The following is a 57671-nucleotide window of genomic DNA, read 5'->3' on the forward strand; positions in this document are numbered from 1 at the left end:
TAAAAGTAAAAAAGGAGAGTAGCGAGGTGTGATAATGCGTATGGTTAAATCAAAAAAAATTAAAGTAAGATAAACCCTAGCTACAATAGCATGATTAAACCCAATTCCAACAAAGATGACAATCATTCCAAGCATAAACATGATGCCAGCAGCAGCTCTGACTTCTCTATCGTTCAGAACCCCTGTTTCATATCCTGATACTGTTTCACCGTATTGTTTAGATAATAGAATGATTAATCCTTTGAAAATTCTATGGCATTATAGCACTGAAAAGTTAATTTTTTGTAAAGACAGAGTGAAGAGTGTAGATAAAGCTTAAAAGCATCATTTTAAATGAATATATTATATAAAATAATCCATAAATTATAAAATTTACTTAAGTTAACAAAGCTATAATTTATATTCCAAAATTTAATCATTTTAAAAGGAATATCTATGAGAATAGCTACTATTTTGATTGCAATATTATTGGCTCTTGGTATTACCAATGCTGATACGTTCATAAACTACAAACACTTGACAAAAAAGCTAAAAGAGCAAAATAGAAAAAATGGAACTATGGCATCTACAGATGACGTTAAAAAAGCCTTGAAATCAAAAGATTGGGCAGTGGTTGATGTAAGAACACTTGAAGAGTGGAATGCAGCTTCTATAAAAGGGTCAGTAAGAGTTGGAAGACAAGCACCTGAGAAGGTTCTGGAGTCCATAGTTCTTGATGATGATGACAAGTTCATTAAAGACAAACTTGTAGTTATCTGCAACACTGCCTCAAGAGCCTCTATTGAGGCACAAACATTTAGACAGATGGGTTTTAAAAAGGTGAAAATATACCCTATATACAAATGGATAGATGAATGTAATCCTGTAGCAACGAGATATACAAATAAAAAATATAAAAAAGGAACCAAGAAAAAGTTTGGGCTGTTTTATACCGAACATTGTAAAAAGTAGCAAGTATTCACAAAGAACACACAAAGTATTAGTTTAATGGTAAGAAGCCCACAGACAAAGGAGGTCTTCACCCTACTTATCAAACAACTTACAGTGGGCTACACCTGAAGCAGTGGGTAGAATCTTGCTATTGAGATGATACCTTTGAAGAGATTTACCAAATCTCTATTTCTACAGCAATGATCAATTGCATTATAGAGAAATATCACCGTACGAATAGAAGCTACATCTACTGGGATTATGAATTTTATGAGATTTGGATCCATAGAAAACACTAGGTTATTTTAGAAAAATAAATTACCTAAGCTGGGAGAGGTAATTTTGCATACACCGAAGCAGATACCAGAGCAAAACTTGTTGACCTCAAATTAAATCTCAGTAACCGGCTAGAACTGCCACTGTCCGTGAATACTACTTTTACCAATGGGCGTAAGCTCATTGTGGCACCCATCAGATATAGGGCAGATGGATGTATGTCAATAATGTTCGACGACCCAGAAATGCGTTTTTCAAAGAGGACAACTCACCATAGGCATCATCCTCTGCACACAGACAAAGACAACACGGTGGTAAATACTCCAGCATCGACAATGAGAAGCTCTTGTTTCCTCAGTATCAGCTGTAATTCAAGTTTTTCGACAGAAAGAGGAGTTAAAAGCTGAGATCAAGAAGGCTGATGTTAGGAGTTGGAGATGAGGGTGGATGATAATGACTGAGATTAAGAGACTTTGAGAGTGCAGCGAATATCTGTAAGGGGCATTTTTGGGTTGGTAGAGGAGAGATTTATGATGAAATTAATTGAAACACATAGGGAGATTAAAGGTTTTCGTTCATTTGGAAATCAAAAAATACAAATTTACAATCTTGGTTATGATGAAAAGTATCATGCATTTTTTTACAGTAACTCTAAAAAGCGAAAAGCTAAAAAGATGGTATTAACAAACAATATCATTTTAGCTTTCAAGAAAAAAGTTGGTACCGATACATTAAATATGATACTAGATAAGTATCATTTACAATTGATTCAAGCAATGGCTATAGGTAATGGTTTTTATGTATTGAGATGTTTAGACAATAACCCTTTAGGCGTTGCAAATCAAATATATGAGAATGAAAATAATATTAAATCATCATATCCAGACTGGATGTATTCAAAGTAATGAAATTATTATTGATCCTATTATTGGCAATATTATTAATAGGTTGTGGAGAAAACAACAAAGAGGACCCACTCAAAAAAGACCAATGGTATTTAGATGGGTCAAAAAATGAATATATTGATATAAACTTACAACATAGTTTATATAGAGGGAGAAACGTATTGATAGCCATTGTTGATAATGGTATAGATATTTTTCATGAGGATTTAAAAGAGAATATTGGGGTTGGTAGCTATAGTTATCTCACAAAAGAGTATAGTTTTAATGATGCAAATCATGGAACCGCATGTGCTGGAATAATCGCAGGGGTTGAAGGAAATGGCAAAGGCATAAGAGGAATTGCTTCAAAAGCAAAAGTAATAGGCTACAATGCATTAAAAGTACCATCTATTAGTAATATTGCAGATGCGCTTATAAGAAATAAAGAAAAAGTTTGGATTTCAAATAATAGTTGGGGTGATTTTAATTCATGGGGTGAGCCATTATTATTAAGAAGCATCGAAGAAGAGGCCTTAAAAGATGGTGTGCGGTATGGTAGAAATGGAAAAGGTATTATTTATGTATTTAGTGCGGGAAATGGTTCAGCAGACGAGAAGAGTGTGCCAACTGACAATGTCAATTATAGTGGATTAGTGAACAACAGATATACAATACCAGTTGGTGCAGTTGATGAATTTGGTAAAAAAGCCCACTATTCAGAAGTGGGTGCTACATTAATTGTTGTTGCTCCATCAAAAGGGAGTACTGAAGGGGCTGGAATTGTTACAACAGATGTGACAGGAGAAAAGGGTTACAACCCTGAAACTTTCCCTAGTGATTATAAAAATCACAGTTATACCAAGAATTTTGGCGGAACTTCTGCATCAGCACCCATGGTAAGTGGTGTTGTTGCATTAATGCTTGAAGCAAATTCGCATTTAACTTGGCGAGATGTTAGAATGGTATTGGCTCAAAGTGCTACTAAAAATGACCCCAACGATAGTGATTGGGAGTACAATGGTGCAAATTTGCATATTAACCATAAATATGGATTTGGTTTAGTCAATGCAAAAGAAGCCATAGATTTAGCATTAAATTGGAAGGGTGTAGCAGAGGAAAAATTGATAGAAAAATTTCAAGATGTTAATGTATCAATTCCTGACAATAATGACAATGGGGTAGATGGTGTTATCAATATAGAAAAAAATATTTCTATTGAATTTATTGATATTTATTTTAATACAAATGATCATCAAAAATTAGGAGATTTAGAAATTACTCTCATATCACCATATGGAACAAAAAGTATATTGGCACAAAGACATGAAGAAGCGTTTGAGGGTATTTTTAAATATAATAATTGGAGGTTTGGAACAATGAGACATCTTAATGAGTATTCAAAGGGTGAATGGAAATTGCAAGTAAAAGATTTACGAGAAGGCAATAGTGGTACTTTTATATCGTGGGGATTAAAAATTTATGGGCATTAGGTGCAACAAAACCTCATATTAAAAATAAATGTATCAATAAAATCGATTTAAGCGAAGATACTATTGCCCATCAAAAAACAAAAAAATAGTTTCGTTAGATTATGTTAGCAGATATCTATTTTGAAGATAAGGCATACGAGAATAAAAACAACGATAGATCAAGGGGTGCGTACAACTATATATTTTAAAATGTTTTGTTATCATAGACCTAAAAAGAAGCAAACGCACGCATTAGGACATAGGAAAGATGGGTATGTATGTCAATATGTTCGATGACTTAGAGATAAACAAGGCAGAAGAAGCAGAGCTAGATGGGAAGGGTTATACACCTACATCATAGACCAGAAGTACTGTTGGGATGTTTTGGGTTTGTCCTAAAGATGCCAAGCTTGACCTGATGAGTGCTTATGGGACATTCCGCTAGGAGTTTAGAATGGAGTTGTTTTTAATCTAAGGGCTTTAAATCTATCACGGCTGGATGAAAACAGGAAGTATGGGCAAGATAGGGCTATTTTGAAAGTTTATAGACCTGTATTGGCATCGGGCAGAGGCGAGGTGCTGACATCATCGACGAGATGGACTTCACTCTTTCGGCTGATCTGGTTTTAGCTTCCTTAACATTTACGAAAACTTTAAAGATATGGACAGATATCAGTTCATATATTACATGTTCCAACAACCTAAATGAGTCAAAAGAAAATGAATGTTATTAAATTGTAATTCCACCACTAAAAATCCAACAAAAACCGTCACCTACCTGGGGACAAATCCTCCTAAAAACAGAGAAAACCCAAACAGGCACAACAAGAGAAGATGCAGAGCCTTAAAGATTGAAAGCTCTTCACTTTAGACAGGGCTTTTAGAGGGGAAAGGTGAGGGGTAGGTCTTACAGCAATATAGTTTTAAAAAAGCAGAAAAAGTTTGAGATGTTTAAATAATAGTGGGTTTTTGAAGTGAGTGATAGTTATAGTTGTGGATGACATAGAATTTCAGATGCTCTCTTATATAAAGATTTCATCCAAAATGGTATTAACATACTCATTGGCTTTGAAGCGAATCATATCTTTGGTTTCTTCTCCTGTACCAATATAGAAGATAGGTATTTGGATTTCATCAGCAATACTGAGTATCGACCCACCTTTGGCCGTACCATCAAGTTTGGTAATAATGATACCATCAATACCTACCATTTCGTCAAAGGCTTTTGCTTGATTGATAGCAGAACTTCCTTGTGTTCCGTCAAGAATAAGCATTTTTCGGTGCGGTGCACCCTCCATTGCCTTCCCTGCAACACGAATCATCTTTTTGAGTTCTTTGCCCAGATTGGTTTGCGTATGAAGACGACCTGCTGTGTCAATGATGACATGATCCAAACTCTTTGCCTTGGCTGTTGTAACAGTGTCATAAACCACCGCCGAAGGATCATTCCCTTGACGGGTTGCAACAATGGGAATATCTAGTCTGTTTGCCCAGCGTGACAACTGTTCAATCGCAGCAGCACGAAAAGTATCACCTGCACCAAGAATCACTTTTTTCCCTTCTTGTTTGTAGCGATAGGCAAGTTTTGAGATAGTGGTGGTTTTGCCTGCGCCATTAACGCCAATTACTATCTCTACATAAGGAGTGACATCATTCTCTTTCCAGTCTGCTTTATATTGAAATACGGAAATAAGAGAGTTGAATGCCTGTATACGACTGATGGTCTCTGGTAGTGTTTCGAGTAGACGTTCAATAAGTCCATAGTTGACATCAGCTTCAAGTAGAACTTCTTCAAACTCTTCTTTGGGTATCTCTTTTCTCTTTATTGACACCACTTTCTTGGCGGTATCAGTTGTTTTTCCAAATGATTTTTTTAATATATTAAACATAATAAACCTTTTTATTGCAACAGTACTTTAACATCGTGTTCAATCATCTCAATTGGAACAATACCCTCATAATGACGATAGTAGTTTCCCTTATAATAAATAATAGTTAGAGGAATAGAGAAAGTTTCTGCCATATGCATATTTTTAAGTATTTTTTTTACAAAACGGTCATTGTCGTCACTACTTGAGATAAAATAGTCTACTTGGGTTTTTAAGATAAATGCTTCAAGATCCTTCAAGTACTTATTGGGATGAATCATGATTCCCATAACAAATATATCATGAGAGTATTTTTTCTGAAGGTCTGAAAGATAGGGGGCTTCCGATTGACAAGGAAGTGACCATGTGCTAAAAAAATTAAGAACAACAATAGGCTGTGAAATATCTTTAAAAAGGAGCTGATTGTTCTCAACAGAGAGTATATGTGCTATCTTTTTTTGATCTTTAAAATTGAAAGTGTTCTCTTTGTTTAGATGGGAGTTAGGGATATTGGTGTACTCTTTGCTATTATTTGACTCTGTTAGATTTTGGGATAGAGGTTTTGTTATGTTTCCGTTATCAAGAGGAGACTCTTTTGGCTTTTCGTTGCACCCAAAGAAGAGTAGCATGAGGGCAAAAAGTGGGAATCCAATAGTAAAGAGTACTTTCACGCATTTCCTTTTGGTATAATTGGGCACAATAGCATAAACTACTTATAGGGTTTAATTCATATTCATTGAATAACCTAAAACTATTGAAAGCGGAAATTATACCTAAAGAGCACTAAAAAGAATGGAAGAAAAGAAAAAAACCTTAAAGAAAATATTTCGCCAAAAATGTCTAAATAGGCTTAGAAAAAGTAGTAGAAAAAGTACCTATATGAAAGACAAGAGTGTGTTGAAAAAACTATATAAAGTGATTGAAAAAGAGAATGTAAAATCTTTAATGCTCTACCTACCTCTGAAAATAGAAGTCGATATTTGTCCTTTAATACGTCGGCTTAGACAGAAAAGGTGCAGGATATATGTACCCTTTATGGAAGGTGAAAGTTTTAGATTGGTAAAATATAGATACCCATTGATAATAAAGCATTTTGGTATTAAAGAACCAAAAAACTCAAGACAATATAGAAATAAACAGATAGATTTAGCAGTCGTACCAATAGTAGGAATAGATATTACATATAGACGTGTAGGATTCGGTAAAGGGATGTACGACAGATTTTTTAAAAAAGAGATTAAAAATATAAAAAAAATAGTATTTGTAGCACGAGAATTGTGCTACAGCAAAGAGATTGTGACAGATCATTATGATATTAAAGCAGATTTGGTTATTGTGCCGTAAAGGGCGGAAATATATTTTTAGTACTCTTTTCTGTTAAGGAAAAGGATATAGAATGACAGGAATGGTTATCTTTTCTGGTATTTTTGGGATATTGATAGGCATAGGTATTGGGTACCTATGGCTGATAAAGAGTAGCAAAAATACATTTGCATATTATGAACTAGAAGCCAAAGCCAAAGCAAAAGCTATTAGCAACGAAGCAGAACTGTTATTGCAAGAGGCAAAAGTTAAACTAAAAGCCAAAGCATTAGAACAAGAATCAGAGTTGCAAGAACGTATTGCAGAGATTGATGAACGCAACCGTACACTTACCCTAAAACACAAAGAACTTGAGACAAAGCAGGAGCGCATACAATACTTCGAAAATAGCCTCTATGAAAAAGAAGAAAGGCTTAAACAGCTTGAGATACAGAAGCAAAAACAGATAGATGATGCAATAGACAAACTTCAAAATAGTGCCACCTTGACAAGAGAAGAGGCAAGAGATTATATTCTCAAGAGGGTAGAGGAGCAGAGTAGGCTAGAGATTGCTGTAAATATTCGTAAATATGAACGACTTGCAAGAGAAGAGGCAGAAAAAAAGGCTAATTATATCTTAGCGCAGGCAACTACTCGTTTTGCTGGCGAGTTTGCGGGAGAAAGATTAATTAACTTTATTAACCTTCCTAGTGATGAACACAAGGGACGTATTATTGGAAAAGAGGGGCGCAATATCAAGGTACTCGAGATGTTACTTGGTGTAGATATTGTTATCGATGAGACCCCAGGAGTTATTCTTGTAAGTTCCTTTAATCTTTACCGTCGTACCATTGCTACCCGTGTGATTGAGATACTTGTAGAGGATGGTCGTATTCATCCTAAACGCATTGAAGAAGTATATGAGAAGGTAGAGAAAGAGTTTGAGCAGAAGACCTATGAAGAGGGAGAGAATATTTTGATAGATCTAGGACTTTTTTCGATGCACGAGGAGCTTGTTAAGCTTCTTGGGAAATTGAAATATCGCGCTAGCTATGGACAGAATGCACTTTCCCATACACTTGAGGTTGCTAAGCTTGCTAGGGTGATGGCGGCAGAGATGGGGGGTGATGAAAAGCTTGCCATGCGTGCAGGATTATTGCATGATATCGGCAAGGCATTGACACAGGATCTTGGTGGATCACACGTAGAGATAGGAGTAGAGCTCTGTCGGCGTTACAATGAGCATCCTACGGTGATTAATGCGATTTATGCGCATCATGGACATGAAGAACCTGACTCTGTAGAGAGTGCGGCTGTTTGTGCAGCAGACACACTTAGTGCTGCACGTCCAGGCGCAAGAAGAGAGGTGCTTGAGAGTTTTACTATGCGGGTTAAAGAGATTGAAGAGATTGCTATCTCTAGACTTAACGTGGAAAAAGCCTACGCCATTAATGCTGGACGAGAGGTTCGTGTCTTTGTTAATGCATACAAAATAAATGATAATGAAGCAGTGCTTCTAAGTAAAGAGATTGCTAAGGAGATTGCCGAAAAAGTACAATTCCCTGGGGAGATTAAGGTAAATGTCATTCGAGAGACAAGGGCAGTAAGTATTGCCAAATAGGTTTTTTATTATTTATCAAACATAAGAAGGTTATAATATTGGCTAAATTGATATGATAGAGGTAGATGTGAAGAGATGTGAAGAGATTGTAGCAAATGTAAGAATGGAAGAGTGTTATGCCGGTTTGAGTTTGGTATTTGATGACAACAGAACGGATTTGAAAGAGAAGATTGATGTGGCAATTGAGAAAACATGCCAGCAAACCGGTCTTAAGCCACTTGTGTTTAACAATACCAATACAGATAAATTTAACCATGAAGCATTTTATGTTGAGTTTACAGATGAAGCACAAAGAGAGAGCGGTGCGTTTTTTGAGGCATTGTTAGGTGAATTAAATATTGATAAATGTATCAATGATGTAATTAAAGAGGAGTACAGATTATGAGAAGAAAATTTTTAAAGACAGTTTTAATATTAGCAGCAAGCATGGGTCTATTGTGTGCCTCTGAAACAAAAGTACAAATTGTAGTACTCGAAACCAATGTTGGAAAGATTGAACTAAAAATGTTCCCCAAGGTAGCACCACTTGCGGTAGAGAACTTTGTAACCCATATCAAGAATGGTTACTATAATGGGATCATTTTTCATCGTGTTATCAAAGGTTTTATGATTCAAGGTGGTGACCCGACAGGAACAGGTAGAGGTGGAGAATCTATTTGGCATAAAGAATTTAAGAATGAGTATGCACCAAACCTAGTATTTGATAGACCGTTTTTGCTTGCCATGGCAAATCATGGACCAAATACCAATGGGAGTCAGTTCTTTATCACTACAGTTCCAACACCGTATCTTAATGGTGGTTACACTATCTTTGGTGAAGTGGTTAAAGGGAAGAAGACTGTTAAAAAGATAGAAAATGTAACAACGAGTGCCACTGATAGACCACTATTTGATATAAAAATTAAAAAAGCCTATCTAAAAAAGTAGCAGACAGCAATGTTGTACGCTCTACTTTGATAAATTGAAGGATAGTGGTGGATTTAAATGCATTACGTCAAGAGCGTAAAAAGTGGTTAAAATGGAAGAATATCTATCCCTATCAAGAGGCAATCTGCAATCTTCCAATTTTTAATGATGTCAAAATTACTTTAGAAGATCGCGTAACAGTAAATATTCCCGCGCTGACAGAAGTTGAATCGGTACAGATAGAAAAAACGGCACGCTTGATGCTTCCATGGAGAAAAGGACCATTTCAGATTAACAATCTTTTTATTGACTCAGAGTGGCAGAGCTATATGAAGTACAATCTACTCGAGCCTCACTTTGATCTTAAAAATAAAATTGTTGGTGATATTGGTTGCAATAATGGGTACTATCTCTTTCGTATGTTAGCCCATCAGCCACAAAAACTAATCGGCTTTGATCCTTCTGCAATCTACTATTCCCAATTTCAATTTATTGATCATTTTATTCAGTCCAATATTATTTATGAAATGCTTGGTGTAGAGCATGTAGAACATTATGAGCATAAGTTTGATGTACTCTTTTGCTTGGGGGTTCTTTACCATCGTGCAGACCCGGTAGGAATGCTTAAATCACTTTTTAGAGGATTAAACAAAGGAGGAGAGCTTATACTTGATACCTTTATGATAGATGGGGAAGATGAGGTGTGCCTTTCACCCAAAGAGCGTTACTCAAAAATACCAAATATCTATTTTATACCCACAGTTAATACTTTAAAGAACTGGTGTTACCGCTCAGGATTTGAGAAAGTGGAAGTGTTAGAGGTTAGCAAAACCGACCTAAACGAACAACGTAAAACGATATGGATTAATACACAGAGTCTTGAAGATTTTCTTGATCCGAATGATTCAAGCAAAACAGTAGAAGGATATCCTGCACCTAAGCGAGTTTATATAAAAGCATACAGAACATAGTCTGCAAAAATCCCAAAAATCTTAAAATATTTGGACAAAATTAAAAACTACTTTTATTTTTAAATAAGGAAGATTTGGTTATAAATACGCTATAAAAAAAGAAAATAGGAAAAACTTTAAGTTTTCTATTTTTTGATCCATAAAACGAGAATAGTGCAAACACATGAGAATATTGACAGTAGGTTTTGACGACGATTATGTAAATGAGCTTAAAAATGAGCTTGAAAAATACTTTATTTGTATTATTGACAATGCAAAAGATATGTACGATGCAACTAATTTTACTGATTTTAGACACTATGAATTGGTGATTATTGTTGATGAAGGGATACATTTTTCCCTAGAACGTTATGTTAATGAAGTGAAGAAGAAGAAAAGTGAGACAAAGATTATTATTCTTACAGATAATATATATGGTCAATGCATATTTTTTGATTTAGGAATTGATGATGTTATTGCTCACCATACTGAGCATCCAGATCTCATTGCGGTACGTGTACTTTCTAACATGAGACATCTTTTTGGTGCACAGATTAATATTGATAAACTGGTGATTGATATTGCCAACAAGAAGATTGAATTTGATGAGAAGATTGTCTCTTTAAATGGAAAGACTTTCGATATTCTTGCTTATCTTGCATTACGAAAGCAACGTGTTTTTAGTAAAGATGAAATTATTAATGCACTTTGGGAAGAGCCAGAGTATGTTTCTGACAATACGGTTGAAGTAGCAATCAATCAAATCAGGAAGCGTCTAAAGAGTATTTTAGGGTTTCAGGTTATACACACGGTACGTCGCCGTGGCTACAAATTCTCCTACTAAAGCCTATACAGTATATGTAGGTTTAGATCTACTAGAATTAATGGTGAAGCAATATACACAATTAGATTGTCTGCTTCACTTGCTTCATCCAGTAGGGAATAACTTTTTGTTCCGCTTTTAGAGTGGTACTGCTTCCATGACCTGGATATATGGTGTAATCCTCTTCTATTTTCATGACTTTCTCTAAACTTTCAAGCATCTCTTTTCCACTTGAAGAAGGAAAGTCCCATCGTCCAATACTCTGTTGAAAGAGGAAATCACCACTAAACCAGATATTGTCTATTTCGATGACGGAACAGCCAGGCGTATGTCCAGGAAAATGGTGGTACTGTACTTTAATATCAGCCAAATTAAACAATTCATTCCCAATGACTTCATAGTCAGGTTTGCTTGGCGGTGTACCTTGTCCTAATGGGTCATCCGTAAGCATAAATGTATCTCCTTTAGGGCAATAGATGGGAATATGGAGTATCTTTTTAATCTCTGCATTGCTCCAAACATGGTCAAAATGACCATGAGTATTAAGAATCGCAACAGGATTAGAGATATTTTTAAGAACCCACTCTGTTGCACCCACACCAGGGTCAATAATGAAATCCTTTCCTTTGATGGTAGCAATGTAGCAGTTTGTTTGATAGGTTCCCATGGGCTGGATTTTGATTTGCATGATATAATTCCTTATGGATTTTCACAAGATACTTGAAGAAGCAATCATCAGTAGTGATGTGGCAGCTAAAGAGCATTTGACGCTTCTATGTTTGACATATTGTAACCAAAATGAGGTTAGGGTTGAAGCAGGATTCGTTCCTATGGAGTTTGAAACACCCTCTTATGCGTCACATTGCACCATTGTAAATCCAAAAGAGCTTCCTGCGCGTAAAGCATTTGATACCCCAGAAGGATTGGCAACACTAGTGCATGCTATTGCACATATTGAATATTCGGCGATAGATCTTGCACTTGATGCGGTTTACCGTTTTCCATACATGCCTCTTTCTTATAAAAGTGACTGGTTAGAGGTAGCAATTGATGAAATACGTCATTTTAAAATGTTGTATGCTATTCTCGAAACATTGGGATATACCTACGGTTCTTTTGCTGTTCATAGTGGCCTTTTTGATGCAGCACGACACACAATGCATAGTGTACTTGACCGTATGGCAGTTGTTCCGCGTTACTACGAAGCTTCAGGGCTTGATGTAAGTCCACAGATTCTTAAAAAGTTAGAGAATAAACGTACCAACTTACAAGTAAGAGCACTGATTGATGCTCTTCATATTATATATGAAGAGGAGATAGATCATGTCCAAAAAGGGGATAAATGGTTTAAATTTTGCTGTAAGCAGGAGGGAGTATCTACTTCAGTTTGGTTTGACATACTCAAAAAGTATCATTTAGTAGATAAGCATCGTCCTCATATTAATGTTCAGGTACGTAAAGAAGCAGGGTTTACCTGTGAAGAGATACGTAAACTTGGAGCAAAACAATGCGACTAAGCTATATGTACGAGCAGATACTTTTTCATCCCAAATGGTATCATTATTTATACATTTTAGTGTTACTTCCTATGGCATTATTGTATGGGATAGGGATGTGGATACGTCGTAAAACAGCAAAACGAAATGATTTTGGTATTCCCATTATCAGTGTGGGAAATTTAATTGTTGGTGGTAGCGGCAAGACACCTTTTGTGATTGCACTTGCTTCACGCTATGATAAGGTCACGATTGTCTCTAGGGGGTATGGTAGGCAGAGTAAGGGGCTGATTGAGGTAAGCTACCAAGGAGAAGTGTTGACTGATGTGATACAAAGTGGTGATGAGGCAATGCTGATGGCACAGTCGCTTCAGCATGCTTCGGTCATTGTTAGTGAAGATCGATCCAAGGGGATCATGTTGGCAAAGCAACAAGGTGCATCACTTATCATACTTGATGATGGATTTAATCAGGTTGGGATAGAAAAATTTGAGATTATTCTTGAGCCTATGCGCATAGAGAATTATCTCCCTTTTCCCGCTGGCCCTTTCCGAGAATTCTTTTTTTGTAAATATATGGCCGACATAGTAGTAAAAGAGGGCAGGGATTTTTTTCGTAAAGTAATCTATAAGAATTTACAAGAACGTATGCTGCTTGTGACTGCCATCTCTGACCCAGAACGACTTAATGTTTATTTGCCTAAAGGAGTGATACAGAAGATCTATCTGCCTGATCATGACTATTTTGATGAAAAAGAACTCATGTATTTAATGAAAGAGCATCAAGCGGAAAGTCTACTCGTAACTCAAAAGGATGAGGTGAAGATGAAAAGCTTTAAGTTGCCGTTGTCAAAAATGAAGTTAGAATTAGATATTAATAAAGATATTTTTCAAAAAATAGAAGAGTATGTAGAAGGATATAGACGTGAAAAGCAAGATTGATGTCGTCAAGACACTTTTGGATGCATTGCCATTTATTAAAAAATTCTCCAATGAGAAAATTGTTATTAAGTATGGTGGTTCGGCACAGACATCACCAGAGTTTAAAGAGTCTTTTGCACAAGATGTTGTGTTGCTGCATTTGGTAGGCATGAAGCCAATTATCGTACATGGAGGAGGCAAGAGTATTACTGATCTTCTTGCAGATCTTGGGATTGAAACAGAATTTGTCAATGGGCAGCGCGTAACCAGCAAAACAGTGATGCGTATTGCTGAGATGGTACTCAGTGGGGAGATTAACAAAGAGATTGTCTCATTGCTTAATAATCATGGCACCAAAGCCATTGGTATTTCTGGGAAAGATGGTAAATTTCTTGAAGCACGCTCCAAAGATTTTGATAGTTTTGGTTACACTGGAGTTATTGAGAATGTTAATCCTGAGATTGTTCATAATATTATTAATGATGGCTTTGTGCCAGTCATTGCACCTATTGCATCAAGCAGCAGTATTGGACACCCTGGTTTCAATATCAATGCTGATCTTGCTGCCAGTCAGATTGCCATAGCACTTAAAGCACGCAAAGTACTCTTTTTGACCGATACAGCAGGAGTACTTGATAAGGAAATGCAACTTATTACAAATCTTGATATTACCAAGACTGAAGCACTCAAGATTGATGGTACCATTAACGGTGGCATGGTTCCTAAGGTTGATGCCTGTATCGAAGCATTACGTGGTGGCGTAAAGAAAGCGCATATTGTTGATGGCAGAGTAGAGCATTCGCTTCTGCTTGAGATATTAACATCTTCAGGGGTTGGAACCTGTATCGAACTGTAACATTGCTTTGCTTTATTTGCCATCTCCATGATTTTATAATATTTCCTCCCTCATTACTAATTGGATCGTATTATAATTGATAAAATAAATTAAAAATATAAGGAACATATATGTTTAAAAGAAAACATGTCATGCTCATTATGATTGTTCTGATGGCAGTTATATCCTCCTTAAGTGCCAAAAAGATAAAATCAAAAGAGGTCTATACTGATGCTTGGCAAAAAATTTATGGTGGCAAGGAAGATGATATTGCTTATGGTGTTGTCTCGCTTGAAAATGGTGAAAGTGCCATCGTAGGTACCTGCAAATCATTTGGTGCACAGCGTACAGATATCTGTGTGACTCGTATGAGTGCTAATGGAGAGATGAGATGGCGTTTGTGGCTTGGTGGCAAGAAAAAAGATGAAGGTAAGGCTATTGCCAGAACAGTAGATGGAAATATTGTAGTATTGGGGCGATCAAAATCCTTTACCAAGGCATATGCTTATGATCTTTACGTAGCAAAGATCTCTCTTGATGGAAAAAAGATTTGGGAAAAGACGCTTGGTGGTGAGCGTGATGAATATGCTGGGGGTATTGCTGGTACCGATGATGGCGGTGTATTGATAGTAGGATCCAGTGAATCTTATGGCAAGGGTGACAAGGATATCTATATTGCTAAACTCGATAAGAATGGCAAGCTGGTCAATGCCCATAAAATAGGTGGAGAGAAAGAGGATGTAGCAACAGCACTTACCCGTACCCGTGATGGAAAGATGGTATTGGTTGGGTATCGAGAGGTTGAATACAGTGGAGATAGTGATTTTCTCATTATGGAGCTTGACCAAGCGGGAAAACGTCTTTGGACCAAAACCTTTGGAGGAAAGCATGAAGATATACTTCTGGGTGTAACAGCAACAGTAGATAACGGAATTGTTGCCATTGGAAGTACACGTTCTTATGGCTCTTCCCAGACAGATCTTACGGTTATGAAGATAGATAAAAAAGGTAAGACTGTTTGGCATAAGATTTATGGATTTAAGTACTATGAGTATGGTAATGCTGTAGCAACCACACGTGATGGCGGCTTTATGCTTGTTGGTGGTACCAATACACTTGGTAAAGGAAACCATAGTGCCTATATATTAGCACTAGATAAGCATGGGAACCTTATTTGGTCACATGTGTATGGTGATGAGCGCAAAGATATTGCTCATGGTGTGGCACGCATGAGTGAGGGTAGCTTAGTTGTAGTGGGTGAAACTGATAGTTTCAGGCGCGAGAAGAACTTCTATTTAATTAAACTGGTAAAACAATAGTTTTCTAAGAAGAGTATGCGGATTGTCATTAGATTTTAGTTATAATAATGTTAATGATAATACTGTATTAGGATGATGTATGCAATTTATTGAGACCCGTGGAAATGATGGTATCAAACCCATCTCTGTATCTTTTTCGGAAGCAATTCTTAGCCCAAGTGCAAGTTTTGGTGGACTGTACGTACCTGAGAAGATTCCTGATGTGAATAGTACATTTTTAGAGAAACACCTACTTAGTCACTACAAAACATTGGCAATGGATTTTTTGATTCGGTTTGGTATTGATGTTGACAAAGAGACCCTGCAAGCAGCATTAGATCGTTATGATATGTTTGATGATCCCAATAATCCTGTGCCTCTTGAAGAGATAGAGGATGATTGTTGTGTAGCAGAGCTCTACCATGGTCCAACACGTGCATTTAAAGATATGGCACTGCAACCCTTTGGCTATATCCTCTCCAAGTTAGCACAAGTGCGTGATGAAAATTATCTAATCATGGCAGCCACCAGTGGTGATACCGGACCAGCTACACTGGAGACTTTCAAAAATCAGTCTCATGTCAAAGTTGCCTGTCTCTATCCTGATGGTGGTACTTCAGATGTACAGCGTTTGCAGATGGTTACAGAAGATGCTCCCAATTTAAAGATAATTGGGGTTAAGGGAAACTTTGATGATACACAGCATGCACTTAAAGAATTTCTATCATCAGTCGATTTTAAGGCAGAACTTGAAGCAAAGCATATTAAGCTTTCAGCTGCAAATTCAGTAAATTTTGGTCGTATTATTTTTCAAATTATCTACCATATTCATAGCTATCTTGAAATGGTTCGTTGTGGAAAGATTACAATGGGTGAGAAGATTTATCTTGTTGTTCCTAGTGGGAATTTTGGAAATGCCCTTGGTGGCTATTATGCGAAAAAAGCTGGTCTTCCAATTGAAAAAATACTTATTAGCTCCAATGCTAACAATATTCTTACTGATTGGATTGAAAAAGGTGAGTATGATCTTAATGGGCGTGAGCTGTTTATGACTAAATCACCAGCAATGGATATTCTTAAGAGTTCTAATATTGAACGCATTATGTATGATAAATATGGAGCAGCACGTACAAAAGAGTTGATGGAGTCGCTTGCATTTGAAGAAAAATTTACTTTGACACAAGAGGAACATGCTTTACTTAAAGAAGATTTTGCAGCAAGCTATTCTGATGATACGGAGTGTGAAAGTGAGATTACTCATTATGCCCAAAAAGGTTATATCATGGATCCACATACAGCAACCTGTATTAAAGCCTATAAAACACTTCGAAAGAAGCGTCTGCCAGCAGTTATCTACTCCACAGCAGAGTGGACTAAATTCTCACCTACTGTTGCAAAAGCACTAGGGTATTCTGTTGGTAATGATTCTGAGGCACTTAAGTGGGTGATGGAGCGGAATAATACCAATGTTGCACCAATAATTAAGACACTTTTTAAAAAACCAATTGTTCATACAGTGGTAGTGGAAAAGGACACAATTAAAGGAGAAATACTGAACTTTCTCTAAGTTTAAGTAGTTGTATGATGGAAAAACCGATGAAGATTATACCTTTAATACTTTTTTTTCTTGTCAGTAGTCAGCAGGCGAGGGAGAATCTGGTAGATTGTCGTACTGTTATCGGTAGTGTACGCGAGTGTAGTCCTTATGATACTAAATTAATTAGAGTAAAAAAGTTTCCCAGAAAAATTCAAAAGAAGTCTACTGTTAAAAAAATGCCTTCTATCTCTTCTGTAGCAACAAAGGAAGAAAAGCCTAAAAAATCTAAAGAAAGAAAGAAGCTGTTAATCAAAAATGCCATTGAGTCTCAAACTAAAAAAGAAGTAACTCCACCAGATGACTCAGTAAAAGAAAATATGAGTGAAATATTATCTAAACATGGAATATATAGTGTGAAACAAGGCGATACTCTTAGTAAGATCGCATTAATGTTTAGACTGAAAATCAATACACTTGTAAAGATGAATGCCTTAAAGCATAAAAATAGCCTTAAAATAGGACAGAAGTTAAAGATTCCTTTAGCGCAGAGGATGGTTGATATTATTGCTACAGCTAAGTATAAAGTACAAAGAGGTGACACTCTTTTGGGTATTGCTAAAAAATTTAAGCTTGATTCTAAAGAGCTGGTGGCTTACAACAAGATAAGAAATAGCAATCAAATACGAGAAGGGAAAGTGCTTGCACTGCCATTTCCATATATCATTGCAGAAGAGAGACAAAAACGTAGGCTAAGGGTAATAGCGACTGCCTATAGTTCTCATGGAGACCAGACAGACAGTACACCATTTCTTGCTGCATGGAACAATCATTTAAGACCGGGAATGAAGGTGATCGCTGTTTCAAGAGATTTGCTTTATAAGTATGGTATGCGAAATGGAACAAGGGTAAAAATAGTAGGTTTGCCTGGCTACTACAGGGTACGTGACAAGATGAATAAGCGCTTTAAAAGACGTATTGATATCTATATGGGAATCAATCGTAGAAAAGCATTGAAATGGGGTAGAAGGAGTGTTATTATTCGTTGGTAAAAAAGTTAGCAATTAAACTAGAGTGATTCGTAAACTTCAAGTACTTCGAGATATCGCTCAACTTTTGCTTCATAAATTTGTTTTATTTCTGTAAGTTCTTCACTTAGTGTGGTTAAGCCTTTTAGTTGATAACATTCAGGATTGCTCAAACAGATATTTAATTCGTCTATTTTTGCTTCTAATACTTCTATTTCATCAGGAAGGGTATCGAGATCATACTGGTTTTTATAGCTCAATTTTGTTGATTTCTTTTTCTCTCTTCCTCCTCCTTCCTCTTTGTTCTGTGTTTTTATAAGCTCTTTTTCCATCTGCTTGAGTGCCTTAACCTCTTTTTCAAGTTCTAGATATTTTGAATAACTCTGATAGGATTCCTCAATGATACCATTACCTTTGAAGATGTAGAGTTTTGAAGCGATCTTGTCAACAAAGTATCGGTCATGGGAGACAAAAATAAGTGCGCCTGTAAAATGAAGTAACTGCTCTTCAAGAATGTTGATAGTTTGAATATCTAGATCATTGGTTGGTTCATCAAGAATGAGACAATTAGCATTCTTGGTAAAGAGCAAGGCAAGTGCCACACGGTTCTTCTCTCCACCACTGAGATGACCAATTTTTTTAGTAAGGAACTCTTTAGGAAAGAGAAACTGTTTAAGATAGGCATAAACATGCATTGTCTTACTACGTACATTTACTTGGTCACCACCATCGGGACAAAAAGTACCAATAAGTGTCTCTTCATCCTTAAGCATTTCACGGTGTTGATCGAAGTAGCCAATATTAAAATCTCCACGTTCAATAACACCACTATCAGGTTTGAGTCGATCTAGGAGTAGGTGGAGTAGGGTTGATTTTCCTGCTCCATTTATTCCTACAATGGCAATTTTATCTCGTTGCAGAATACGAGTAGTAAAATCTTTAATGAGTTCCTTGTTGGCAATACTGTAATGCAGATGGTCAACTTCAAAGAGCATTTTTTTCTTACCTAGGCTCTTTTCACGGTTAAAATGTTTCTTTTCTCGTTCGAGTTCTAGTTGCATCTTTCGGATAAGAGCAGGGTTCTCTTTTGCTTGTTCACGTAACTTGAAGACACGTTGTTTACGACCCTGATTTCGCTTTTCACGTGCACGGATACTCTTACCTAGCCACTCCTCTTCATGCTTAAGGAGTTTGAGTAGATTTTCATGCTGCTTACTAAGTATTTGCATGCGTACCTCTTTTTGGGTAAGGTAATCACGATAACCTCCTCTATAGGAGACTAATTTTTGATTTTCTACCTCAATGATACGGGTAGCAATGGTGTCAATAAAATGGCGATCATGTGAAATAAAAAGAAGGGTGAATTTCTCTTTGAGTAGAATCTCTTCGAGAAACTCCACCATATAGACATCAAGGTGATTCGTTGGTTCATCTAGCAGTAGTATGTCAGGTTTTTTGAGGATGAGTGAGGCAAGTGCCACGCGCCGTTGTTCTCCACCAGAGAGGGAGACAACAAGTCTCTTTTCATACTCTTTGAGCTTAAACTCCTGTAGTACGCGCTCAACCTTGTCATCAAGACTCCATGCATTATGATGGTCAAGATAGGCAGTAACCTTTTCAAGTTCAGAAAGTAGTTGTTTGTTTTCAAAATCTTTAGCAACTTCACTAGCAAGATGGTCATATGCTATTTTTGCCTCTTTGAGCTCTGTTAGTTCATTTTCAATAGCTTCTTTTACATTGAGTGAGACATCAAAGCTTGGTTGCTGTGAAAGCATCTCTACCTGAATAGAACGATCAATGACTCGTCTACCTTCAGTAGGTTTCTCCTCTCCCGAAATAATCTTCATTAGTGTAGATTTTCCACAGCCATTCTTTCCAACAATGGCAATACGTTCTCCTTCATTCAGGTGAAAATCCACCTCTTCAAGTAGCAACTTAATATCATACTGCTTTTTAATACCGAAGAGGTCAACAAGTGCCATGGTTTCCCTTTATTTTTTATAAAATTATACTCTTTTAAGGCTTGCTAAAGTCCATCGTGATATATTTGACATCATTATTTTTTAAAGGAAAATTATATGTTGGAGATTATTATTGCACTCTACTCACTCTATACGTTTATGCGGATCTATATCTCTGTAATGCAGATTGGATATATTAACCAAGAGAAGTGCAAGGCACCAGTGTTGATGCCTTCAGAAAAATATATGGTAGCAGCAAACTATGCTGTGGCAAAAGAGAAGCTGGTAATCGTTGAACACTTTGTAGGTTACCTGATGTTTGTTTGGTGGGTCTTTTCGGGGTTTTCATGGATTTCTTCGCTTATTTCTATGAAGGGAGAGGTATATCAAGCAGTCTTTTTTCTCTACGGATTTACAATTGTTAACTATCTTGTAGGGCTACCTTTTGAGTTGTATCAAAAGTTTAAGATAGATGAGGATTTTCAGTTTAATCAGATGACACCAAAGATGTTTGTAGTCGATACACTCAAATCCTCAATTATGTTTTTTGTACTAGGGGGTATCTTGTTTGCTCTATTGGCATGGATTATTATTAACTTTAAGATGTGGTGGCTAGGAGGCTTCATGCTACTTTTTGGAGCAGCACTTCTTGTTAATGTATTTTATCCAACAGTGATTGCTCCTCTTTTTAACAAATTCAACCCACTTGAAGAGGGGGAACTTAAAAATGCTATCACGTCAATGATGCAACAAGTTGGACTTAAGAGTGATGGTATTTTTGTCATGGATGCAAGCAAGAGAGATAGTCGCCTCAATGCTTATTTTGGTGGACTAGGAAAAAGTAAACGTGTGGTACTTTTTGATACACTACTCAATAAACTTAACCAAAAGGAACTGCTTGCTGTACTAGGTCATGAGTTAGGGCACTACAGCCATGGAGATATTTGGAAGAATATTGGGCTAATGGGACTACTTCTATTTATAGTATTTTTTCTTTTTGGACATCTGCCAGATAATCTTTTTATACAGATGGGCATTGTTCCACATGCAGGTGCAAAGATTGCCATACTGATGTTACTATTGCCATTGGTAAGTTTTATCTTTACTCCATTTATGAGTTATGTTAGTCGTCACAATGAGTATGCCGCAGATGCATTTGGTTCAAAAATGGGTGGACAAGAAAACCTTATTGGTGCACTTCTTAAGCTAGTGACTGAGAACAAAGCTTTTCCCAAGTCACATCCTTTGGTAATCTTCTTCTATCATACACATCCACCAATTATTGAGCGTCTGAATGCCATGGGGTATGATGCTAGCAATACAATTGTGAGTGAAGAAGCAGAAAAGAGTGAAAATTTATTGTCAAATGATGACCGTCTATAATGCATTAAAATGGGCAGCTGTTCAACTTCAAGTAAGTTGTAAGCGTCCTCAGTTTGAGGCAGAATTGCTCTTAGCATACCATTTAAAAAAAGAGCGTATTTGGTTAATGACACATCCCGATACAGCCGTGAAGAATCTTAATTTTTTTACATCTTTAGTGGCAAGAAGGGCCATGCATGAGCCTTATGAATACATTGTAGGAGAAGCAAGTTTTTATGATATTCATCTTGCAGTAGAGAAAGGGGTACTTATTCCTCGCCCAGAGACAGAGACTCTTATTGATATAACTACCGAAATTATTAAACGAGAGAAGATTACCCGCATTGCTGAGATAGGTGTAGGAAGTGGAGCAATTAGTATTGTTTTAGCAAGAAAGTTTCCACAACTTTACATTGTTGCTACTGACATTGAAGAAAAACCGCTGCAGGTAACAGCAAAGAATATTGTTAAATATGGTGTAGAGGCACAGATAACCTTGCAAAAATCAAACCTGATTGATAAAGTTGATAAAAATATTGAAATGGTAGTCTCTAATCCACCCTATATTGCAGAAAATGCCTCACTTGAGAGCAATGTGATTGACCACGAACCCCATAGTGCACTTTTTGGTGGCAAGATAGGTGATGAATTGCTTAAGCAAATTATTACTGATGTTAACAAAAGAGGCATTAGATGGTTGGTATGTGAAATGGGGTATGATCAAAAGAGGTCTATTGAAGTATTTGTTAATAAAATAGAGATACAATCCATTAATTTTTACAAAGATCTTTCAGGACATGACCGTGGGTTTGTTGTGGATTTTGGTGTGTCTAGCATATAGTCATGCTGAACCTTGTATGTTAAGCATAAAAGATAAATAGGAGATATGTCATGAAAAAAATCTTTCGAATTACAACAATAATCTATTTGATTTTCTTAACTGCTACACTTGGGGCAGGGCTTTTTGCTGGTATTGTGGTTGCACCAGTGACTTTCCACACTGAAGAGTGGCTTAATGGCAAGGTGTTGAGCCATTTTCAAGAGGGACTCATTATGACACAGAACTTCGTTAAACTCTCTTATCTGGTTGATGTAATGGTAATTGCTGTAATACTCTATGAGGGGTATAAGTATAAGAAATTTGAACGTGATACCACTACGCAAGTGGCAACCTTTTTTGTTGTTGCTACAGGGGTAATGTTTGGGCACTACTATCTGCCAGATATTTTGACTATGCAACTTGCAGGAGAGGGGATGACTAAGTCAATAGCCTTTATTGCGACACATAAAGGGAGTGAGATTAACTTTAAAATCTTCTCAATGGCACTATTGGTGCTTATTGTGCGCAATATGCAAAAAGCGTGTAAGTAGAAATAGGAAAAAAGTGAGTAGTAAGCAGTTATATCACCCTTTTGATCCTATTGTCTTTAGTGATACACGGATACTAATTTTGGGCTCATTTCCAAGTATTAAATCATTCAAGAATAATTTTTACTATGCCCATCCCCGTAACCAATTTTGGAAGATACTCGAAACAGTTACTGGCTACCCCGCCAATAACCGTGATCAAAAGATTTGGCTACTCAAAGAGTGCAAGTTTGGACTGTGGGATATGATCACCTCTTGTCACCGGAACAACTCGCTTGATACCTCTCTTAAAGATGAAACAGTCAATAATATTCCTGCACTACTTGAGCAACACCCTACTATTTCTAAACTTGCTTTCACGGGCAAAAAATCTCAAGCACTTTTTGAAACACACTTTGGTTATTTCGATATTGAAAGGGTTTATCTGCCATCTCCCTCTTCAGCTTATGCGGCAATGGAGTTTGAAGACAAGATTGTTGCATATCAACAAGGTTTAAAATCTTAATATTTTTTGTGTCTATTTCAAGTTTCTATTTTAAAATCTTGAGCCACCCATAATTTAATTCTTATGTTTTTATTATATCTGGTTAAAATACATCTCATTAAAAATATAGGAAAACAATGAAAAAATTACTTCTTGCTTTATTGCTGTGTACAAGTAGTTTACCACGGGCATCATCGGTAATTACCCGATAATTATTATATAGATAACATAATAACCTTACATATATTTATGCAAAAGAGTATCATAACTTAGTACCAGCAATACGGAACTATCAGCATAAAATTATAGATACCTATACAAAAGAGTTTGGTTTAAGGCTTGATGAGAAGCTTTATATAAAATTGGCATCATATAACAATCAGATAAGCGGTGGGTCTGCTACCCCAGTACCTTTCAATTCGCAACTTTTATATGGAACAGGTGCTGATAAGTTGGACTATTTTGGTTCAGCATCATGGTTTAAGGTGCTACAAATACACGAGAGTGCACACAGTTTTCAGCTTAATGCAAAAGAGAATACTTTGTCCAAATGGGGTTATAAAATATTTGGAAATTTACCCACAATCGACCTAGGAACTCTGCTTATTATTTATCCTTTTCCTAATCTTTTTGTGGGAAGTTTTTTACTTGAGGGAAATGCTGTACTGAATGAATCACGTTTTGGATTAGGAGGCAGACTCTATTCTGGTGCAGTAGTAGCACAAAATATTCTGCTAGCCAAGGCAGGTAAAATGACACCTGAACTGATGTTTAATCATACTATACAATATCCCTATAAAGAAAACTGGTATTTTGAGGGGGGGATGTTTCAGACTTTTTTGGTTAAAAAGTATGGGATAGAGAAGGTCAATGGTTTTTTCAAGGAGTACTCTAAGCAGTATTTTCCTTTTGGGATCAATAATACTTTTGAAACCTATTACGGGAAAGATTTTGAGACTCTTTTGGCTGAGTTTAGTAGGGAGCTTAAAACCAAACATAAAGGCTTTAAACAGACTAAAGGAAAAATACTTGCTACCACCCAAATGCTTACTTCTCTTACAAAGCAAAATGGCAAGATTACAACATTGATTACAGATGTAAAATCTGCACCTAGACTATTGGAGATAAACAAAAAAGGCAATATCAGCAAAAATGAAAAAACCTCTTTTCTGCTAGGTCGGGTATTTCAAAAAGAGGGCAAATACTATACACAAAGTACTTACCTTTCATCGCCTACGCGTATGGTAAAAGGGCTATATGATGCAAGTGCAAGACTGTTGAAAGAGACAGACTCTAAAGTAATACAAGGTTTCAAGCCCAATGGTGAAATGGTCTATATGGATGTCAATCGCTCTTTGGAGAAAATGCATATTTATGTAGGAAAAAATTTTTATGATACCTCCTCCTCTCGCGTACTTGTAGATGACAAAGGTGACTTATACTACTTTAAGCAACAAGGTAAAATACGTACATTGTATAAGAATAGACAAGCACTCTTCTCTTACGAGGGGTACTATGGCTATGTGACAGATGTAGATACTCATGGCAAAGTATACATCATCGCCCCAAGTAAGCATGGTACATCAGCCTATACTGTCAATCATCATGGACAATTAAAACGTATCACCCAGGGGGATGATGTGGTAGACTTAAAAGTATTGGACAACGACAAGTTGCTAGTAGCCACCATGAGTGCTAATGGTTTTAATTATATTCTACAAAATAGAGAAGAGAGTGCAGCACAGATACCAGCATTTAAATATGCTTTTGAAAATACAGAGGATCAAACAGCGTTTGATCCTAGTGATCTTGTTTCTGAAAAAAATAGTAAAAACTTAGAATCTTACCATGCATTAACATCACTCAAATATAGCTCACTGTCTCAAACAGTAAGCTACAGTAGCGCCAATGGCATATTGGCTACTGCCAATATGCTTTTCATAGATCCACTTATGCGAAATAGTATCCATCTTGTTGCTTCTAAGCAACCAGACTACTCATTGGCAGGTTTGGGTTATGACAATAGCGCTTACCAGTTTCATTTTGGTGCTCATTTTATCTCTGTACTAGATAGTAATAGAAAGAAAGCCCATAATGATTATGGCTATAGTGCCTATGTAAAATATCCATTTTTACGCTCAGGATACTGGCATGCTGGTTTAGGATTGAAATATATACAATCTTTTGATAATGTATACCAAAAACCCCTTACGGTCACACTAAATATGGGCAACACAAAACAGTATGGTATCAGCCAATACCCCAATAGCCATCATGAGTTATCACTATTTGCCTCAACAGATAGAGGTGGTATGCTGTATGGAGCTAGCTATGCATTGATGCACGACATTGTAAATCAGAGTTATGTTGGTTTTAATACAAAGTATATAAAAAGTGATAGAGGGAACATAAGCATTAAAAAAGGTATCTCCATCAACCAAAATGGATATAAGCCTTTATCTGCACCCAATAGTATGGAAATTTTTAGTTTAGAAGAGGACTACTATGCCAAAGAGGCGATGATGGCAGAAGTGGGACTGTATAAAGTATTTGATGGATCAATCTATTTTTTCTCATTTCCACTCTCTGTTCAAAGAGAGTCACTCTATGTAAAGCAACGCTACTACCAAACAAGGTCAAAAGAGACGAAACACCTTAAATACCATGAAAGCATTATAGGTTTGAGTATGGATTTATTAATATACCACGATATGACCTTTCCTCTAAATATAGAGTGGGTACATAATACAGATGCGGAAGATCAAGATAGATTCAGAGTAATATTTACGTACTAATTTTCACACAAATAAAATAAAAACAGATATTTATAAAAACAATTCAAATTCTTTAATCACATTAAGATATAATTCAGTACTCGTATATTATAATACGAGCGTGAATGTGATCACAAAAAATATTTTCAAGGAGAAAAAAATATGTTCAAAACATCTTTTACGGGCTTAGCGGCCTTAGGACTTTTAGTAGTCAGTACAACAGCGTATGGATTGACCAATCGTACTGGTGGTCCTAGTTATAAAAATGTAGTTGATAGTACCCATATCTCTGGTGACTATGATATACCAGTACTTGGAGGTTCTGCGGAAACTCATATACGTACATTGATGGATCTAAATGAAACAGACAGAGTAGACGAATTACTTACTTCATGTTTAGAAGGAAAGGTAAAAATTGAATTTATGAACCATGAGTATGGTTGTGTAGTGAGTCCAGCAGGTAGAGTATGGCTAGACAGAAACACAGGTGCTTCTAGAGTTGCTCAAACAAAGAGAGACTCAAGAGCGTGGGGTGGTTTTTTCCAATGGGGAAGAATGCCAGACGGACATGAGTATGGTGGATCACTCTATCAAAAAAATAGATCAAGAAATACACCAACATCACCATATCCTGGAGCTTGGTTTGGGGTTCCACAACACATGCTGTATGATTTTGACTTAAACGATTGGTCAGATGATGATTTTGATGGTACAAAAAGACAAGCTTACTGGTCAACCATAGACGGTACAGCTGTATGTCCTGCAGGATTTAGAGTACCAAATATAAAAGAGTGGCTTGCAGAAGGAAAGTTCTGGGGTGCAGATAGCGATCCTTGGGACGATCATGGGATGGCAAGAGCATTTGGAGGTCCATTAAAACTTCCATTACCAGGATTCTTGTTGCCTTCTAAAGAGCATGTAAAGTATCATATGGCTCAGGACGATACCTATAGAACAGAGTTTGCTACAACAAACCATGATGCTATCTATTGGGCTACTGAACCTGGTCACAGAACCGATTTAGATGATACTGCAGCGGCATATTATTTCTATTGGAATGAAAATGCTCCACACGGTGAGCATGCATCACTTCATTATGATACAGAGTTCAATAGGGTAAAAGGTGGATCTGTACGTTGTATTATGGATGAGATGGTTACTCCAGATATATCAAATATAGATCTATCTGCACTAGATGCAAGTGTATCTGAAGAAGATGCAAATGATGCAAATGCATCAAACTAAACTGTATATAGTTTAAGTCAATAAATTAATACCTTTAAGGAGAGAATAAATATGTTTAAAACATCTTTAATATATTTCCTTTTTAAGCCCTCTGCTACTATCTCACAAGCGTGAATGTAATCGCAAAAATATTTATATGTTAAAATATGTTCAAAACATCTTTTACGGGCTTAGTGGTCTTAGGACTTTTAGTAGTCAGTACAACAGCATACGGAGTTACCAATAGTACTGGTGGTTCTAGTTATAAACATGCAGTTGATAGTCGCCATATCTCTGGTGACTATGATATACCAGTACTTGGAGGTTCTGCGGACACCCATATACGTACATTGATGGATCTAAACGAAACAGATAGATTAGACCAATTATTTACTGCATGTTTAAAAGGAGAGATAAAAATTGAATTTATGAGCCATGAGTATGGTTGTGTAGTGAGTCCAGCAGGTAGAGTATGGCTAGACAGAAACACAGGTGCTTCTAGAGTTGCTCAAGAACTGAGAGACTCAAGAGCGTGGGGTGGTTTTTTCCAATGGGGAAGAGTACCAGACGGACATGAGTATGGTGGATCACTCTATCAAAAAAATAGATCAAGAAATACACCAACATCACCATATCCTGGAGCTTGGTTTGGGGTTCCACAACACATGCTGTATGATTTTGACTTAAACGATTGGTCAGATGATGATTTTGATGGTACAAAAAGACAAGCTTACTGGTCAACCATAGACGGTACAGCTGTATGTCCTGCAGGATTTAGAGTACCAAATATAAAAGAGTGGCTTGCAGAAGGAAAGTTCTGGGGTGCAGATAGCGATCCTTGGGACGATCATGGGATGGCAAGAGCATTTGGAGGTCCATTAAAACTTCCATTACCAGGATTCTTGTTGCCTTCTAAAGAGCATGTAAAGTATCATATGGCTCAGGACGATACCTATAGAACAGAGTTTGCTACAACAAACCATGATGCTATCTATTGGGCTACTGAACCTGGTCACAGAACCGATTTAGATGATACTGCAGCGGCATATTATTTCTATTGGAATGAAAATGCTCCACACGGTGAGCATGCATCACTTCATTATGATACAGAGTTCAATAGGGTAAAAGGTGGATCTGTACGTTGTATTATGGATGAGATGGTTACTCCAGATATATCAAATATAGATCTATCTGCACTAGATGCAAGTGTATCTGAAGAAGATGCAAATGATGCAAATGCATCAAACTAAACTGTATATAGTTTAAGTCAATAAATTAATACCTTTAAGGAGAGAATAAATATGTTTAAAACATCTTTAATAGGTCTAGTGGCCTTTGGAATTTTAACAAGCAGTACGGCGTTATATGCAGTAGGATCACTTGCACCTTACGATAAAAATCGTTACGCATTTGGGGAGAAAAAGAATGACGGGAAAACATTTCCGAAAATAGACTGTAATGGTTGGTATACTTGGTATCAAGGGTTTAAGTATGGCTGTATCGTATCTAATACAGGTAGAGTATGGCTAGACAGAAACATAGGTGCTTCAAGTGTATCTAAAAATGGAGAAGACCCTGCATCATTTGGTGGTTGGTTCCAGTGGGGTAGACCATTTACTGGGCATGCACTTAGGGTAACAAGATACCACCAAGATATTGGTGGTGACCGTTTTGCTCTTCAAAATCCATTTTTAGATGATAACGATTTTTATTGTATTAACCCTAACTCAGACTATCTGATTACATCAGAAGTTCGAGATGCAGATGGAGTATCGAGATCAGCATATTGGTCAAGAGCAGATGGTTATGGTAGTTATGATGCAAATAGAAGTTCCACTCCACCAGATAGCTCCGCTCCACCAGCTATATGTCCTCAAGGATTTAGAGTACCGACATTAAGAGAGATGGAAGCAGAAGTTGCTTCTTGGAATTCACTTGATGCACGTGGAGCATTTGAGTCTTTAAAACTTCCATTGGGAGGAAATGAGATGGAGCCACAATGGTCATTACATCACTAGTCTGATTATCTATCTTAACAGTGATTACAACCCATATTGGGAGATGATACTCGATTTGGCTGCAAATTGGTGGTTACTGGACCGTTGCTAACCACAGATACTGATCATGGTGCACAATGCACCAAATCCATTAGTAGATCGTAATATATGGTGGGCTGGAAAATATGGAGCTTCATCTCGCGGGATGGGTTACATGGTTCAAGCTGTATCTGATGTTTGATTGAAGACTATTTAATATTAATTGATTGTGATATTCATCCATTTGCTTTGAGTAATATTTACGTACTAATTTTCACACAAATAAAATAAAAACAGATATTTATAAAAACAATTCAAATTCTTTAATCACATTAAGATATAATTCAGTACTCGTATATTATAATACGAGCGTGAATGTGATCACAAAAAATATTTTCAAGGAGAAAAAAATATGTTCAAAACATCTTTTACGGGCTTAGCGGCCTTAGGACTTTTAGTAGTCAGTACAACAGCGTATGGATTGACCAATCGTACTGGTGGTCCTAGTTATAAAAATGTAGTTGATAGTACCCATATCTCTGGTGACTATGATATACCAGTACTTGGAGGTTCTGCGGAAACTCATATACGTACATTGATGGATCTAAATGAAACAGACAGAGTAGACGAATTACTTACTTCATGTTTAGAAGGAAAGGTAAAAATTGAATTTATGAACCATGAGTATGGTTGTGTAGTGAGTCCAGCAGGTAGAGTATGGCTAGACAGAAACACAGGTGCTTCTAGAGTTGCTCAAGAACTGAGAGACTCAAGAGCGTGGGGTGGTTTTTTCCAATGGGGAAGAGTACCAGACGGACATGAGTATGGTGGATCACTCTATCAAAAAAATAGATCAAGAAATACACCAACATCACCATACCCTGGAGCTTGGTTTGGAGCTCCACAACACATGCTGTATGATTTTGATCTAAACGATTGGTCAGATGATGATCCTGATGGTCAAAAAAGGCAAGCTTACTGGTCAACTCTAGACGGTACGGCTGTATGTCCTGCAGGATTTAGAGTGCCAACTATAAGAGAGTGGGATGTAGAATCAAAGATATGGGGTGAAGATAGCGAATCTGATTGGCATAATTGGGGAATAGAGAGAGCATTTAACTCTAACTTTAAGCTTCCATTACCAGGATTCTTGTTGCCTTCCAAAGAGCATGTAAAGTATCATATAGATAAGATATGGAAATACCGAACAGAATCATATACTGTGAATCATGATGCTTTTTATTGGGCTTCTGATCCTGGCACTAACGAGCTGTACGAAGATACTGCAAAGGCACTATATTTTTATTGGAATGAAAACCCTGAACATGGTGAAACAGCAGCAATTAAGAGAACTACAGAGTTTAACCGTGTAAAGGGTGGATCTGTACGCTGTATTATGGATGAGTCAATTGCTACTCCAGATATAAATGGATCTGCAGAAGATACAAGTACATCAAACTAAACTGTATATAGTTTAAGTCAATAAATTAATATCTTTAAGGAGAAAATAAATATGTTTAAAACATCTTTAATAGGTCTAGCGGCCTTTGGAATTTTAACAAGCAGTACGGCGTTATATGCAGTAGGATCATCTGCAGCTTACGATAAAAATCGTTATGCATTTGGAGATAAGAAGAATGACAAGAAAACATTTCCGAAAATAGACTGTAATAGTTGGTTTACTTGGTATCAAGGGCTTAAGTATGGCTGTATCGTATCTAATACAGGTAGAGTATGGCTAGACAGAAACGTAGGTGCTTCAAGTGTATCTAAAAATGGAGAAGACCCTGCATCATATGGTGGTTGGCTCCAGTGGGGTAGACCATTTACTGGGCATGCACTTAGGGTAACAAGATACCACCAAGATATTGGTGGTGACCGCTATGCCCTTCAAAATCCATTTTTAGATGATAAAGATTTTTATTGTATTTACCCTAACTCAGACTATCTGATTACATCAGAAGTTCGAGATGAAAGTGGAGCATTGAGATCAGCATATTGGTCAAGAGCAGATGGTTATGGTAGTTATGATGCAAATAGAAGTTCCACTCCACCAGATAGCTCCGCTCCACCAGCTGTATGTCCTCAAGGATTTAGAGTACCGACATTAAGAGAGATGGAAGCAGAAGTTGCTTCTTGGAATTCACTTGATGCACGTGGAGCATTTGAGTCTTTAAAACTTCCATTGGGAGGAATGAGATGGAGCCACAACGGTAATTACATCACTAGGTCTGATTATCTATCTAACAGTGATTACAACCCATATTGGGGAGATGATACTGGACGGGCTGCAATTGGTGGTTACTGGACTGCTACACCACAAGATAATGATCATGGTGCACACGCACTAACTATTTGTTACAGAAAATACAGTTTAACCCTTACTATGATACACTCTGGCTTGCAGGCGATATAGTCAATCGGGGCGATAGCTCTTTGGAGACACTGGAGTATCTCTATAACATCCGTGATGCCGTCAAGTTGGTACTGGGCAACCATGATATAATGCTTATTGCTGCCTATTATGGTATTAGAAAGTCTAACCCAACCATTGATCCAATATTGTCATCACCCATAGCAAAAGAGCTCATAGAGTGGCTACAGTCACAAAAAATCCTACATGTAGACTTCTCTTTAGGATACTGTATGGCGCATGCTGGTATCTCTCCAGAATTTGATTTAGGAATGGCAATGGAGTATGCCAAGCGTATTGAGACAAAACTACAAAGTAGCAGTGCAACAGAATGGTTGATGAAGGTATTCAAGTGTGGTATTGATCGGTTTGATAGGCATGCATCACCTGAAGACATTGACCGTTACGTTGTTAGTTCATTTACCCGTATGCGCTATTGCTATAAAGATAATCAACTCGATTTTAAACAAAAGGGTGCACCAACTACTGAAGTGAGGTCTAAGGGAATGAAGCCATGGTTTGAGTGCGATAACCGTAAGGAGATCGAATTGAAGATTATTTTTGGGCATTGGTCAACACTGGGATTCTATCATGATGAAAATGTACTTGCACTTGATACAGGATGTCTGTGGGGAGGGAAACTTACCGCTGCTCGCATTGATCTTCTTGAATCAAAAATAATTCAGTTAGATTGTAGATAAAATACATAAAACTACAATATATAGCCTATTTTAAGATAGTTATTTTTAAAAAAGGAGATAGAAGAAGAGAGCATTCTTCATTCTATATTAGTCCATTTGTTTTCTCATAAAAGTAGGAATATCAATAATGTCTTCTTGACTACCATCATATCCACCGACTACTTTACGAGTGTTGATTGTATTAATTGTATTGGTACTATTTAAGAGTGTCTCTTGTGTTTTGGTTTTAGGCGGTAGTTCAGAAATGGTACTCTTGTCTTCAAAGCCTGTTGCAATAATTGTAATCTTCACTTCATCGATTTCCATATCTGAATTGGTCGTTGTACCAAAGATAACCGATGCATCTCCATCTACACTCTCTTCAACGATACCCATTGATTCACCAATTTCCATAATAGGGTAATCAGGATGAATATCAAAGTGTACCAATACACCCATTGCACCATCAATACTGACATTATCAAGCAGTGGAGACTCAATGGCAGCTTTAACTGCATCATAAGCAGCATTTGTGCCACGGCTGTGACCTGTACCCATAAGTGCGAGTCCTCTGTGACTCATAACTGTTTCAACATCGGCAAAGTCAAGATTGATATCATTTTCTCCATGTGAGAGAATCACTTTTGAGATACCCCCAACTGCCTGTGCTAGGATATCATCGACTAGTCTAAAGCTTTCTTTAATACCAAGATTTTTTTCAACAATTGAAAGGAGTCTTTCATTAGGTATGACAATAATGGAGTCACTTTCAAGTTTGAGTTCTTCAAGACCTTCTTTTGCAAGTTTAGTTCTCTTGCGTCCTTCAAATCTAAATGGACTTGTTACAATAGAGACAGTCAATGCACCCACCTCTTTGGCTGCTTGCGCAATGATTGGCGCAGCACCCGTACCTGTTCCTCCACCAAGACCAGCAGAGATAAAGACAATATCAGCACCTTTAACCATGGATTTAATTTCTTCAAAACTCTCTAATGCTGCTTCACGACCTTTTTCTGGAACCATACCTGCTCCCAAACCTCGAGTAGCACTGATCCCAAGTTGCATTTTGTATGGTGCCAGTGAACTTTCAAGTGCCTGAGCATCTGTATTGGCAACGATAAGATCAATACCATCAACCCCCTCTTGGATCATATGGTCAATCATGTTCCCACCACCACCACCAACACCAATTGCTTTTATTTTTGCACCATCGGTATGATACTTTTTTTCAACAATATCAATTTCAAATTCTTTCATTTTTCTCTCCTACAATTTTTTTCTATAGATTGATAACTAAAAGAGCTGTTTTGTCCAATTAAAAAACCTTTCAACAGGATTATTCTTTTGTGCGTTTGAATTAGGTAAATCATCAAATATAACAGTTGTTTCCACCTCACTTTTTTCCTCTTCTGAAAGTAGTGTTTCAGTTTGTGGCTCCTGTTGTGTGTGTTCAAGTTTTATATCTTCCAAATTATTATCAGTACGGGTAAATGTTTTGGAATGAAGCATCTCTTGGTTAAAATTAATTTCATACTGAGTATACTCTCCAGCTTTGTATAGAAGAAGACCAACGACAGTAGCATAAGAAGGGTTTCTTAATTCGCCAAAGAGACCTTCCAACTCTCGTGGTTTTGCAATCCTTACTGGCAAGGAAGTGAAAACTGACTGCGCAAGTTCTCTAATACCTTTAAGTTTTGTCATCCCCCCAGTCAAAATAACACCTGCACCAATCTGTTCTTTGAGTGTGGATTTTTCTAGTAATTTGTCAAGAATCATTAGTGCCTCTTCAACACGGGCAAAGATAACAGAACGTACAATCTCAAGAGAGACATCATTTCGATTCTCTTCTTCCTCTCCAATAATAGGAAATTCAATTACTTCATTGCTTGTTTCAGAAAGATCTCCATACTGTATTTTAACCTCCTCTGCTACCTGAAGTGGTGTATGAAGTGCCATGGAGAGATCGTTTGTGATATGATTAGATCCAACACCAAGAAAATCATTGTAACGAATGGAGTTACCTACATGAACGACAAGATTACTTGTTTGTCCACCAAGGTCAATGATTGCAGCACCAAGCTCCTTTTCATCTCTGTCCATAACGGCTATTGTTGAGGCATAACCACTTAGGACAATGTTGTCAATCTCTATACCAGCAGAACGTACTGCTTTTTTAAGATTGGAGAGATTGGATTTTTGTGTTATGATGATATTGGCATCAACCTCCATGCGACTAGCATTCATTCCAAATGGATCTTCGACGAAACCTTGATCATCTACTCTAAAGTTATAGGGAAGTACATGGATTACTTCATATTCATTGGGAATTTTAGCATTGTAAAGTGCTGTTTGAAGGACACGATTAATCTCCTTAATAGAGATATCTTTATGTGCAATATTAACAATACCAGTGGAGTTAAGACTTTTGGCATAAGCATTTGAAATAGAAACAATCGCAGAGGTAATATTGTTTCCCGCAATACGTTTGGCATTACTAATAGCTTTTTTGATAGACTTAGAAGCCATCTCTATGTTGGTGATAGCACCTTTTTTGACACCTCGTGACTTAGAGACACCATGACCAAGTACCTGCACTCCTTCATCTTTTATTTCAGCTATAATGGCACAAATTTTTGTGGAGCCAATGTCTATGGCTAAAATCGTATCACTCAATTTGTGAGTCCCCCCATATATACTTTGGTTGGATATTTGGTATCCAAAATTTTAATAAGATTGGATTTAAATATCTTCTGTTTTACCATAGCTACAGTATCTTTGATGACCTGATCTTGTTTTTTGTCTATAGGCAGATACTTCTGTGCTATAATATTGTAAACTATTATTTTATTTGACACACTAATAGTACCCTTTTTTTGCGAAGATGTAAAGAGTCTTTGTAGAAATTGTAAACTTTCTTGTGAATTTAGTTTTTTAAGATTGTCAAACTTATTTAGATTTATAAACCCAGACACCTTTCCATTGGATTTTTTAAGTGTTTTCAATGTTGTCTGTGCAAGTGACAACAGCGCCTCTTTTTTTATTAGTTTTCTATAAAATTTTGTTACCGCTGATTCAGCTTCTTTAAATGTCATAATCTTTGGTTCTGTAATAGCTGTAATTTTAACAGTAGCATATCTATCGTTGACAACTTTTGGTTTAAGAATATCCCCTTTCTGTTTTTGCTGTATTGTTTCCCAAAGTACTCTGCTGAGCTTTGGATCATTGAGGGAAAGTGTTATCTCTTCGCTACTTTGTCTCTTTCCTTTTTTAAAAGCAATGTATGCCTTTTGTGCTATTTTCTTAGTCTTTTTGAGCTTAAGATCCTTCAAAACTTTATTTTTTGCATCTTTGAATAAGAGTTGCTTGCCTTTTTTGTCAGTATAACTGAAACTATTGGTCTCGTAGAAGTGTTTTAGCTCATCATCAGTAACCTTTGTATTGTTACTTTTAATCCATACGATCTGCAAACCATAACGCTTCGGAGTCATAAACTGTTCTTTGTTCTTTTCCCAAAAGGTTTTGAGCTTTTTTCTGTCTATTTTTGGGTTTACGTCATCTTCTGTCAACACACGGTACTCTATTTTATCTGCCATGCTCATGGCCGCACCAATTGCTTTCTCTTCAAGTGGAAGTGAACCCACACTTAGTAGACTAAAAAGTTTTGTAATAATAATTTCATCTTGGAGTATCTCTTCAAATACTTTTGCCTTGAGTCTCTTTGATTTAAGGTACATATCGTAAATACTTCTGTCAAATTTACCATCTTTTTGAAAACCTTTGATCGACCCTAGTGTACGTGCTACCTCTTCATCAGAGGCAATAAGTCCTATATCCTTTGCATAGTTAAGTAGTTTTGCCTGCACTTCAACACTAGAGAATGCCTGCCGTAAAAGCCCAAGTTCTTTAGCTTTTTTATTATCAAACTCTCCTTTGAATTTTTGATTGTATCGGTCATAAAGATTATTGTAAGTTACGTTAAATCTAGATTGTTTAATCTCAATATCTCCAACCTTTGCTATATTTCCTGCTTTTGTGCTAAAATCGTAGCTTCCCCAGCCTACAAAACCAGCACCAATGAATGCGATGGTTGAGACCCAAATGGTCCATACAAGGTATTTATTATGTTTTTGCATCCAACTAATCATTCTTCTATCTGCCTTCTTTAGGTAAAATTTGTATAATATTCTATTCAACTTGTGATTAATACTAACTTGAATAAAAGGACAATCTTTGCCAGCAAGAAGCAACAGCACCATGATGCAACGTGACCTAGAGGTGATATGGCACCCCTGCACACAGATGAAAGATCATGAAACCTTACCCTTGATTCCTATAAAATCAGGTAGAGGTGTCTACCTTTATGATTTTGAAGGCAATAGTTATATTGATGCTATTAGTTCTTGGTGGGTTAATCTATTTGGGCATGCTAACCCTGCAATCAATACAAAAGTGAAGAAGCAACTAGATACACTTGAACATGTACTTTTGGCTGGTTTTACGCATGAGCCAGCAGTAGAGCTTGCACATAGATTGGTTAGCATTACACCTCATGGATTAAAGAAAGTTTTTTATGTTGACAATGGCTCAAGTGCAGTTGAGGCAGCACTAAAGATGAGCTATCACTACCATCGTAATAAAGGTAGATCTAAATCACTTTTTTTATCGTTGACAAATTCCTATCATGGTGAGACCATTGGAGCACTCTCCGTTGGAGATGTGGCACTTTATAAAGAGACATATGAGCCACTCCTTATTGCCAATAAACAGGTACCAGTACCTAAAAATCAAAGCCAAGAGGCAGCAGCTGAAGCACTAGAGGTGCTTCAGTGGGTACTACAAACACAGGGAGAAGAGGTTGCTGCTTTGATTGTGGAGCCACTGATACAAGGTGCAGGTGGTATGCATATGTATCATCCCGACTATCTTGTAGGAGCATGGGAGTTGACACAAAAGTATGATGTTCATCTGATTGCAGATGAGATTATGACTGGTTTTGGACGTACGGGAAAAATGTTTGCTTGCGAACATGCAGATATATCGCCTGATTTTATGACACTCTCAAAAGGGCTGACAGGTGGCTATTTACCACTCTCTGTTGTTATGACAACCAATGAGGTTTATGGGGCATTCTATTGTGACTACAATGAACACAAAGCATTTCTTCATTCTCATAGCTATACAGGAAATCCTTTGGCATGCGGTGCAGCATTGGCAACACTTGATATTTTTGAAGAAGAAGATGTCTTATGTCAAAATAGAAAAAAAAGTGCCTATATTGCCCAAAAGTTAAAGCATTTTCACTCATTGAAGTACGTCAAAGAAATTAGACAACAGGGAATGATTGTTGCGGTTGAATTAAAAGAGTATGACCCCAAAGTACGTATTGGGTTAAAAATATATCGTTATGGGTTGGAAAATGGGGTTTTATTAAGACCACTTGGGAATGTGATTTATTTCATGCCCCCCTATATCATTACAGAGCAGGAGATTGACAAGATGCTAGATGTAGCATTTGAGGGAATCAGAAAGTTAGACATGAAAGTAAAGATATAATTCTAAATACTAAAACAATTTACTTAAAAATCCCTTATTGGCTTTATGTAGACGTGTATAATGAGGATAGGCACGTTCTATACCAAGTTTCATTGCTTTATTGTAGAGTATTTCTGCTTGTTTTTTATCTTTTTCGATACCGATACCATATTCATACATCTGTCCAAGGTCACACATTGCTTCACCATAATCATCATCTATGGCAAGGTGGTTGATTAGCACAAAGGCTTCTGAAAGGTTCTGTTGGAGAATATCGCCCTTAAAGAGGGAACGTGCTAGCATTAGCTGAGCAAATTTGGAGTGAGTGGCTGCAGAAATAAGCAAAAGCTGTGCTGCTTCTTCTTTTCTATCTGTTCTGGCAAGATCGCCTATATATGTAATTACCTCTTCTATCTCTTTTTCTGTATAGCCTTCATTGCTAATTTTTAGAAGCCATGTATTTGCAGAAGGGTAGTACTCTTGGGATACCTCAATTGGAGGATATTGTGCTATCATATCTTCTAGTTTCTGTTCAATATAGGGAATAGCTTCATAGTTTTTATCTGTCTCCTCCTCCTCTTTTTGCTTAGCAGATACTGCAATAATCTTTTCCCCATCTTTAAGAAGATTCTCAATACTATCTAAAGAGTGAATGGTTTTTGGTAAAAGTTCATCTGTATCAGTCTCCTTGACTGTTGCTTGCCTCAAAATATCTGAATCTTCTTTATCGACTGTATCTTGTATTGAAATATCTGTATCTTCTTCGTCTGTTGATTCAAGGTCTGAAATACGTTGATGTATCTCTTTGTGAGAGGTTTCATTGTAATCTGAAATGAGTGTTTGGGTTTGTGCATAGTTCTTTGCTTGAAGCTCCTTAATAATTCTCTGTATCTTCTTATCACTCTTAAGCAGATAGAGTTTTTGTGTTTGAAGTTGAATTGTTTCAGTATCTCCAATAGAGATAGCTAAGCTAATGATATTTAAACGCTTTTGAGTTTGGTTCATGCACTTAATCCCCTGAGAGTATAATGGGTTAAGTATAGCATATGCTTGCTTTATAAAAATTAAGTATATGCTATTGAAACTAAAGATCAGTACTAAGTGCCAGTAGACGGCAAGAGTTCTCCAATATAGCAATTTTTTTAGCCATTTCAGTGATGTCTCTGTCGTAGGCTATTAGCCCAAACCCTTTTATGAGAAGTAGATGCGTATCGTATTTTTGAAAAAACTTAGAGATTTCATAGGGTGCTCGCTCTATCCAGTTGCTAAACTGTTGTGGGTCATAGACGACAACCTCTCCAAGTATCTGTTGCCCATAATAGTCTTGAGGAAAAACATTACTATGTTTGAGGGACAAAGCTGTAGCATAAGGTGGCATAGTATAACTGATATATTTTGCATTAGAAATACTTTCGTATATATGCTCATGGATATATACATCACTGTTAGCAAGACTCCATCGATAGTCACGCTTTTGGCAATCAAGTTGCACAAGAGATGATTTGGTTACTTTATTAAGGATGGTATCTTTGGAATTAATAATGAAGCTATTGGTAGTAACACGTGCTGAAATGGAGCCATGATAAACCCCAAAAAAATTTTTTTCAAAAAGAGAGTGAGAGATACGTTGTATCTCACTAATGAGATATCTGTCCATAATTTTGACAACCTTTGTTAGGATTATTTAGGTATTATAACAGTAATATTTAGTTAATAACGAATAGTACAAGAAAGCATTACATGATAACTTTTGTATAAAAAAGGAAATACGTGGAGAGTCCACATATACCGGTATTATTGAATGAGGTTCTAAAAAATTTTGAGGAAACTCCAGAGGGGTACTTTGTTGATTGTACTCTTGGATATGCTGGACATAGTAGTGCAATATTAAAGTACTATTCTCATTTGAAACATATTGGTATTGATCGAGATGATGAGGCGCTTGCTTTCTCAAAGAAGAGACTCCATCTCTTTTCTGATCGTAGCAGACTCTACAAGGGAACCTTCAGTATGGTACTTCCAACACTAAGAGAAAAGCCTATTACGGCACTTTTGGCTGATTTTGGTGTCTCTTCGTTGCAACTTGACAAGAAAGAGAGGGGCTTCTCTTTTGATTCAGAGATGCTTGATATGCGTATGGATACTTCTGCGTCATTAAGTGCCTATGAGGTGATCAATCATTATAAGAGGGAAAAATTAGAGTATATATTTAATCAGTATGGGGAAGTACGCTCTTATAAAAAACTTGCTGGTACCATTGTAGAGGCACGTACCAAGAAACCTATTGAAAGTGCAAAAGAGCTGAGTCGTATCATAGAGAAGGTAATACCTAGAGGAGGCAAGATACACCCTGCAACTCTACCATTTCAGGCAATCCGTATAGAAGTAAACAATGAACTTGGTGAAATTGAAGGTCTTCTTGATGCAATAGAGACAAAACATTTTCCTGGTGAAGTGATCTCACTTATCTCCTTTCATTCACTTGAAGATAGGTTAGTAAAGAACCGATTTAAGAAGTGGTCAACAGAGTGTATATGTGATTCGCATGCAATTCGTTGTACTTGTGGAAAAAATCATGCGTTAGGGAAAATACTTTCTCGAAAACCTGTCACTGCTTCAAAGGAGGAGTTGAGAAATAATCCTAGAAGCCATTCAGCGAAACTAAGAAGCTTTAGGTTTAAGGATAGAAATAATGCATGAAAAACAGAGAAAAAGAGTTCCAAATGGTATTACATTTGGTATGTTTGGCACCATTTTGATGACAATGATAATTGTATTAGTGCTTACGCTACTAAAGATATACCTGAGTAATCAAATCTATTATGAAAGCAAAAAAGTCAACAAGATATATCGTCAGGTAGAGGCACTTAAAGCAGAAAAGGAAATACTGCAACAGAATGTAGAAGCCTTAAAGTTCAAAAATCGTGTCACCGATACAATTTTTGTTATTGAAGAGTAGGTAGGTATTATGAAAGGATTTATTAAGTTTGCTATTGATAGACCTATGCTTAACCATACACTTATGGTCTTTATGCTTCTGTTGGCTGTTTTTGCCTATCGAAATATTGCCAAAGAGATATTTCCCGCCTCTACACTCGATGAGATTTCAATTACTGGAGGTTATGTTGGTGCTAGTGCTGATGTGTTAGATAAAATGGTTGTAAAGCAGATAGAGGATAAACTTAAAAGTCTCTCTGAGATTGATACTATCTATACAACCATTCAAAATGGTCTATTTTCTATTAGGGCTGACATTGGGCCAAACAATAATAAGCAATTGGTACTTTCAAGTGTAAAGGATATTATTGCCAATACAAGACATGATTTTCCTTCTGATATGGTTGAGCCTGTGGCAAGGATTGTGATACACGACTATCCATTATTGCTTGTTGCCATATCTGGCGATGTGTCTAAAAAAAGATTGCTCGATGTGGCAGATGACCTTAAAGGAGAATTGGCACTCATTAAAGAGCTTAGTGGCATTATTGTTCGAGGAGATGCCAATAATGAAGTACTTATTACCTTTGATCAAGAAAAACTTGATGCCTATGAGTTAAGCAATCAAGCTGCTTATGAAGCTATTAGTCAAATTTCATCTATTGTACCGGCTGGGAAAATAGATGAGACAGGAAACCACCTATATCTCTCTACAATTAATGGTGAAAAGACAGCAAAAGCAATTGGAGATACACTTATTGGTATTAATGGGAAACATATTAGATTAAAAGATATTGCCACCGTAAAGGTAGGACTGGGTGACCCTGTACAAATTTCTCATTTTAATGGAAAGCCAAATATCTCTTTGAATCTCCAAAAAACCAAAGAGGGAAATGCAATTACTTTGAGTAAAGAGATAAAAAAGATACTTAGACGATATAAAAAAGTATACCCAGACATCTCTTTTTCTACCTACACTGACACCTCGGTATGGATTAAGAATCGTCTCAATCTTATCTCCTCTAATATTCTTTTTGGACTTATTTTAGTCTTCTTGGCACTTTTTCTTTCAGTTAATATTCGTATTGCATGGGTGGTTGCTATTGGTATTCCTACTTCATTTTTTATTGCACTCATTGCGGCAAATATGATTGGTTATTCACTCAATATGTTGACATTACTTGGGGCACTGATTGCGTTAGGCATGTTGGTAGATGAGGCAATTGTTGTTGCAGAGAATATCTATCGTCATCTTGAGATGGGAAAAAGTCCCAAAGAGGCAGCAATAGATGGAGCAACAGAGATGTTTCCTGCAGTACTAACTGCAACACTCACGACAGTCTTTGCTTTTTTGCCACTACTCATTATGAGTGGAAAAATGGGTATGTTTATGCAGGTACTGCCAGTGATGATCTCTATTTTATTATTAAGTTCACTCTTTGAAGCATTCTATTTCCTGCCACTGCATGCCAAAGAGTTTTTTAATATTGGAAATATGAATAATCTTAATAAAAAGAAAGGTTTTTGGAAACAGTTTGTTGATGGCTATAAAGCACTTCTTGCACGGTTGCTATATACCAAATGGAAGTCACTATTTTTATTGGTACTTTTTATTGTATTTGCTACTATTGGAATCGTAAAGGTCACTAGGTTTCAGCTCTTTCCTGAGTTTGATGCACAGCAGGTTTATATTAGTGGAAAGATAAATATTAATCATAATCTTTATGAGACAGAAGCTTATATTGTTCGTATAGAGAAGAAACTTCTCAAAATACTAAATAAAAATGATGTTGATTCTATAACATCCGTTATTGGTTTTAAATTTAACCCAGACTCCAGTTTTGAAACTGGGGACAATCTTTTTCAGATATTTGTTAACCTGCATGAAAAGACACCAGAGAGCTTTTTTGGTAAATATATCAACCCTCTACTTTCTTTAGAGTATGATGATAGCGATATGATTCGAAAGCGCAAAGCACAGGAGATTGCAAAAGAGATTCAAAAAGAGGTCATAGATCCACTTAAAAAGAGAATAGTTGATGGAAAACTACTTTATGAGGAGTTTAATGTCTATGTCCAACAAGCAGGAATTGTTAGTCATGATATTGAGATAGGCTTCAGTGCAGACAGCTCTAAAAAAATGCTTGATGCGCTCCATACTGTAGAACAAAACCTTTCTAGCATGGATGGTGTAGAAGATGTCTTCACCAATGCCAACGAAGGAGAGCGTGAGTTAAAATTGAGAGTAAATGTGTATGGACAACAACTTGGTTTTACGGAGACCTATGTTGTCAATACGCTTCGTGGTGCTTTTTTAAAAAAGAAACAAGCTAAGATGTTTAATAGTGAAGGCTTGATGCATATCAAGATAGAAGATGTTTCTAAAAAGAGTAGTAAGGATATAGCAAATTTTAGACTAACGACTCCAGACAAGAAACAGGCAGTACGACTTGGTGATATTTGTGATTTTTACTACCAAAAGAGTTTTGTTAAAATATTTAAAGAAGATGGAGACAAAGTACGATCTCTCTTTGCCCATATCAATAAGCAGATAGCCACACCTACAGAGATCATGATGAAACTCTCCTCTGTCCTTAAAAAAGTGGAGAAAAATGGTGTTAAGGTGATTATCAAAGGAGAAGAGAAAGAGAATAAAAAACTACAAAAAGAGATGATACAAGCAGCAATGATCGCCACTTTTCTCATTTTTATCATACTGGTGTGGATGTTTGACTCTTTGGTTTTTCCCTTGCTTATTCTCTCTACAATTCCACTTTCAATTCTAGGAGCACTCACAGGAACAAAACTGATGGGAATTCATATGACGCTTCCTGGGGTAATGGGTATTATTGGTTTGGCGGGTGTGGTAGTAAATGATGGATTGATTATGCTCGATTTTATTAAAAATAGTAGAGATTATGACACATTGGTGCAAAAAGCTGGTATGCGGTTACGTCCGATTATTCTGACTTCTGTGACAACCGTTTTGGGACTCTCTTCATTGATTTTCTTTGCCAGTGGTCAAGCACTTATTCTTCAACCAATGGCAATCTCTCTTGGTTTTGGTGTTGCATGGGGGACAGTACTCAATCTTTTCTATGTACCGTTGATGTATGCTGTTATCTATAAGGTTTCGGCAAAGAGTACAATGGAACGTTAGCGAATTTTAGTTATAATTATCTGCTTAAATATTACCACAAAAGGGTATAGATGCTCAATGCTGTTGAGAGAAAGATTAGTCAGTTTATTATAGAGCTTGATGATAAAGAGGTTACAGCGCTTTATATGAGCCTTCCTCATGGAAAACGTCTGCGTGCCAAGCTTATTTTAAACATAGCAGGTGGTTCACTGTCTGTCATTAAAACAGCTGCAGTAGTAGAGATGATTCATGCGGCAAGCTTGTTGCATGATGATGTAATCGATAATGCCAATATGCGTCGTGCCAAACCTTCACTCAATGCTATTTATGGCAACAAAACAGCCATTATGTTTGGTGATATTCTCTACTCTAAGGGTTTTTTTGAACTCAATAACATTTCACCTAAAATAGCAAAACTCATCTCCAATGCTGTTACGCAGTTGAGTCTTGGAGAGCTTAAAGATGTTTCACTTTCAAAAACATTTAATACCAATAAAGATATCTATTTTGAAATGATCTACCAGAAGACAGCCTCACTCATAGAGGCAAGTGCAGGAGCAGCTGCAGTGTTGGCAGGTAAACCTGAAGAGCCTTTTATGACCTATGGTCGTAATCTTGGTTTGGCATTTCAAATGATCGATGATCTACTTGATATTACACAAGATAGCACCATACTTGGCAAACCGGCACTACATGATTTTGTGGAAGGGAAGACAACACTGCCCTATATTTACCTGTATGAAGTACTCGATGAAGCAGGAAAAGAGAAGCTCCAGAAGATGCATGCACGATCGCTGAAGAAAGAAGAGCTTGACTGGCTAAAAAGAGAGTTTGAGACCCATCAAATACTCTCTAGATGCTACACACAGGCAAAAACACTTATTGATGAAGCGGTCGAGTCAATGTATCAATTGGGAGAAGATACACTTTGTAAGATTGCAATAGAAATGATAGACAGGGAGTTTTAGTGTACTATCAGGCAGTCAGTTTTTCACACAAAAATTGTGATTTTGCAATGCGAGAACATCTTACCTTCTCCAATAATGAGGAGATGCAAATTTTTCTTGAGCATCTTACACAATTTGAATTTATCCATGAAGCATTTGTAATTTCTACCTGCAATCGTGTGGAAGTGGTACTTGCTACCCGTGATAATTTTGCCAGCTTTCATTCAGTTTTGGGTCTAATGGCACAAAAAAGTCAGTTAAATTTTTATGATCTAAAGCGTACTGTGAAGCGTTATGATGACGAAGAGGCAATAGAGCATATTTTTTCAGTAGTCTCTTCTCTTGATTCATTGGTAATAGGAGAGTCTCAGATTACCGGACAGGTCAAGGATGCATTTAAATTTTCCTTTCAAAATGGTACAGCGGGTCGAAAACTCAATCGTGTTGTCTCCTATGCAGTCAAATGTGCTGCCAAAGTGCGTAATGTTACCAATATTTCTCAAAACCCTATCTCTATTGCCTCTGTTGCTGTTGCACAGGCACATAAAATACTCAATGATAATATACAGGGCATGAAGGGCATCGTGGTAGGTGCTGGTGAAATGGGCATACTTGCTACTAGACATTTGCTAAGGGTTGGATGTGATGTTGTGCTTATTGGTCGCAACATTGAAAAGGTGAAAAGGGTAGCAGAGTCACTTGGAGAGAATGTGAAGGCAGATACAATGGAAAACCTTCCAAAGTATATCAATCGATACCGCCTTCTCTTCTCTGCCACCTCTTCTCTTGAACCAGTTATTACACAAGAGCTTATAGAGAATGAAACACTGTCTAGGCACTGGTTTGATATGGCGATCCCTAGAGATATTGCCGACATAGACCTTCCAAAATTACAACTTTTCCGCATAGATGATCTACGTTCAATTTCTGATGAGAACCATGCTATGCGTCAGGAGCAAGCAATACGGGCACAGGAGATTGTACAAAAATATACAGATGAATTTTATACATGGCTAAGAGCCCTCTCCGTTGAGCCAGTTATTAAACAAATGAGGGAGCATGTCTCTGTTGCTATTGAAAAGGAGATACAGCGGGCACTGAAAAAAGGTTTTATTCCCAAAGAGTATGAAGTCAATATGCGCAAGATGGCACAGCAGATGTTTAATAGATTTCTACATGATCCAACCCAGAATTTACGCAAGTCATCAACTGAGAAGAAGAGTGCCAATTGCATAGAAGAGATTAAGAAGATATTCAATATTGATACTGAGCATATTGATTTTAAACAGTATAAAAATGACCACCATGCTAAAGGATACGACACGTGAGATTTTCCAAATTATTAATATCTACCACCAAAGAGACTCCCAGTGATGCAATACTTTCAAGCCATATTTTTCTTATTCGTGCAGGCTTTATTCAATCAGTTGGCGGTAGTGGGCTCTACAACTTTTTACCACTAGGCAAACGTGTACTTGACAAGGTACGCAATATTGTTAAAGAAGAGCTTGATAGGGCAGGTTGCCAAGAAGTAGGTCTTTCGTTTGTTACCCCTGCACAATTATGGCAGGAAAGTGGACGTTTTGAGAAGTATGGCAAGGAACTATTGCGCTTTAAAGACAGAAAAGAGAATCACTTTGTACTAGGACCAACCCATGAGGAGATGATGGTCAACTTGGTACGTCAAAGTGTCAAAAGCTATAAGCAACTGCCACTCAATCTCTACCAAATAAACCTCAAATTTCGTGATGAAATACGTCCTCGTTTTGGGTTAATGCGTGGCCGTGAGTTTCTTATGAAGGATGGTTATAGTTTTCATGATTCGCAAAAAGATATGAAGCGAGAGTTTGACTTGATGGAAGAGACCTACAAAAAGATATTTGACCGTCTAGGGTTAACATTTCGTGTGGTTGAAGCCGACTCAGGTGCTATTGGCGGTAGTGGCTCTAAAGAGTTCATGGTACTTGCAGATAGCGGAGAGGATACTATTGTTATTTGTAATAGTTGTGATTATGGTGCAAATATTGAAGCAGCAGTATGCAAAAAGCAAGTGTGTGAGGCACCTATACCGACACTGGAAAATGAAAAGGTTCATACTCCCGATACAACAACCATAGAGGCTTTGGCAGATTTTTTTAAGGTATCTTCTTATTATTTGGTCAAAACAGTTGCCATGAGAGCAATGTATAATGAAGGTAAAAGTAAAATAGTTCTCTTTGCACTCAGAGGTTCTGATGAGTTACAGGAGGTAAAAGCCTGCAACGCTGTTGATGCAAATAATCTGGTTGACGTAAATGAAGAGGAGTTAACAGAAGTAGGGTTGGTTGCTGGCTATATGAGTCCTCTTAATGTATCAAAAGATGTACACGTGGTGCTTGATGAGAGACTTAAGGGTGCGATGAATATGATTTGTGGTGCCAATGAGAGAGGGTATCATTTAACGGGGGTGTCATTTGAGGGTATTGAAGCAAATTTTTCCGATCTTGTTGCTGTGCAAGAGGATGATACCTGTGTTAAGTGTGATGGTAAACTACGTTACAGCAAAGGAATTGAAGTAGGACATATTTTTCAACTTGGCACTCGCTATTCTGAACCACTTGGATGTACTTTTCTCAATGAGCATGGCAAGGTGAAACCGATGGAGATGGGTACCTATGGGATTGGTGTGAGTCGGCTTTTAGCTGCCATTATTGAACAGCATCATGATGAAAAAGGGTGCATCTGGACAGAGGCATCTGCACCGTTTCATTTACATATTATTGTTTCAAACATTAAAGACGAAACACAGTTGGCATTGGGCGAGAAACTCTATGAGGCAATGCAAGCAAAGGGTGTTGAGGTACTTTTTGATGACAGAAAAGATCGTTTTGGTGTAAAAATGAAAGACTATGAGCTTATTGGGATTCCTAATGCTGTGGTTATTGGAAAAAAACTTTCTGATGGTTTTGTAGAGTTTATCACCCGTGATGGATTGGTCAAAGAAGAGATTGTGGCTGATGAGATTGTGACTACAATAGAAGAGAAGTTATGCTCTTAGTTGTATTGATTCCCTATCTCTTTTTAGAGATTTATATTTCCTTAGATATGCTTGAGAAAATTGGCGCATTTTGGGCAACCATTTGGACAATTGCAACCATCATGATTGGTTCGGGACTTTTAAAGAATTCTCCTTATGCAATTATGGGCAATATGTACTCTTTGCAAATGGGGAAGCTTGACTTTCAAAAGTTTCAAAATACGACCACATTTTATTTTTTTGGGGCGATTTTACTGATTATTCCTGGGGTATTTAGTGATTTTTTAGGCATTATTGCACTACTTTATATAGTTTATTTACAATTTATTGCTACAATTACTCCCGAGAAATCAAATATATACCAAAATCAAAAAGGAGATGATGATGTCATTGATGTCGAAATTGTTAACGAGTACACTAATAGCCACGATTGCATTAAACGCAAGTAGTGCAATTCCAAGTAATAAAACACTTGTTGAATATGTGAAGAGAAATATAGTGAAAAATCCAGATGTAAATGTAAGTGGTGTTAAGGTTCTTGAGACTGTCACTAGAAAAGGTCTTCCAGGGTGGACTGTTTTGTTAACAACAATAAATCTATCTTACAAGAAGAAGAAAATAGATATTCCTGAGCCCATGTTTATAAAAAATGGGCTCATTACGGGAAGTCTATTTAGACTAAAAGATGGCTATAGCTATCGTGACAATATTAAGCCGCATGTACAAGACGATATGTATAATGATGCTCATTTGCTTTTTGGAAACAAAAATGCAAAACATAAACTTGTTGTCTTTTCTGACCCTATGTGTCCATTCTGTCGAAAGATTGTACCCGATATTATAAAGGCAGCAAAGAAGCATCCTAATAGAATTGCACTCTACTACTACCATATGCCTCTATTGCAACTTCATCCTGTTTCAGGTGCATTGACAGCAATTATGCATGAAGCACAAAAAGAGGGCAAAACAGATGTAGTTGAAAAAATGTATACAATTGGAATTGATGCTAAGGAAACTGATCTGAAAAAGATTATTGCTGCTGTTAAAAAACATACTGGTTATGAGATTACAGAAGAAAAACTAAAAAGTAAAGAGCTTTTTGAGGCAATGAAAACAGATATGGATGTATCCATGAAAATGATGGTTGGTGGTACGCCAGCTATCTATGTTGATGGTGAATGGGATAGAGAGAAAGATAAGTACAAGAGACTCATTAAGTGAGTTTCTTGCTACCAAGATTTATTTTTTTCTGTTTTATATGAGGGTAGGTTCGTGCCTACCGTATAAAATAGGTAGATTATCTATTGTGCCCAAAGGCAATATCTTATTGAATAGAGAAAAGTGAATTAAAAAGGAAATGGTGTGGAGAAGCTGGTCATAGCAACAAGAGAGAGTGCATTGGCGCTTTGGCAAGCATACCATATTAAACAAAGAGTAGAAAAAGCATTTCCAAAAGTGAAGGTGATACTTAACAAGATGACCTCCAAAGGAGATCAGATCCTTGACAAACCACTGGCACTGATTGGTGGGAAAGGGCACTTTACCAAAGAGCTTGAAGATGCGATGCTCTTAGGTGAGGCAGATATGGCGGTACATTCTCTCAAAGATGTACCAACCTACATTCCTGAAGGTTTAGCGTTGTGTGCAATTACACAACGTCAAGATCAGAGTGACGTACTGCTGTCACATATCTATGCTTCTTTGGATGACCTTCCTCAGGGTGCCACAGTGGGAACAACTAGCCTTAGGAGACGCATGCAGCTTCTGGAGCATCGTCCCGACCTTAAAGTTAAAGAGCTTAGAGGCAATGTCAATACACGTCTTCGTAAACTTAAAGAGGGGCAGTATGATGCAATCATCCTTGCCTATATTGGGCTACACAGACTTGATTTACTCAAAGATATTCCCCATGTACAAAAGCTAGACTTTTTTATTCCTCCCATGGGGCAGGCAGCACTAGGCATAGAGATTGTAGCAAACAATGATAGGGTTAGAGAGATTGCTATGTCTCTTAATGATGAAGATACTTTTAGAGCTACGAAGATAGAGAGAGATTTTGTTGCTGCCATTGGGGCAGGGTGTTCTGCGCCTGTAGCCGTGAATGCTAAAATCAATGATGAAAATGTTACTGTCAAGGCAATGCTTGGCTACCCAGACGGTACACATATTATACATAAAGAGTTGAATGCAAAGGTGAATGCGTGTGAGACACTAGGCAAGGAGCTTGCGACTATGATGATAGAGGAGGGTGCGCTCAATATCCTCGAAAAAGCAGAGTCTATTGCCTTTAAAGATGAGATGCCGGAGAGGCTATAGAGGTTACTCTTCTATGGTATCTATTTGGTATCTTGCGTGTAGCTTTAGGGTTGCCGTCTATGGTTGTGCTATTTTGTAGTGTATTTTGTCCTCTATTTGGCTACCACTAAACCAAAGGAGAGCAAAATGAAACAACCATCATTTACCGTACATTTCAATATATTATTGGTGCTGTAAAGGTACAACACCCTACACAAAAAGAAAGAAAATGAAAAAGATAAAACAAATTATAAAGAACATAGAAAAAGAGACAAAAGCCATAGGCTTTGACCAAATATCAGACAATAAAGTAGGAGAGTTATTGGCTACGTTAATAGCCTCTAAGGCAAGTGCTAAGATAGTAGAATTGGGTACTGGGAGTGGATTATCTACAGCTTGGATAGCCCATGGTATGGATAGTACTAGTCAGTTAATCACGGTAGATACCGAAGAACACTTAGTATCCATAGCACGCAAATACCTAGGTGAAGATAGCCAAATTAGATTTGTAGTTGGTACAGGTGAAAGTGTGATAGATAGTATAAAGCATGAAAGTATAGATATCATTTTTGCTGACACATGGCCAGGAAAATATCACTATGTAGAAGAAGCTTTGTCATTGTTAAAAGTAGGTGGTATGTACATCATAGATGATATGTTACCACAAGAGAATTGGCCAGAGGGACATGATGTAAAAGCAGACGCATTGATAAAATATTTGAAACAAAGAGAAGATTTACAAGTTGTTGAGATGTCATGGTCTACTGGTGTGATAGTGTGTACAAAAATTGCAAGGGACTTCTAAATAAAAAAACTAACAACTGGAGTCCAAAAAACCTACAACAAACATACGGTATTTACATCTAAATTAGTATTACCTGTAGTAGATTTACTAGACCCAAAAGAGGGAGAACAGATTTTAGATGCAAGGCACTATATTCAGTCAGAAAAGCCAAATGTAGCTTTTGGTAAGATGATAAAAAAGATAAAATCATTTAAATGAGAAACTAATATGTCACAAATAATTATGCTATTTTTATTTCCTGTAGTGATGTACTTTTATTTTTTTCAAGAGCGTCCATGCAGACCAATGTACTATAAAGTTTTTGACGATTTTCAAAAGCCTCATATAATGGAGTTTAGAGTATAATCATAAAAAACTAGAGCGTAACATGAACTGGCTTGCACATGTTTTTCTTTCTGAAAATCACACAGAACATCAATTTGGTAATTTGCTCACTGGTCCACTCAAAGGCAAAAAGGACAATAATGAAACCCAAGTGTGAAACAATCAAAAAAATACCTCTCATTGTATCATTAGCTTTTTTGATAGGGTGTACTTCTACGCCTGAGCCAAAACCGTTTCACTCCAAATTAGACAAATATGCTTATGTAAAAACGTATATGCGTTGGTACATCAAAGAGCAGATGGATGATAAAGACCTTGTAGGGCTCTCAGTGGCGCTAGTAGATGACCAAAAGATAGTCTGGTCAGAAGGCTTTGGTTATGCTAACAAATCAAAAGGTATCAAAGCAACACCACAAACACGCTACCGTGCTGGGTCTATTACCGAACTCTTTACCGATATGGCTGTAATGAAGTTGGCAGAAAAGGGTAAAATGAATATAAACAAACCATTTAAAACCTATCTGCCAGCATTTAGCATCAAGAGTCGTTTTGGTTCTACCAATAAAATTACGCCACGAAATATGATGACACATCACTCTGGGCTTCCGGGTGATTGGCTAGATAGAATGTTTTCCCCAAACCCATTGCCTTATACAAAATATGTAAAAGTAATACAAAATGAATATACTGCCTATAAACCCAATACTATTATGAGTTATTCAAATTTAGCTATTACGCTTTTAGGACATAGTGTAGAAAGAGTCAGTGGTATGAAATATGCAAAATATATAAAAAAAATACTCTTCAAGCCTCTTGACATGAAGCATGCTGATTTAAGAATGGTACTTTCAGGAAAAAATGCATCAAAGAGTTATAACAAAGGGAGAGAAGTTGTGGAGTTACCTATTGGTAAAGTTCCAGCAGGAGCACTCAACAGCTCTGTTGAAGATCTTGCGCACTTGGCTATGATGATAAATGCTAATGGGAAATATAAAAAACATCAAGTACTTAAAGCTTCTACCCTCAAAAAGATGCTTACTGTACAAAATAAAAATGTTAAATTGGATGTAGGGAATAAGATAGGTTTGGGGTATTTTATCGATAATACATTATTGGGTAAAAAAGATAAAGTCTATTATCATGGCGGTGTTACAATATCCCAAAATGCTTTCTTTTGTGTAAGCCCACATAGCAAACTAGGTGTAGTCGTAATGTCAAATAACGCAGGTACAGATGCTGAGGATATTGCAAAAAAGTTACTGCAAAAAGCGTGGGAAGCCAAAACAGGCAAAAAGGTAAAAAGAGTGAGGCCTTCAGTTGCTCATGAGTCTGATTTTTTTGGCGTATATGCTACGGTAGCAGGGAGGATTATTTTTAAGGAAAATTCAGATGATACCTATATTGCCTATACAGATGACGGCATGTTTAAGCTTTATAAGGCAAAAAATAATCTGTACAAACTTGTAGGACTTACTTTAATAAATCATAATGTATTTGATGGGGTTAAGCTTTATACTGATATCATAAAAGGACACCGTGTCATCATTGCTTTTTGGAAAGGAAATAAGTTTATAGTAGGAGTGAGAGTAGATAATCTAAAGCCCATACCACATACATGGAGACAATATGTTGGACACTACAAATTAAATAATTTTGAAGTAGGAGGGATAGCGGTAAAAGAGATAGAGCTCAAAATAGAAGATGGATTTATGCTAATGAAGCAGACTTATAGATCGGGTAAAAAAAGTACACATATTATAACCCCTATCAATGACATAGAAGCAATTGTTGAGGGGCTAGGAAAAAATATGCAGGAGACTGTTTGTGTGAAAAATGGTGTTTTTCACACTCAAGGGCTAAGGTTTAAAAAAGTAATAAAACCACCAAAAAAGATAAGATCGTACCGAATGTAGCCTAAAATATCATAATATTTATTTGGTTATTGATTAACCAAATAAATATTGAATAGTTGTATAAAATTCACCGTATTGACCATTGTGGGGTTGGAGATAATAATCTACAAATTTTTTTGCATCTTCTTCTGATATTTCCTCTGAAATAAATGGTTCAATAGCTTTATTTCGTAATTTATTTAATTCATCTATATTTAATTGTAATATTTCTATAGTATCCTCTGAATCTTTATCTGTACCCAAAATATAACCATCTGCCGTATATTTGAATTTTGTTTCGCAATCATTATCTAAAGGTGTAATTGGAAGGTTTTCATTATCTTTACTATTGCCACATAGTACCCAATACACACTAATTTAAATAAAACCAAGTATAATCACCCTAATTTTTACAGGAGTTTTACATGGCACTAGAAGCGATTACATCAACAGATGAGTTCAAAAAATTGGTTACAGAGACAACCTCACAAAAGGGTTACAAAGAACCCATAGCATTTGGTATTGCACGTGTTGATAGAGGTCAAAAGAATGCAGAGAAGGTGCTTCAAGCAAACTTTCCACTAATAAATTGGAAGGAGAATTTTGGTTCTGCAGCAGTCTTTATTTGTGCACTTCAGAAGGCAAAGATTGATGTTGATTTTTCTAGTTCAGAGTTTGTAGCGACCATTAACGATAACTTTATTGCCAATACTATGGCAGCATTTGCTCCCTATATACCAGAAGCAACAGGTGATGCACACAAAAATGTACAGGTTATCAAAACACTCGCTGCCATGGAGGATGTTGGTAAAAACTTCCGTATTGTCTTTTTGTTTGAAGATACCAATCCACAGTCAGTTGAAGCAGTCTATTTGAAACTCTATGCACTGTCACTCAGAAAAGTAAAATTAAGAGAGGTAAACTTAAATGGTGCATTTGGTATTCTTAGTAACGTTGCATGGGTAGGTAATGTGCCTTATGAACTTGACTATCTTAGAGAAAATGAAATTGAGATGAAACTAAATGGTACATATCCAGCCATTGATGCGGTAGATAAATTCCCACGCTTCCTGCAACATATTATCCCCGATGATAATACACGTATTCTTGAAGCCTCCAAAGTACGTATGGGTGCACAACTTGCAGCTGGTACAACGGTTATGCCAGGTGCAAGCTACATTAACTTCAATGCTGGAACACTCGGACCGGTTATGGTTGAAGGGCGCATTAGCTCTTCTGCTATCGTCGGTTCAGGCTCCGATGTGGGTGGAGGTGCAAGTATTCTTGGCGTCTTAAGTGGCACAGATGGTAACCCAATTAGTATTGGAGAAAATACTCTGCTTGGTGCTAACTCTGTTACGGGACTACCACTCGGTGATGGTTGCATTGTTGATGCGGGTTTAACAATCCTAGCAGGTACAAAGATTAAGATTACAACAGAAGAGCTTAAGAAAATTGCAGTAGCCAATCCCACAGTAAAACTAGACAATAAAACAGTATTCAAAGGGGAAGAGCTTCAAGGACTTAATGGTATTCACTACCGTCAGAACTCCACTACTGGTGAGATTATTGCACGCAGAAGTACACGTGAAGTAAAACTCAACAAAGACCTACACTAAACCGATGAATAATGAAGAACATGAAGTACTAAAGCAGGTAACTTTGTTAGGTATCATGAAGCGTAAACCTAATGAAAGTCTCGATGAAGTACGTACCATGCTGGTCGATACAGGAATGTACACAATGAAAGAATCCAAGCAGATATTCAAAGAACTTAAGGCAGAAAAATATCTACTCAATGGACAACTAACATTGAAGGGGTTAACAGCTGCCAAAGAAGCAGAAGCAATGTTTAAACAATAAGTAATATTTGTAAAAAGGAAGGTTGTGCCATGCGTGTAGATAAATGGCTTAGTGCAGTTAATGTAGTCAAACGGCGTACAGTGGCAACTGATATGCTCAAGTCTGGAGTGGTCTACATTAACGAGCAGAAAGCAAAAGCCTCCAAAGATGTAAAAATTGGTGATAAAATTACGATAAAATATCTTAAAGGTTCCAAGTCGTATAAAGTACTACAGATACCAACGACCAAGACAATACCTAAGAGTCAAAAAGAGGAGTATGTCAAAGAGCTTTAGTTGCTTTGACATAATAATAGTAGATAACATGAAAGTAATGAAAATGAGTACTAGAAAAGAATTTGAAAAACTTTTTAACAATGAAATGCCAGAAGAAGAGGCACGTCAATTCCTAATTGACTTTTACAAAAGAGGGGAAAGCGGAGAAGATATCGCAGTAGCCGCACAAGTAATGCGTAAACATTCCATTGAGCTGCCACTCCCTAAGGATTTAAGAGAAAAAGCCATTGACGTAGTGGGAACTGGTGGAGATAGAAGTGGGTCATTTAACATCTCAACAACGGTTTCTTTATTGCTTGCCTCTATGGGCTGCGTGGTTGCTAAGCATGGTAACCGGTCCATTACCTCTCACTCTGGTTCTGCTGATGTACTTGAAGCATTAGGAATAAACCTCAACTTGCCTATTGATGCACAAATTAAAATGCTCGAAGAGACAGGCTTTACTTTTATCTTTGCAATGAATCATCATCCAGCCATGAAACATATTATGCCAATACGAAAATCTATTGATCATCGTACCATCTTTAATATTCTTGGGCCATTGACCAATCCTGCTGGTGCAAGAAAATATCTACTAGGTGTTTTTGACCCATCGTTTATTAAACGTATGGCAGAAGCACTCCTTGAACTTGATACAGAGCGCGCCTTTGTAGTAAGTTCTCATGATGGTATGGATGAAATTTCACTTTCTGACAATAGTTCTTTTGCTTATGTGGAGAATGGGCGCATTAGCGAAGGAGAAGTAGATCCTGAGACTTTTGGTTTTCAAAAAGCTTCCAAAGAGGCAATTCTTGGTGGTGATGCACAGTTCAATGCACAAATTACCCATGATATTTTTAATATGAAAGAGTTGGGGCCAAAACGAGATATTGTACTTCTAAATACTGCTTACGCACTCTTTGCAGATGGCAACACAAGAGACATACAAGAAGCAGTTGAAAAGGCAAAAGCAGCCATTGAGAGTGGCAAGGCAGCAGTACATTTAAAAAAAATAGCCAAAGTGAGTCAAAAACTTACTTTATAGATTCTATTTTTCCTATTAGAGGGTGAGAAAGGCTGTCTATTTGTTATCAGATAATAAAAAAATAAAGGATTAAAGACACTATATGCCAAAAGAGATTATCGCATCACTTCATGAAATAGATCAAATTACCTCTTATCTCAGCAAGACGTTACCTTCTGACGCTATTATCTTTTTACACGGTGATCTTGCTTCAGGTAAAACAACTCTCACGCAAGCTATTGCTAAAGAAAGAGGTGTGGAAAGCGAAGTAACTTCTCCTACTTTTTCACTTCAACAATGTTATACCAATAACCTCTACCATTATGACCTCTACCGTCTCAGCCATGAAGCATTTATGCAAATGGGACTTTTTGAAGAGTTTGAAAAAACAGGTTGGCATATAGTAGAGTGGGGAAGCGATGCACTCAAATCTTTTTTAGAGGGTGTTGGCTATAATGTGCACATTGTAGAAATAGTGCCCCATAAAGAGAAAAGAATTTACAGGATATCCAGTTAATGCATACACTTGAAGCCAAACACCTCTCCAAAACTATCAAAAAGACTAAGATTATTCATAACATTTCTCTAAAAATACGAAGTAAAGAAATCGTAGGATTGCTTGGACCTAATGGTGCAGGAAAGACCACCTCTTTTTATATGGTTTGTGGACTAATAAGTGCAACAAGCGGAGAGGTTTTTCTTGATGGAAAAAATATAACAACACTGCCATTAAGCAAACGTGCACAGATGGGGATTGGTTATCTACCACAAGAGTCTAGTATATTCAAAGATTTAACAGTTGAAGAGAACCTTTTAATAGCAGCAGAAGCACTGAATCTACCAGAAGAGACAGTGCAACCTCGCATAGAGAGGCTCCTTGAAATTTTTAATATTGAACCAATTCGTAATCGTATTGGTATTCGTCTTAGTGGGGGAGAGCGGCGACGTGTAGAGATTGCCCGCGCACTAGTAGGTGAACCAAAATTTCTTCTGCTAGATGAGCCATTTGCTGGCGTTGACCCAATTGCAATTCTTGATATTCAAAATATTATCCATCAATTGGTAAAACTTGACATGGGGATACTGATTACCGATCATAATGTACGAGAGACACTTGACATATGCGACCGTGCTTATGTGATGCGAAGTGGTGAAATGCTAGCATCTGGAACAAGCAAAGAGATTGCCAATAATAAGAATG

At 37.0% G+C, this 57671-nt stretch carries 55 protein-coding genes (2 of these 55 only partly in view); 44 read left to right on the forward strand and 11 right to left on the reverse strand.

What is annotated here, in order from left to right:
* Window positions 1-231, reverse strand: partial view of a DUF4395 domain-containing protein gene (locus LGB01_05445; GenBank protein MCB4753642.1) — the 5' end (the start) only. 495 nt of this gene lie to the left of the window's left edge; only the first 231 of its 726 coding nucleotides appear in the window; it begins with the start codon at window positions 229-231; its stop codon lies beyond the left edge, outside the window.
* Between the two features lie 204 nt (window positions 232-435).
* Between LGB01_05445 and LGB01_05450 the strand changes: the two genes are divergently transcribed.
* From LGB01_05450 to LGB01_05460, 3 genes are all read left to right on the forward strand, one after another.
* Entirely contained in the window at window positions 436-951 is a 516-nt protein-coding gene (locus tag LGB01_05450) for a rhodanese-like domain-containing protein (protein MCB4753643.1), read from the forward strand.
* A gap of 785 nt (window positions 952-1736) precedes the next feature.
* Window positions 1737-2111 (forward strand): hypothetical protein, encoded by a 375-nt coding sequence (locus LGB01_05455; GenBank protein MCB4753644.1) that lies wholly within the window; start codon window positions 1737-1739, stop codon window positions 2109-2111.
* Entirely contained in the window at window positions 2111-3580 is a 1470-nt protein-coding gene (locus tag LGB01_05460; GenBank protein MCB4753645.1) for a S8 family serine peptidase, read from the forward strand. The genes LGB01_05455 and LGB01_05460 overlap by 1 nt, the downstream gene beginning before the upstream one ends.
* Window positions 3581-4581: 1001 nt before the next feature.
* On the opposite strand, the gene ftsY is transcribed toward LGB01_05460, so the two are convergent.
* Window positions 4582-5448 (reverse strand): signal recognition particle-docking protein FtsY, encoded by an 867-nt coding sequence (gene ftsY, locus LGB01_05465; GenBank protein ID MCB4753646.1) that lies wholly within the window; start codon window positions 5446-5448, stop codon window positions 4582-4584.
* Between the two features lie 11 nt (window positions 5449-5459).
* On the reverse strand, window positions 5460-6098 hold the full coding sequence (locus LGB01_05470; GenBank protein MCB4753647.1) for a redoxin domain-containing protein: 639 nt from the start codon (window positions 6096-6098) through the stop codon (window positions 5460-5462).
* A 121-nt stretch (window positions 6099-6219) separates the two neighbouring features.
* On the opposite strand from LGB01_05470, the gene LGB01_05475 reads away from it, so the two are divergent.
* The 6 genes from LGB01_05475 (at window position 6220) to LGB01_05500 (ending at window position 11050) form a co-directional block, all read left to right on the forward strand.
* A complete protein-coding gene (locus LGB01_05475; GenBank protein ID MCB4753648.1) occupies window positions 6220-6771 on the forward strand; it encodes a 5-formyltetrahydrofolate cyclo-ligase in 552 nt (183 codons plus the stop codon).
* A 61-nt stretch (window positions 6772-6832) separates the two neighbouring features.
* Entirely contained in the window at window positions 6833-8350 is a 1518-nt protein-coding gene (gene rny, locus LGB01_05480) for a ribonuclease Y (GenBank protein ID MCB4753649.1), read from the forward strand.
* Between the two features lie 52 nt (window positions 8351-8402).
* Entirely contained in the window at window positions 8403-8735 is a 333-nt protein-coding gene (locus tag LGB01_05485; protein MCB4753650.1) for a hypothetical protein, read from the forward strand.
* A complete protein-coding gene (locus LGB01_05490; GenBank protein MCB4753651.1) occupies window positions 8732-9277 on the forward strand; it encodes a peptidylprolyl isomerase in 546 nt (181 codons plus the stop codon). Before LGB01_05485 ends, LGB01_05490 begins: the two co-directional genes overlap by 4 nt.
* A gap of 47 nt (window positions 9278-9324) precedes the next feature.
* Window positions 9325-10227, forward strand: coding sequence for a tRNA 5-methoxyuridine(34)/uridine 5-oxyacetic acid(34) synthase CmoB (gene cmoB, locus LGB01_05495; protein ID MCB4753652.1), 903 nt, complete (start codon window positions 9325-9327; stop codon window positions 10225-10227).
* Between the two features lie 163 nt (window positions 10228-10390).
* Window positions 10391-11050 carry a response regulator transcription factor gene (locus tag LGB01_05500; GenBank protein ID MCB4753653.1) on the forward strand — a complete coding sequence of 220 codons (660 nt, stop codon included), beginning with the start codon at window positions 10391-10393 and terminating at the stop codon, window positions 11048-11050.
* A gap of 61 nt (window positions 11051-11111) precedes the next feature.
* On the opposite strand, the gene LGB01_05505 is transcribed toward LGB01_05500, so the two are convergent.
* Window positions 11112-11717 (reverse strand): MBL fold metallo-hydrolase, encoded by a 606-nt coding sequence (locus tag LGB01_05505; protein MCB4753654.1) that lies wholly within the window; start codon window positions 11715-11717, stop codon window positions 11112-11114.
* 13 nt (window positions 11718-11730) lie between these two features.
* Here LGB01_05505 and LGB01_05510 point away from each other — a divergent pair, with 13 nt between their 5' ends.
* The 6 genes from LGB01_05510 (at window position 11731) to LGB01_05535 (ending at window position 18164) form a co-directional block, all read left to right on the forward strand.
* A complete protein-coding gene (locus LGB01_05510) occupies window positions 11731-12546 on the forward strand; it encodes a ferritin-like domain-containing protein (GenBank protein ID MCB4753655.1) in 816 nt (271 codons plus the stop codon).
* Window positions 12537-13466, forward strand: a complete 930-nt coding sequence (locus tag LGB01_05515) for a tetraacyldisaccharide 4'-kinase (GenBank protein MCB4753656.1) — start codon at window positions 12537-12539, stop codon at window positions 13464-13466. Before LGB01_05510 ends, LGB01_05515 begins: the two co-directional genes overlap by 10 nt.
* Window positions 13450-14301, forward strand: coding sequence for an acetylglutamate kinase (gene argB / locus LGB01_05520; protein MCB4753657.1), 852 nt, complete (start codon window positions 13450-13452; stop codon window positions 14299-14301). The genes LGB01_05515 and argB overlap by 17 nt, the downstream gene beginning before the upstream one ends.
* 110 nt (window positions 14302-14411) lie before the next feature.
* Window positions 14412-15599, forward strand: a complete 1188-nt coding sequence (locus LGB01_05525) for a hypothetical protein (protein MCB4753658.1) — start codon at window positions 14412-14414, stop codon at window positions 15597-15599.
* A 79-nt stretch (window positions 15600-15678) separates the two neighbouring features.
* Window positions 15679-17145 (forward strand): threonine synthase, encoded by a 1467-nt coding sequence (gene thrC / locus LGB01_05530; protein ID MCB4753659.1) that lies wholly within the window; start codon window positions 15679-15681, stop codon window positions 17143-17145.
* A 29-nt stretch (window positions 17146-17174) separates the two neighbouring features.
* Window positions 17175-18164, forward strand: coding sequence for a LysM peptidoglycan-binding domain-containing protein (locus LGB01_05535; protein MCB4753660.1), 990 nt, complete (start codon window positions 17175-17177; stop codon window positions 18162-18164).
* A gap of 17 nt (window positions 18165-18181) precedes the next feature.
* Here the strand turns inward: LGB01_05535 and LGB01_05540 are convergent, their stop codons facing one another.
* Window positions 18182-20122, reverse strand: a complete 1941-nt coding sequence (locus tag LGB01_05540; GenBank protein MCB4753661.1) for an ABC-F family ATP-binding cassette domain-containing protein — start codon at window positions 20120-20122, stop codon at window positions 18182-18184.
* 96 nt (window positions 20123-20218) lie between these two features.
* On the opposite strand from LGB01_05540, the gene LGB01_05545 reads away from it, so the two are divergent.
* From LGB01_05545 to LGB01_05595, 11 genes are all read left to right on the forward strand, one after another.
* The gene (locus LGB01_05545) at window positions 20219-21484 is read left to right on the forward strand and encodes a M48 family metallopeptidase (protein ID MCB4753662.1); all 1266 of its coding nucleotides are present in this window, start codon (window positions 20219-20221) and stop codon (window positions 21482-21484) included.
* On the forward strand, window positions 21450-22304 hold the full coding sequence (gene prmC / locus LGB01_05550) for a peptide chain release factor N(5)-glutamine methyltransferase (protein ID MCB4753663.1): 855 nt from the start codon (window positions 21450-21452) through the stop codon (window positions 22302-22304). Before LGB01_05545 ends, prmC begins: the two co-directional genes overlap by 35 nt.
* Before the next feature lie 50 nt (window positions 22305-22354).
* Entirely contained in the window at window positions 22355-22834 is a 480-nt protein-coding gene (locus LGB01_05555; protein MCB4753664.1) for a DUF4149 domain-containing protein, read from the forward strand.
* Window positions 22835-22847: 13 nt separating this feature from the next.
* Window positions 22848-23336: a DNA-deoxyinosine glycosylase gene (locus tag LGB01_05560; GenBank protein MCB4753665.1), complete on the forward strand. Its 489-nt coding sequence runs from the start codon at window positions 22848-22850 to the stop codon at window positions 23334-23336.
* 341 nt (window positions 23337-23677) lie between these two features.
* Window positions 23678-26110 (forward strand): hypothetical protein, encoded by a 2433-nt coding sequence (locus tag LGB01_05565; protein MCB4753666.1) that lies wholly within the window; start codon window positions 23678-23680, stop codon window positions 26108-26110.
* Between the two features lie 141 nt (window positions 26111-26251).
* Window positions 26252-27334, forward strand: coding sequence for a hypothetical protein (locus LGB01_05570; protein ID MCB4753667.1), 1083 nt, complete (start codon window positions 26252-26254; stop codon window positions 27332-27334).
* A gap of 146 nt (window positions 27335-27480) precedes the next feature.
* On the forward strand, window positions 27481-28563 hold the full coding sequence (locus LGB01_05575) for a hypothetical protein (protein ID MCB4753668.1): 1083 nt from the start codon (window positions 27481-27483) through the stop codon (window positions 28561-28563).
* 51 nt (window positions 28564-28614) lie between these two features.
* Window positions 28615-29331, forward strand: a complete 717-nt coding sequence (locus LGB01_05580; protein MCB4753669.1) for a hypothetical protein — start codon at window positions 28615-28617, stop codon at window positions 29329-29331.
* Window positions 29332-29761: 430 nt separating this feature from the next.
* Complete coding sequence (locus tag LGB01_05585; protein ID MCB4753670.1) at window positions 29762-30811, forward strand: fibrobacter succinogenes major paralogous domain-containing protein; 1050 nt, start codon at window positions 29762-29764, stop codon at window positions 30809-30811.
* 51 nt (window positions 30812-30862) lie between these two features.
* On the forward strand, window positions 30863-31765 hold the full coding sequence (locus LGB01_05590) for a hypothetical protein (protein ID MCB4753671.1): 903 nt from the start codon (window positions 30863-30865) through the stop codon (window positions 31763-31765).
* Window positions 31705-32463: a symmetrical bis(5'-nucleosyl)-tetraphosphatase gene (locus LGB01_05595; protein ID MCB4753672.1), complete on the forward strand. Its 759-nt coding sequence runs from the start codon at window positions 31705-31707 to the stop codon at window positions 32461-32463. Before LGB01_05590 ends, LGB01_05595 begins: the two co-directional genes overlap by 61 nt.
* 87 nt (window positions 32464-32550) lie before the next feature.
* Here LGB01_05595 and ftsZ read toward each other — a convergent pair whose 3' ends face one another.
* From ftsZ to LGB01_05610, 3 genes are read right to left on the reverse strand one after another with little or no spacing between them, the layout of a single operon-like run.
* The gene (gene ftsZ, locus LGB01_05600; protein MCB4753673.1) at window positions 32551-33699 is read right to left on the reverse strand and encodes a cell division protein FtsZ; all 1149 of its coding nucleotides are present in this window, start codon (window positions 33697-33699) and stop codon (window positions 32551-32553) included.
* Between the two features lie 36 nt (window positions 33700-33735).
* Entirely contained in the window at window positions 33736-35115 is a 1380-nt protein-coding gene (gene ftsA, locus LGB01_05605; GenBank protein ID MCB4753674.1) for a cell division protein FtsA, read from the reverse strand.
* On the reverse strand, window positions 35112-36587 hold the full coding sequence (locus LGB01_05610) for a peptidylprolyl isomerase (protein ID MCB4753675.1): 1476 nt from the start codon (window positions 36585-36587) through the stop codon (window positions 35112-35114). Before LGB01_05610 ends, ftsA begins: the two co-directional genes overlap by 4 nt.
* A gap of 109 nt (window positions 36588-36696) precedes the next feature.
* Here LGB01_05610 and LGB01_05615 point away from each other — a divergent pair, with 109 nt between their 5' ends.
* Window positions 36697-37995, forward strand: a complete 1299-nt coding sequence (locus tag LGB01_05615) for an adenosylmethionine--8-amino-7-oxononanoate transaminase (GenBank protein ID MCB4753676.1) — start codon at window positions 36697-36699, stop codon at window positions 37993-37995.
* Window positions 37996-38004: 9 nt separating this feature from the next.
* On the opposite strand, the gene LGB01_05620 is transcribed toward LGB01_05615, so the two are convergent.
* Window positions 38005-38979 carry a hypothetical protein gene (locus LGB01_05620; GenBank protein MCB4753677.1) on the reverse strand — a complete coding sequence of 325 codons (975 nt, stop codon included), beginning with the start codon at window positions 38977-38979 and terminating at the stop codon, window positions 38005-38007.
* 79 nt (window positions 38980-39058) lie between these two features.
* Window positions 39059-39631, reverse strand: coding sequence for a class II aldolase and adducin N-terminal domain-containing protein (locus tag LGB01_05625; GenBank protein ID MCB4753678.1), 573 nt, complete (start codon window positions 39629-39631; stop codon window positions 39059-39061).
* Between the two features lie 113 nt (window positions 39632-39744).
* Between LGB01_05625 and rsmH the strand changes: the two genes are divergently transcribed.
* The 11 genes from rsmH to LGB01_05680 all read left to right on the forward strand — a co-directional run bounded on the left by rsmH (window position 39745) and on the right by LGB01_05680 (window position 53350).
* Complete coding sequence (gene rsmH, locus LGB01_05630; protein MCB4753679.1) at window positions 39745-40674, forward strand: 16S rRNA (cytosine(1402)-N(4))-methyltransferase RsmH; 930 nt, start codon at window positions 39745-39747, stop codon at window positions 40672-40674.
* Window positions 40667-40933: a hypothetical protein gene (locus tag LGB01_05635; GenBank protein MCB4753680.1), complete on the forward strand. Its 267-nt coding sequence runs from the start codon at window positions 40667-40669 to the stop codon at window positions 40931-40933. Before rsmH ends, LGB01_05635 begins: the two co-directional genes overlap by 8 nt.
* A gap of 9 nt (window positions 40934-40942) precedes the next feature.
* A complete protein-coding gene (locus LGB01_05640) occupies window positions 40943-44071 on the forward strand; it encodes an efflux RND transporter permease subunit (GenBank protein MCB4753681.1) in 3129 nt (1042 codons plus the stop codon).
* A gap of 50 nt (window positions 44072-44121) precedes the next feature.
* Entirely contained in the window at window positions 44122-45018 is an 897-nt protein-coding gene (locus LGB01_05645; protein MCB4753682.1) for a polyprenyl synthetase family protein, read from the forward strand.
* Window positions 45018-46325: a glutamyl-tRNA reductase gene (hemA, locus tag LGB01_05650; GenBank protein MCB4753683.1), complete on the forward strand. Its 1308-nt coding sequence runs from the start codon at window positions 45018-45020 to the stop codon at window positions 46323-46325. The genes LGB01_05645 and hemA overlap by 1 nt, the downstream gene beginning before the upstream one ends.
* Complete coding sequence (locus LGB01_05655; protein ID MCB4753684.1) at window positions 46322-48034, forward strand: proline--tRNA ligase; 1713 nt, start codon at window positions 46322-46324, stop codon at window positions 48032-48034. Before hemA ends, LGB01_05655 begins: the two co-directional genes overlap by 4 nt.
* Window positions 48025-48462 (forward strand): FxsA family protein, encoded by a 438-nt coding sequence (locus LGB01_05660; GenBank protein ID MCB4753685.1) that lies wholly within the window; start codon window positions 48025-48027, stop codon window positions 48460-48462. The genes LGB01_05655 and LGB01_05660 overlap by 10 nt, the downstream gene beginning before the upstream one ends.
* Before the next feature lie 49 nt (window positions 48463-48511).
* Window positions 48512-49234 carry a thioredoxin domain-containing protein gene (locus LGB01_05665; protein ID MCB4753686.1) on the forward strand — a complete coding sequence of 241 codons (723 nt, stop codon included), beginning with the start codon at window positions 48512-48514 and terminating at the stop codon, window positions 49232-49234.
* A gap of 141 nt (window positions 49235-49375) precedes the next feature.
* Window positions 49376-50329, forward strand: coding sequence for a hydroxymethylbilane synthase (hemC, locus tag LGB01_05670; protein ID MCB4753687.1), 954 nt, complete (start codon window positions 49376-49378; stop codon window positions 50327-50329).
* A 208-nt stretch (window positions 50330-50537) separates the two neighbouring features.
* Window positions 50538-51113 carry a class I SAM-dependent methyltransferase gene (locus tag LGB01_05675; GenBank protein ID MCB4753688.1) on the forward strand — a complete coding sequence of 192 codons (576 nt, stop codon included), beginning with the start codon at window positions 50538-50540 and terminating at the stop codon, window positions 51111-51113.
* 464 nt (window positions 51114-51577) lie between these two features.
* Entirely contained in the window at window positions 51578-53350 is a 1773-nt protein-coding gene (locus LGB01_05680; protein ID MCB4753689.1) for a beta-lactamase family protein, read from the forward strand.
* Window positions 53351-53383: 33 nt separating this feature from the next.
* Here the strand turns inward: LGB01_05680 and LGB01_05685 are convergent, their stop codons facing one another.
* Complete coding sequence (locus tag LGB01_05685) at window positions 53384-53701, reverse strand: hypothetical protein (protein ID MCB4753690.1); 318 nt, start codon at window positions 53699-53701, stop codon at window positions 53384-53386.
* A gap of 53 nt (window positions 53702-53754) precedes the next feature.
* Between LGB01_05685 and LGB01_05690 the strand changes: the two genes are divergently transcribed.
* The 6 genes from LGB01_05690 to lptB form a co-directional block, all read left to right on the forward strand.
* Window positions 53755-54948, forward strand: coding sequence for a tetrahydrodipicolinate N-succinyltransferase N-terminal domain-containing protein (locus LGB01_05690; protein MCB4753691.1), 1194 nt, complete (start codon window positions 53755-53757; stop codon window positions 54946-54948).
* A gap of 4 nt (window positions 54949-54952) precedes the next feature.
* Window positions 54953-55192 carry a hypothetical protein gene (locus LGB01_05695; protein MCB4753692.1) on the forward strand — a complete coding sequence of 80 codons (240 nt, stop codon included), beginning with the start codon at window positions 54953-54955 and terminating at the stop codon, window positions 55190-55192.
* 29 nt (window positions 55193-55221) lie between these two features.
* Window positions 55222-55467, forward strand: coding sequence for an RNA-binding S4 domain-containing protein (locus LGB01_05700; protein ID MCB4753693.1), 246 nt, complete (start codon window positions 55222-55224; stop codon window positions 55465-55467).
* A gap of 28 nt (window positions 55468-55495) precedes the next feature.
* Window positions 55496-56491, forward strand: coding sequence for an anthranilate phosphoribosyltransferase (trpD, locus tag LGB01_05705; GenBank protein ID MCB4753694.1), 996 nt, complete (start codon window positions 55496-55498; stop codon window positions 56489-56491).
* 82 nt (window positions 56492-56573) lie between these two features.
* A complete protein-coding gene (tsaE, locus tag LGB01_05710; GenBank protein ID MCB4753695.1) occupies window positions 56574-56987 on the forward strand; it encodes a tRNA (adenosine(37)-N6)-threonylcarbamoyltransferase complex ATPase subunit type 1 TsaE in 414 nt (137 codons plus the stop codon).
* Window positions 56987-57671: the 5' portion of an LPS export ABC transporter ATP-binding protein gene (gene lptB, locus LGB01_05715; GenBank protein MCB4753696.1), read on the forward strand. It continues 38 nt past the right edge of the window; only the first 685 of its 723 coding nucleotides appear in the window; the start codon lies at window positions 56987-56989; its stop codon lies beyond the right edge, outside the window. Before tsaE ends, lptB begins: the two co-directional genes overlap by 1 nt.

This window comes from Sulfurovum sp., assembly GCA_020525365.1.
GTDB lineage: Bacteria > Campylobacterota > Campylobacteria > Campylobacterales > Sulfurovaceae > Sulfurovum.

Excerpts from the sequence above, each read along its gene's own strand:
- LGB01_05450 (MCB4753643.1), top strand. The coding sequence starts at position 436 with ATGAGAATAGCTACTATTTTGATTGCAATATTATTGGCTCTTGGTATT.
- LGB01_05455 (MCB4753644.1), top strand. The coding sequence starts at position 1,737 with ATGATGAAATTAATTGAAACACATAGGGAGATTAAAGGTTTTCGTTCA.
- LGB01_05460 (MCB4753645.1), top strand. The coding sequence starts at position 2,111 with ATGAAATTATTATTGATCCTATTATTGGCAATATTATTAATAGGTTGT.
- ftsY (MCB4753646.1), bottom strand. The coding sequence starts at position 5,448 with ATGTTTAATATATTAAAAAAATCATTTGGAAAAACAACTGATACCGCC.
- LGB01_05475 (MCB4753648.1), top strand. The coding sequence starts at position 6,220 with ATGGAAGAAAAGAAAAAAACCTTAAAGAAAATATTTCGCCAAAAATGT.
- rny (MCB4753649.1), top strand. The coding sequence starts at position 6,833 with ATGGTTATCTTTTCTGGTATTTTTGGGATATTGATAGGCATAGGTATT.
- LGB01_05485 (MCB4753650.1), top strand. The coding sequence starts at position 8,403 with ATGATAGAGGTAGATGTGAAGAGATGTGAAGAGATTGTAGCAAATGTA.
- LGB01_05490 (MCB4753651.1), top strand. The coding sequence starts at position 8,732 with ATGAGAAGAAAATTTTTAAAGACAGTTTTAATATTAGCAGCAAGCATG.
- LGB01_05500 (MCB4753653.1), top strand. The coding sequence starts at position 10,391 with ATGAGAATATTGACAGTAGGTTTTGACGACGATTATGTAAATGAGCTT.
- LGB01_05505 (MCB4753654.1), bottom strand. The coding sequence starts at position 11,717 with ATGCAAATCAAAATCCAGCCCATGGGAACCTATCAAACAAACTGCTAC.
- LGB01_05510 (MCB4753655.1), top strand. The coding sequence starts at position 11,731 with ATGGATTTTCACAAGATACTTGAAGAAGCAATCATCAGTAGTGATGTG.
- LGB01_05515 (MCB4753656.1), top strand. The coding sequence starts at position 12,537 with ATGCGACTAAGCTATATGTACGAGCAGATACTTTTTCATCCCAAATGG.
- LGB01_05525 (MCB4753658.1), top strand. The coding sequence starts at position 14,412 with ATGTTTAAAAGAAAACATGTCATGCTCATTATGATTGTTCTGATGGCA.
- thrC (MCB4753659.1), top strand. The coding sequence starts at position 15,679 with ATGCAATTTATTGAGACCCGTGGAAATGATGGTATCAAACCCATCTCT.
- LGB01_05535 (MCB4753660.1), top strand. The coding sequence starts at position 17,175 with ATGAAGATTATACCTTTAATACTTTTTTTTCTTGTCAGTAGTCAGCAG.
- LGB01_05540 (MCB4753661.1), bottom strand. The coding sequence starts at position 20,122 with ATGGCACTTGTTGACCTCTTCGGTATTAAAAAGCAGTATGATATTAAG.
- LGB01_05545 (MCB4753662.1), top strand. The coding sequence starts at position 20,219 with ATGTTGGAGATTATTATTGCACTCTACTCACTCTATACGTTTATGCGG.
- LGB01_05555 (MCB4753664.1), top strand. The coding sequence starts at position 22,355 with ATGAAAAAAATCTTTCGAATTACAACAATAATCTATTTGATTTTCTTA.
- LGB01_05570 (MCB4753667.1), top strand. The coding sequence starts at position 26,252 with ATGTTCAAAACATCTTTTACGGGCTTAGCGGCCTTAGGACTTTTAGTA.
- LGB01_05575 (MCB4753668.1), top strand. The coding sequence starts at position 27,481 with ATGTTCAAAACATCTTTTACGGGCTTAGTGGTCTTAGGACTTTTAGTA.
- LGB01_05580 (MCB4753669.1), top strand. The coding sequence starts at position 28,615 with ATGTTTAAAACATCTTTAATAGGTCTAGTGGCCTTTGGAATTTTAACA.
- LGB01_05585 (MCB4753670.1), top strand. The coding sequence starts at position 29,762 with ATGTTCAAAACATCTTTTACGGGCTTAGCGGCCTTAGGACTTTTAGTA.
- LGB01_05590 (MCB4753671.1), top strand. The coding sequence starts at position 30,863 with ATGTTTAAAACATCTTTAATAGGTCTAGCGGCCTTTGGAATTTTAACA.
- ftsZ (MCB4753673.1), bottom strand. The coding sequence starts at position 33,699 with ATGAAAGAATTTGAAATTGATATTGTTGAAAAAAAGTATCATACCGAT.
- LGB01_05610 (MCB4753675.1), bottom strand. The coding sequence starts at position 36,587 with ATGATTAGTTGGATGCAAAAACATAATAAATACCTTGTATGGACCATT.
- LGB01_05615 (MCB4753676.1), top strand. The coding sequence starts at position 36,697 with ATGATGCAACGTGACCTAGAGGTGATATGGCACCCCTGCACACAGATG.
- LGB01_05620 (MCB4753677.1), bottom strand. The coding sequence starts at position 38,979 with ATGAACCAAACTCAAAAGCGTTTAAATATCATTAGCTTAGCTATCTCT.
- LGB01_05625 (MCB4753678.1), bottom strand. The coding sequence starts at position 39,631 with ATGGACAGATATCTCATTAGTGAGATACAACGTATCTCTCACTCTCTT.
- LGB01_05635 (MCB4753680.1), top strand. The coding sequence starts at position 40,667 with ATGCATGAAAAACAGAGAAAAAGAGTTCCAAATGGTATTACATTTGGT.
- LGB01_05640 (MCB4753681.1), top strand. The coding sequence starts at position 40,943 with ATGAAAGGATTTATTAAGTTTGCTATTGATAGACCTATGCTTAACCAT.
- LGB01_05645 (MCB4753682.1), top strand. The coding sequence starts at position 44,122 with ATGCTCAATGCTGTTGAGAGAAAGATTAGTCAGTTTATTATAGAGCTT.
- LGB01_05660 (MCB4753685.1), top strand. The coding sequence starts at position 48,025 with ATGCTCTTAGTTGTATTGATTCCCTATCTCTTTTTAGAGATTTATATT.
- LGB01_05675 (MCB4753688.1), top strand. The coding sequence starts at position 50,538 with ATGAAAAAGATAAAACAAATTATAAAGAACATAGAAAAAGAGACAAAA.
- LGB01_05680 (MCB4753689.1), top strand. The coding sequence starts at position 51,578 with ATGAAACCCAAGTGTGAAACAATCAAAAAAATACCTCTCATTGTATCA.
- LGB01_05690 (MCB4753691.1), top strand. The coding sequence starts at position 53,755 with ATGGCACTAGAAGCGATTACATCAACAGATGAGTTCAAAAAATTGGTT.
- LGB01_05695 (MCB4753692.1), top strand. The coding sequence starts at position 54,953 with ATGAATAATGAAGAACATGAAGTACTAAAGCAGGTAACTTTGTTAGGT.
- LGB01_05700 (MCB4753693.1), top strand. The coding sequence starts at position 55,222 with ATGCGTGTAGATAAATGGCTTAGTGCAGTTAATGTAGTCAAACGGCGT.
- trpD (MCB4753694.1), top strand. The coding sequence starts at position 55,496 with ATGAAAGTAATGAAAATGAGTACTAGAAAAGAATTTGAAAAACTTTTT.
- tsaE (MCB4753695.1), top strand. The coding sequence starts at position 56,574 with ATGCCAAAAGAGATTATCGCATCACTTCATGAAATAGATCAAATTACC.